Origin of the sequence: Methanosarcina sp., assembly GCF_049706645.1 — an archaeon.
Classification (GTDB): Archaea; Halobacteriota; Methanosarcinia; order Methanosarcinales; family Methanosarcinaceae; genus Methanosarcina.
The window spans coordinates 1-57,671 of the sequence record NZ_JBNAKP010000014.1 but is presented as its reverse complement, the minus strand read 5'-3'; the positions used below and the strand labels follow the sequence as shown (position 1 = coordinate 57,671).

Here is a 57,671-nt window from a genome sequence, read left to right as displayed (position 1 = left end):
AAGACGTTCCAGGCAGCAGTAAAGAAATAAAAACCGATACGGACCTGAAAACAGGTACAGACCTGGAAAATGCGCCGGAAACCGGAAAATCTATCCCCGGACAGGAAGAGTCCCGGAAAAGCTGAAATACCAGGGTCGAGCCAGGATAAAAGGAGTAGATCTGAGGAGACAGATTCAGGAAGATAGACTGAAATAAAAAAATGAAATAAAAAGAGTTAAATATATAAAATATCTAAAATGATAAATAAAAATAGAAACTTTATATATCATAAAAAATCTTAGCTTAACTTAGAGATATTCACAATTTTCAGATCATTATTACCTTTCAAATTATATTTATCTAAGAAAACGACAGTTGAGGTCAAGCCATGATAGGCACAAATGAACTCTTGATGATTTTTGGAGTAATTGTACTCCTTTTTGGGGCAGCCAAACTTCCGGAACTTGCCCGGTCCATGGGAAGTTCGATGGGAGAATTTAAAAAGGCCCAGAAAGAATCGGAGCTAAACCTGAAGGAGTTTGAAAAATCCTTAAAGGAGCCCGCAGCTCCAAAAAGCAAGGTACAGGAAACCGCCCAGAGACTCGGGATTGAAATAAGAGGCAAAACCGACGACCAGCTTCTGGATGAGATCCAGAAATCCACAGAAAGGCCAAAAGAGGTTTCCGAGCCCTGAGAAACACCTGAAAAGTGAGTTTCTCTTTTCTTTTCACGGCATTTAACTCAGGCTTAACCTTTTATTGAAGCCTCTCATTTTTAATTTTATTTTAACCGAAATTCTTAATTTTTACCCTCAACCGAATTCGGACAGTGAAACAATCCAGCAGAGAGGTCTTTTGTGGTAGAGCTGATCAGCGAAGTCGACAAAAACGATAATTTTCTTGGGCTGCGCGAGCGAGAGGAGTTTTATTCGGGAAAGCATATTCACAGGGCTGCCCAGCTTATCCTGCTTAACCCTGAAGATAAAATGCTTATCCAGAAAAGGTCGCCCCAAAAGCGCTGGTACCCTGACCGTTATACCTACTCGGTAAGCGGTACCGTAGCGGATGAGACTTATGAAGCCTGCATGAAGCGGGAAATGCTTGAAGAAATAGGAATTTCGGTCCCTTTCAGGAAATTATTTAAGATTCCCTGTATTTTCGAAAACAAAGGGGGCTTCCACACGGTATTTTCAGGCCGATGTTCGGAAAAAACCGCAAGCTTAATCCGGCCTGATCCGGAAGAAGCCGTCTGTGTAGAATGGGTAGAGCTGGAAGAATTGCACAGGGCCGTTAAAACCGAACCTGAAAAATATACGCCTTCCCTGCGAGCAGGAATTATAAAAATCTTTCAGGAAGGATATGGAAAATGTATCTTCTGAAAAAATAACACTTTTCCAATAAAGAAAAACAATTCGGTATATCCCAGTTTTTGCCCTGTAATTTTCTTTTCTGGGCTGGCTCTTAGCGATCAGGGCTTAATATCCGTATTCGCCAGGTACCTTTTTCGAGCCGACGTATTCACCTATTATAGGAATATGTTCCCCACATTTAGGACAGGTTTTCTCAGGTGTGATATCGTACTTTTCGATTTCGAAAAAGCCTCGGGAAATCAGCATTTTTCCACAGTTCGGGCAGAAAGTGTTATTGCGATCGCTGCCAGGGACATTGCCCATATATACATATTTCATCCCTTCCTCGGTTGCGATTTTGCAGGCTTCCTGCATGGTTTTTACAGGCGTCGGGGAGAGATTCTGCATCTTGTACTGGGGATGAAAACGCGTGAAGTGAAGTGGAGTCTCAGGCCCCAGGTTTTTGTACACCCATTTTGAGAGTTCCCTGAGCTCTTCAAGGGAATCGTTTACACCTGGAATGATGAGGGTCGTAATCTCTACATGGATTCCGAGTTCTTTTGCAAGGGCAGAAGCCTCGAGCACAGGAGCCAGTTTTGCGCTGGCGACATCATGATAAAACTTTTCATTGAAAGCCTTGATGTCGATATTGGCGGCATCCAGGTAGGGTGCTATATGCCTGAGGGCATCAGGCGTCATATACCCGTTTGTCACATAGATTGTTGCAAGTCCAGCGTCTTTTGCTAGTTTCGCACACTCGTAGGTGTATTCGTGCCAGATCGTGGGCTCGTTATAGGTCCAGGCAACCGAGCTTGAGCGTGACAGAAATGCTCTTTCAATTAGCTCGCCAGGAGGGACATCCATTGTATAAGCCTCCTCCAGACAGACCTGGGAAATCGACCAGTTCTGGCAGTGCTTGCACCGGAAATTGCATCCTATTGACCCGACTGAGTAAACATAAGATCCCGGGTAAAAATGATAAAGCGGCTTCTTCTCGATAGGGTCAACGGCCTCGCTTGAAACCGTCCCGTAGATAAGAGTATATAATTCTCCTTCCCTGTTCTCCCTGACCCCGCAAAAGCCCCTTTTTCCCGGGGGAATTTTGCAACTCTGGGCACAGAGGTTACAGTGTACTTTATTATCTCCGATTTTCTCGTAGAACATGGCTTCTTTTATCACATCAATCCCCATTTAGAAATTGTTTTACAGCATAATAACGTTGCTGTTTCAGATTTTTCCAGTTCCGCAGGAAGAAATGACCAGCCTGTCGTTAAGTTTTCTCGCTGGCAATGTGATTTGAGACAATGCGTCCGGGACAATACCGTGCCCTGACATCGTGCCTATTGTATCATATGTCTATCCGGAAAATAAACTTGCAGGGCAGGAGCAAGCCTTTTCTGGCTGGAATGGTCCGGGAAACCTGTATTTTTCCAGGCAAGTAAACTATTTTAAAAAAGTTTTTAAGATTTTTTCTCAGTCTTTTGCCCCGAAGCAGCATTAAAGCTTATTTTCTACGTTAAACCTCATGATGAACTCGGTTCCGTTTTCTCTTTTCAATTCAATTTTGCCCTCAAGCTGATTAACCAGGATGCTTACCAGCTGCAGGCCGAGAGTCTCGGGACTTTTAAAATCAAGTTCTCCGGCTCAACTAGTTTTCTCTTCAAAGTTCAGGCTGTTTTCCGCGCAAACACAATTCTTGATCCGTCCTTCATATCAAGTGCACGAGAGACTTCAAGCCCGTAATTGCCAAGCATCTCTATATACTCGGTGAAAGGTACGCTATTTTCGAAACTGTATCCTGATCCTCCTTTTTTCACACCTTCAAAAGTCCAGAGATTCCAGTCAAGGCTGAGAAAAGCATTTGAATTCATTTTCTCATCAGGCATCTGTCGGATTACAAAAGTACCTCCCGGATTTAAGGCTTCGGCAAGCCTGGGAATAAGGGAAGGCACTTTTCCTCCGGGGTTAAAGGAAGAAAAGATAAGATCATATCCATCCCCGATTTCATCCTTAAAAAAGTCCCCCGGAATTACGCCCACATTTGATGCTCCGTACTTCTTGATAAACTCCTTTGTTTTTTCCGTGACAGGAGGCAGGTCAAACACAAAAGCCCGAAGGTTTTCGTTCAGTTTTGCAAAAGCAATGGCGTAAAGCCCATGCCCTCCCCCAAGGTCAAGCAGCTTTTTGACATTCTCGAACTCAACATATTCCGCAACGAGTTTGACAGTTTCCTGAAGCATCCCACAGCGTGCGTTTTCAGCCATAGACTGAACAACCTCTCCGAAAAAAGTTCCTTTCTCGAAAATCTCAGGTCCACTCTTCATGATTTCAGGGAGACGATTCCAGAGCTCGACAGTCTTTAACCTTCCGGCAAGGTAATGCTGCTGCGAAAACGGAGAGTTTTCAAGAAGATAAGCGGCACTTAACTCGGAGACCAGGTATACGGCACCACTGCTTTTTTCTTCGTTATTCAGATCCCTGCCTTCAGATTTGTCTTCAGATCTGCCCTCGGGAGCAACACCTGTCTCAGCTTTCTCCTGCCTCTGTGAATTCCCCTCTTCTTCAAACGCTTCTTCTTCAAACCTGTCGAGCAGGCCAAGGCTGTAGAGAGCTTCACAGAAGTGAGGCATGAGCCCGGGATCGCAGCCAAGCTTTTTAGCCAGAGCCCCTGCTGATAAAGGAGCTTTAAGAGCTTCAAACACCCCGAGCTTAAGAGCCGAGACAATCAGCCTGTATTCTCTTAAACCCTGAATCGAAGAATCAATAAGCTTGAAAAAGCGGTCGGAATCTACCTCAGGCTTTTGCATCAACTCAGCCGCTTTTTCAGGCTCATTTCCGTTCTCAGGTTCGATACTGGCACTGGATTCGCCTTCTGATCGGTTTCTCTCTGTAGCTTGCTCATTAACTTCGATATCTTTTCCTGTTTTATCTTCAACTTTGTATCCCATGCCCTATCTCCTTTTAATTAGTTTTCCACATTCAACACATCAATTTTTTGAAAATTTAACTTCGCATACATTTAGCTATATAAATATTAATTTGATAAAATATTGTAATACATAATAAGATAAAAAGTTTATTTTATGCCAAGATAAGTAAACGTCGTTAACTAAAGGTAATACTCTGAGAAAAAGTTGAAACTTTAGGGAATAATTCAAAATTTAGTAAATAATTCGAAATTTAGTAAATAATTCAAAATTTAGAAAGATTTTGAAAAGATATAAAAGTTGTCTGGTGAGCTGGTATATACCGAAACCGGCATAGAAATCCGGCTTTCCCGGTTAAACATTATTAAATTATCTGGCTTATCAGTCAGGCTAAAGTGAGCATTCGAGCTCTCAGCAACATGATTTGAAATTCAGTTCGGGTTTTCTACAGGATATATAAAATTCGAAACAATTTTATATTATAGTTAATAGATAAGCCCAGGATGCAATATGGGCAGATAAAACATTTTACAGTTTTTAATGCTCCCATTATTAAGACGGGGTTATTCCTGGTAATAGCGTGTGTGCTCTATGCGATCAGTCTTGAGAATTATCTGCTCTTTCGTATTATCGTAAATTTGTTTAATGTTATAATCGCTTACATGGTTTTCATAATTGTATGGAAATCAAAAGTCATTTCTGAAAACCGATACCTTACCTTTATCGGGACTGCACTCTTTTTTATAGCAGGCCTCGGTTTTCTACGTGCATTTTCGTACAAAGAAATGGGCGTGTTCCCCGAATATGGGACAAATCTTCCGGTGCAGCTCTGGATAGTTATGAGATACCTTGGAAGCATCTCCTTTTTCGTGGCTCCGCTGCTTCTGGCGCAGGTTTCAGGAGATGAAAAAAGAGACGAGAAGGCCAGTGGAAATGATCAGTTTGCCCAGGAAGTATTCTTTATATATGCTGTAATTACGGCAGTCCTCCTGCTCTTAATCTTCAAATATGGAAACTTTCCGGACTGTTATGTTGAAGGTTACGGATTAACTGACTTTAAGATATTCAGCGAGTATATTATCTCTGTTTTATTTATTTGCTCAGTGATTCTCCTGTATCGGAAAAAAGACAGGTTCGAAGGATATGTATACAGAATACTTATAGCAGCTATAATAGCATCCATCTTTGCGGAATTTGCCCTTATATACTATACAAATACACAGGAAACTTTGAACTTTATCGGACAGATTCTTAATGCCCTGTCTTTTTATCTTATTTATATTGCAATAGTGGAAACAGGCTTTGAAAAGCCCTGCAGTCTTTTTTTCAGAGAACTTAAGTTCAGGGAAGAAGCCCTGAGAAAAGAAACTACTTTTCTGAAGGATGACCAGGGAAGGATTTACAGAATGCTCGGAGTTGAGAACGGTATACCCGAGCCTGCAATTGAGAAACTGCAAGAGCAAAGCCTGCAGGATAAAACGAAACACTATAAGTCATTCGTGCAGGATATTCACGGGCTTATATACTTCCGGCTTAACGAGAAACGTGTTCCTGTGTCTATGGACGGGGCTGTGGAGGAAATTACTGCTTATAAAAAGGGGGATTTCATTTCCGGGAAAATGAAATGGGTTGAAATAGTCGTACCTGAAGACCGCCCTTTATTTATTGAAGCTATAAAAACGGTAGAGTCAAGCCCAAATTCCTCTCTGGAACTGGAATACAGGATAGGGAGAAAAGATGGAGAGATAAGATGGGTCCGGGAAATTATGCAACTTATTCCCGGAAAGTCCGGCACCTCCGAGAAATTCCAGGGCTTTATTCACGATATTACTCAACGCAAAATGGCGGAAGAAACTTTTTCAAAGGTTGAAGAAGCCCGTATAAAAGAAATCCATCACCGAATAAAAAATAACCTGCAGGTTATTTCCTCATTACTCAGCCTTCAAGCGGAAAAGCTCAATGATAGGAAAACTTTCCAATCATCAGAAGTCCTTGAAGCCTTCAGGGAAAGCCAGAACCGTGTAGTTTCCATGGCTCTGATTCACGAAGAGTTATATCAGGGTAAAGATATGGAAACCCTTGAATTTTCGGCTTACCTGCGCAGGCTGACTGGGGATCTTGTTAAATCATATGATTTAGGGAATAAGGACGTCAGTTTAAAATTGGAACTTGAGCCGGTTTACCTCGGAATGGACACGGCTGTGCCCCTGGGAATTACAGTAAACGAACTTGTTTCAAATGCCCTGAAGCATGCTTTTCCTGCAGGCAAAGGTGGAGAAATTCGCATAAGTCTTTTTGAATTAAAGGACAGCAATAAAGAAAACGGAAGCAGCAATGTCTGCAAAAACGAAAGGGACTCACAGTTTATTCTTACTGTGGCCGATAACGGAGCAGGCATTCCCGAAAATCTCGATTTCAGAAATACCTGTTCACTTGGGCTTCAACTTGTAAATATTCTCGTAGAACAGATCGATGGCTGTATCGAACTTAAAAGAGACTCTGGAACGGAGTTCAGGATCATGTTCAGAAAGGCAGAAGAATAAAAGAAGAGAGACATAGACTTTAAATTAGCTTTAAACCGATATTTAAGTTGAACTTTTGAAGAAGGGAAACAGGGCTAAAAATAGTAAATTTAAAAAAGAACTTTAGAAGGATGCGTCAACGTTTTAGAAGGATGCGTCAACGTAATCGACCGGCCTTTTGAAAACAGCTGCTATCATACCGTTTTCGTCGATCTCGTCTGCAAACTTGATCAGTTCCCAGCCTTCAATTCCGAGGCTGTTAAGATCTTCTTTTGTCTTTGACCACTCACTGAACCTTATCTCTTTAACATCATATTCCCAGATGGTCACTTTAATTCATCTCCAGTAAAGTTGGGTAAGATTAACTCATATATTAAGTGGTGGCATCTGCTATATTTATCTTTTTAAAAAATAGATTTGCGATTAAATCAACTAAAATTGATCTAAAAACAAATCCCACTCCCGTTTATTCCATAAAAAACCGTACATTTCCAGGTAGCTTAAAAATCCAGCTTACTCATACAATTTCAAGTTGCCTTAAAGGCATAGCATACGGAATTCTTTTTCGCTATTGTACCAGTTCAGGTGAAGGCGCTTCCCCATTTTCACGGTTTCAAAAACGCGAGTTGGAGAACATCCGGTTCGAAATCTGGGGGACGTAAGCCAGACTCCTGACGACTTCCGACCGTTCCGTCAGGCAGTCCTTGTCCTTTTTTATTCATACCAGTTCCTTCCCTGAATCACTTCAGGCCCTGGTTCCAGAAATCAGGAAGTCAGTAATTGACTCTATTTCCGGGAGTTCCATATTCAGCTCTTCTCCTGCAAACCCTGCCCGGAAAACCTCCATATCCGACGGTACCGAAGCCAGGACGTGAGTTTTGTCCAGGGTTTCCAGCATAAAATGGGTCCCAATTTTATCCGTGCGGTTGAAAATGAAATACAAAGGTTTTCCGGCTTTTTCTGCAAGCTGTCTTATTTTTTCAGAAAGCCGAATGGACTCATAAGAAGGGTCAACTACCATCAGTACAAGGTTGCACCCTTCCTCAATCCCCCTTCCGAAGTGCTCGATTCCGGCTTCGGTGTCCACAAGCACCAGGTCTTCGGATGTGGTTTCTATGTTTTTCAAAAGGTGCCTGGCCAGCGCACCCATAGGACAGGCACAACCTTCCCCGAAATCATGAATTTTCCCTACAGCCATCATTTTTATGTTTCCATTCTTCACCGTGTAAGCCTCAGGGATTTCAGATATCCCCCATTTCTCATCAAAAATGCTTACAACTCCCCCTGTTTGAAAAGCCTGCCTCATCTTTTCCCCCAGGGCTTTTTTTCCTCCAAGGTAATTCATGAAGTCTTCCGGCATTTCAACCCCAAGCTGTCGGTGCAGCCCGAAGTTCGATTCATCGCTGTCCACAACAAGCACATTGTACCCTTTTCTTGCCATTGCCTTCGCAAGCAGAGCAGTAATCGTACTCTTGCCGCTTCCACCTTTTCCGCATATAAGAACTTTCATTTTCAAACCTCTTTCAAGACCTTACTTTCAATAAACAAAGCAGTTTTCAATTCCGCGTGTTTTAGCCAGGTAACCAGGCATTACTTAAGACTTTAAATAAATAAATTAATATTTTTTATTAATATTGTTCTGGTTTTTATGTCCAAATAAGAGAAAAGATTCAAGATTGATAAAACTTTCGAAATATTCCTTTCCTTAAAAATAATAAGTACAAAAAATTGAGGATTCAGGAACAGAATCCACCTGATCCGATAGGTAATTCCCTGATTGCGGAAATCAATTTTCAAAAAAGATAACAAGCTGGATCGCTGATAATTATGATAATTTTTGATGCCTGAGAGCGAGCTTTATTTATCATTCTGTGAATCCGGCCGGAGATTCCGGAGATTTACTTCCTTGCAGCACTTTCAGGAGGTTTTGATTTTTTTTGGATTTCAGAATCACTTCTGTCCAGCATATTCCCCAACAATAGGAATAACTTCTCCGCATTTCGGGCAGGTCTTATCAGGGCTTATATTATATTCCTGGACTTCAAAAAACCCCCTTGCAATCAACAGGCTCCCACATTCAGGACAGTAAGTATTCTCATGGGGGTGCCCCGGTACATTGCCTATATACACAAACCGCATCCCTTCCTCAATTGCAACCGAGCGCGCCTTGTCCAGGGTTGCAACAGGCGTTGGAGGGAGACTTTTCATCCTGTGGTGGGGGTGGAAGCGGTTGAAGTGGAGAGGAGTATCTCTCCCCAGGTTTTTGTAAACCCAGCGGGAAAGTTCCCGGAGCTCGTCTGTAGAATCATTATGGGTAGGGATTATCAGGTTTACAACCTCCACATGGACCCCGAGACCTTTTGCAAGCCGGGACGCCTCAAGCACAGGAGCCGGTTTTGCCCCGCAGATTTCCCGGTAGAATGCTTCGGAAAAACTCTTGATGTCCACGCTGAAGGCATCCAGGTAAGGAGAGATTCGTTCAAGGGCTTCGGGGGTGATGTAGCCGTTAGTCACATAGTTTGTTCCGAGGCCTGCCTCCTTTGCAAGTTTTGCCCCGTCGTAAGTGTACTCATACCAGACCGTGGGCTCGTTGTAAGTCCAGGAAACCGACTGGCACCCCGCCATTTTAGCCTGCCTGACAAGCTGGAGGGGGCTGAGGGTTTCCAGGAAAGCGTCCTCCGGAGATGCCCGGGAAAGCCTCCAGTTCTGGCAGTGCCTGCACCTGAAATTGCAGCCAATGGTCCCGACTGAATACGCCGTGGAGCCCGGGTAATAGTGGTAAAGGGGCTTCTGTTCTATATTCGCTACAGCTTCGCTTGCGACTCCTCCGTAGACAAGGGAGAAAAGCGATCCTTCACAGTTTTCCCTTACCCCGCAGATGCCCCGCTTACCGGGTTTTATCCTGCACCTGTGGGCACAGAGGTTGCATTTCACTTCATTTTCGGCAAGCTTTTCATAAAACATGGCTTCGTGAATTTTTATACAACTCCCCCTGTTCCGGGCTATGGGATTATTGAAAAACGTGTGACAATGTTATCCCTGTTCGTTTATTTCCTGCAGGGTAATAAGCCTGTGGTCTCATAAATAATATTGTCTGCAGTGTTCTCTTCCTGCGGAGGCTATTTCTATATCCGGAGAAGATCTTTTGTTTTAAAAGGGGGAACATGAAACCAAAAATTAATTCCACTAGTTTCGGTTCGATTACGGTCAAGGGGAAAAACTTTGAGTATGACATCCTTATCCGCCTGGACGGTCAGGTCGAAAAACGCCGGAAAAAGCTCTCAAAAAAACTGTATGGGACATCCCATAAGCTCTCGCTTGCCGAAGCGAAATACATCTACGAAAAAGGGGCAGAAAAGCTCATTATGGGGACTGGACAGACCGGCTACGTAGAGCTTTCGAAAAAAGCTAAAAAATTCTTCGAAGAAAATGATATCAAAACAAAACTCCTTCCAACCCCTGAAGCGATTAAGCTCTGGAATAAAAGCAAAGGAAAAACTATTGCAATGTTCCATGTAACCTGCTGAATTATATCCCCCTCGCTAAAAACATGAAAAATTAAAAAAGAAAGAAATTAAGGGGTAATGAGGTTGAGTTTATTAAAAAATCAAAAACCGTTTATTCAAATCTCAACCAGCTCGTAGTCCCTGCTCCCAAGGCCGATTTTTTCAGCGTATTCAAGCTGGTGAGTGCCGTCTACTCTGGGCCAGGTCCCTTTGAACTTGTCAGCCCCTGCCTCATGGTTGCACTGCAGAGCAGAGCTCACAAGCCCTTTCTGCCTGTTAACAAGGTCATAGCTTGCCTGGTCAAGGGCAACCGGGTCGGTTGATGCAAGTATTCCAATATCAGGCACTATCGGGGCGTCACTCCAGGGTACGCAGTCGCAGTCCGGGGTTATTTTAAGCAGGAAATTGATATAGCCTACCCTGCCCTCTTTTCCTTTCACAGCCCCGTATGCATATTCTGTCAGGTACTCAAGAAAGATAGGGATATCATGCTCCCAGTCTATATCGATAGCTCCTTCCGGACAGACTTCCATGCACTGCCCGCAGCTTACGCAGGCTTCGGTCTCAATCCTTGAGAGTTCTCCCTCAAGAGCAGCTGCTCCGGCCGGGCAGACTTCAACGCACTTCCCGCAGCCTATGCACTTTTCTTCAATTACATGTGGGCTTGTCGGAAAATGCTGGTCTCTTTTTCCGGCAGCAGGCGCACAGCCCATTGCCAGGTTCTTGATAGCTCCTCCGAAACCGGCTACGATATGCCCTTTGAAATGGGACATTACAATCATCGAGTCCGCAGCAACGATATCCGACCCGATTTTTACGGACTCGAAGTGTTTTTGCCATATCTCGACCTCTGCTATATTCTGGCTTCTCAGCCCATCCGAAATAATAAGCGGAGCCCGGACAACAGAATAATCAAAACCGTGCTCTATGGCTGTTGTCAGGTGATCAACGGCATTATGTCGGCTGCCCGAGTAAAGAGTATTCGTGTCCGTGACAAACGGTTTTGCTCCGGCTGCCCTGATTTTATCAACAACCTGCCGTACAAACACCGGGTTGATGTAGCCGTCGTTCCCGTATTCTCCGAAATGGACCTTAATCGCGGTCAGGTCTTCTGCTCCAAGCAGTTCGACAAAACCTGCTTCGTCAAAGAGCTTCTGGATCTTGCTTATCTTACTCTCATAAGGGTTTTTTGCCCTCAGGTCTGCGAAATAGACTTTACTTGTCGTATGAGTCCCTCCTGATAAGAATTTGAACTAAACTAATTAAACTTGAATTAAATTTGAGTTAACACTTGAGTTAATCTCAATTTAATACATTGTATGCTGTAAAACCATTGTTATCAAGTAAGGGTTTTTCATTTTTAGACGTTGCGGGGTTATAGAAGGAAGGATTCAGAGCCCTCCTAGTGTTGATACGGCTGATCGTTGAATCCAGGGTGGGTTTTCCGAGGCTGATAAAATTGGTGGGGCAGCTAGTGCCCGCGGGTTTCTATGGTTTCGAATCAGAAATCTTCTTGCGAGGAAACCCATTCAGGGTCTTCTTCAGCCAGTTTTGCGTCGATCTCTTCAGCTTTTTTATGGAATTCTTTTGCAGTTTCGGAATCCCCTATTTCTTCAAGGAGATTTGCGTAGTTGCTGAAAAGCAAAAAATTTCTTTTCAGGGGATCAAGGTCTTCCGGATTGGATTTTGCCAGGCTTTCGTTAAGGGCAAGGGCTTTTTCAAAGCATTCTTTTCCTTTTTCCTGCTGATCCGTAACCGAATATCCGATTCCGATATTATTCAGAGCCCCAAGCATATGATGGAGGTGCATGGGGTTTTCAGGTTCATTCTCATACAGGACTTTGAGGCTTTTGTATGCATATTCGTATTCCTGGATTGTTTCTTCCAGTTTATCGGCATCCCTGTATATGTCCCCGATTTGTTCGGCAAAACTGGCAAGCATCTTCTGAAGTCCCAGGTTCGTCGGGCAGGATTCATATAAATTTTCAATGGTTCGGAGGGCAAGTTCATAGTATTTTCTGGCAATGCTTGAGTCTTTCTTTTCGGATTCCAGTTTTTCAAGGAGTGACATTCCTAAAAAGAATGCTTTACCTGATGTAAGGATTAAGAGTTCCGGGTCTTCAAACTGTTCCGCAATTATCTGGTCAAATCTTTCAAGAGCCTGCCTGTGGTAGGCACCAGCTTTTTCTTCATCTCCAAGTTCGGAATGAAGCACTCCAAGTTCAAAGTATGTAGTTTCTATATCCAGATCATGATCATGGTCCAGATCATGGTTATGTTCCAGGTCGTGGTTGTGGTTCAGATCATGGATGCTTTCAGGAGGCATTAGCTTAAGAAGCTGCTTCTGGACTTTCAGGATCCTTTCATACGCCCAAATAGCTTTTTCGAACTCTCGATTCTTTTTGAACAGCAGGCCCAGACTGGTCAGGGTTTCGAACAGTTCCTCATGGAAAAATTCGCTATGTGGATCGGATTCGAAGGCTTCTTGAAATACGGGGAGAGCCCTTTCATGGTACTGCACTGCAGTTTCAGGCTCCTCTTCTGCATACAGATTCCCGATCTGGTTCCAGGTATCAGCCTTATTAGCTTCTAACATGAGTTTATCGGCTTCCGTGGGGTGAAGGTTTTCGTAGATTTCGATTTCCTTCTCATAATAAGCCCTTGCTTTTTCAATTTCTTCCTCTTCCGCAAAAAGGTCTCCAAGCTCCCGGTAGACATCGGAAAGTTTCAGGGAGTATTCAGGGTTTTCAGGTTCCTTTTGCAGCAGGTTTTCATAGACCCGCAGTTCGTCCTTATAACAGATTTTTGCACTTTCGAAGTCTCCAATCTCCGAAAACAGCTCTGCAAGTTCATCTAAAGATCTGGCAAGGTTTTTATCGGCTCCGAGTATGTCCGGGTATTTATCCATCAGTCCCCGGAAAGTTTCCCTTGCCTTCGTATAATAGTACCTGGCTTTTGTAGTCTCTTCCGTGTCTGAAAATATTAAACCTGAGTCTTTGTACATATCTGCAAGAGCCATAGAAAAAGGAATATTTTTAGAAACCGAGATGCTTTCAGAAACTTCAATATTTTCAGAAACCGGAATATTTTCAGTCTCTTCTTCTATCTCGCTTTCAAGCAGGTCCAGTGCCTTTTTATAGCATTCCTCTGCCTTTACGAGATTTTCCAGGTCCGTGTAAATACCGGCGAGGTAACGGTATACGTAGCTCAGATAAACTTTGGTTTCGGAATTTTCAGGGTCTTTATCGAGGACTTTCCCGTAAATCTCTATTGCCCGGTCATAAATGTGCTTTGTCTCTTCTAAACACTCTTTCTCCTCGCAGATCCTTCCAAAGTTCATAAGCGAGTCATCAAGGCTGCTGAGGTGTTCGGACATTTCAGTTTCACTTTTGAGCAGTTTCTCAATAATATCTAATTTTTTATCGAAAAGTGGAACTGCGTCTTCGATCAGTTCTCCTGCCTCAAAACAGAGCCCTATATTTTCGATCGTTTCCAGGAACTCTTCCAGGTACGCTGGATTTTCTGGATCGGATTCCAATAATTTCTCAAAACCAAGGACTGCTTTTTCGAAAATCCCTTTCATCGGATAGATGTATTCTTTTGCTTTATCAGGATCTTCGAGCTTCGAAAGGATATCTCCAATGCTTCCAATCGTGTCTCTTATAAAGAACCGGTAATCTTCTTTCTCCGGTTCTTCTGAAAAAAGCTTCCAGCTAATTTCCAGCGCCTTTCCGAAAAGCGTAAGAGACTCTTCGAGTTCGTCAATTCTGTATTTTGCAAAACCTTTAAAATACAGGAGATGGTATGAAATCTCAGGGTTCTTTACTTCTTCTGCGATCTTTTCAACCTTATCAAGGTTTTCAAAGGCCTTTTTATATCGCTCTTTATCGATTTCGTCGGCTGCTTTCTTCAATAAGCGAAAAGCAGAATCTTGTAGCTTCCTTGACATAGAAATAGCATAGGTTTTTTCATATAATAATTGTAGGTCCGGGAGGGCTCAATGTAAACTACCCCTCCATGCTTCCTCCGGAGTCGAGAGAGGGACTTCTAGACTTAGAGCAAATGTTAGAAATTCTTCGAATGCTTCTTCTTTTCAATTTAATTTACGTGAGTAATTCTATAATTCCGGTAAGTTTTCACGCAGCACACCGAAGCTATGAAAATATAAAAAATTAGACTTAAAATGATTGATAAAATCCTGATAATTCTTGCCTTCTTTAAAATAAGCTTCACCTTACGGCTTCCCCGTAAATTTCTTATATTTTTTAATATCCACCGCTATTTGTTTGTGTTTTTCCTTTTCAAGCCTTTTCAGTCCGATTTCGGCTTTTTTCGACTGGAATATGAGTTCTTCAGTTAACCTGTGATAACTGGCAAGCCGTTCCTCAGGAATAATCCCATCCTTTACCGCCCGCAGGACAGCACAGCCCGGTTCGTCCCGGTGAGTGCAGTCTTTAAACTTACAATTGCGGGCTGCGTCAACGATCTCGGAAAAAGCTTTTTCAAGCCCGTCTGAAGAGTCTCCGAGCTGGATTTCCCTGATCCCGGGATTGTCTATAAGAACCGCTCCATTTGGAAGAGGGAACATCTGACGGACTGTAGTTGTATGCCTGCCTTTTTCATCGTCTTCTCTGATACCCGCAGTTCTCTGGACGGTTTCGCCAAGAAGAGAGTTGATAAGCGTGGATTTTCCGACACCTGAGGAGCCTATGAGTGCAACTGTTTCGCCGGGGTTGAGGTAAGAGATGAGTGCATCAAGCCCTGTTTTTGAGAGGGCGCTTAAGGGAATAACCGGCACTTTCCCTGTAATGGAACGGATTTTCTCTACCAGCCGGGGAGAGTTTTCCTCAAGGTCAATTTTGTTCAGTAAAATCACGGGATTTGCCCCGGAAGAGTAAACAACGGTAAGATATCGTTCGAGCCTTCGAAGGTTGAGATCCTTACCAACAGAGGTCACGATAAAAATGGCATCAAGATTTGCAGCAATGACCTGCTCTCCGCCCCCATCCCCTGCTGCACCTCTTGACAGGCAGGTTCTTCTGGGCAGGATATTAACAATCATTCGTGAGCCCATTTCAGGTTGGTCAAGCAAAACGACAAAATCACCTACAACCGGCTGCTTTCCGATTTTTTGGAGTGCACCGGAAATTCCTGCCTGTACGACAGCCCCCTGAATGAGAACCTCGCAGACCGTTTTATGCCGGGATGCCACTCTTCCGGGAGTGTAGCGTCCTTTGTAGGCAGCAAATGCCAGTTCAAGCTCTTCATCCCACCCTGGTACGGTATCCAAACAACCGTTACCTGAACTATGAAGTGAACTTTCCGTTTCGCGATGGTTGTTCATTAAATGGAAGTATCCGCTTAAATGGATAAATCTTTTGATATTTTATCTGTTATCAGTTAATTGCATCTAAAAATTCCTTACTTTACCAGATGCAGAAATTCCACCTGAGGATAAAAATCTTAATTCACCAGCAGATAAATTTTTTTATCCCAAACCTACTCCTCTGTTTGAAACTCTTTTTATAGAATTACAGAGAAGTATAGGAAAGAGTAAGAATGAATGGGAAAGATAAAGAGAACGAAAAAGAAGATGCAATAGGTTCTGGGCTTGCAATTGGCATGTCATTAGGTTTGTTAATTGGAATTATGATGGACAATATAGCCCTGGGAGTTGCTCTCGGACCTGCTCTTGGAATGGCTTTGGGAGCAGCTTATGGGAAAAAAGAGAAGGAGACAGTACGTGAAAAATAAATAGTAATATACTTTCATGCCAAATAAATAAGATAAATATTGGAAATTTCCTAAAAGACCTCTCGCTTATTCTAACTAAATTCACTTCTCTAAGGGGGCAGAAGTTTTGGAAGATTGGAAAATAAAGATTTCAGTGCTCTGGCTCTTTGCATCAATTGCCTTTTTGGCTCATCAGATAATAGTGCTTATGGAACCAGGTGTTATAACACAATTAATGGCAGGAGAAGCAGAAGGTCAGAAAATAAGCCCTGGTATGATACTATTCTTTGCAATCTTAATGTTGGTTCCAATGATGATGGCTTTCCTATCCCTGACCTTGAAAGATTCGCTGAATCGCTGGTTAAATATCATCGTGGGCGCGGTCTTTGCTGTCCTATGGTTCATTAGCGTAATTGAAGCTACACGGTCTGCATACTGGGGCGGAGCACTGATGACGCTTTCAGCAGTCGTAGCTTCGGCACTAATCGTATGGTATGCATGGAAACACCGCCTGGCATCATAATCAACAAAGCACCAGTTATTATGCTAATACTAAGAGCTGATCCCAAAACTCAAAAACTACTTCTTTGAATCCTGTTTTGAAAGAAACAATCTTGTTTTGAAAGGAACAATCGAACTGCTGATCAGGAAAATAGTTATGGGCACTTCCCAATATGGGAGCAAAAATGGCTTCTGGGATAGGTTTAGGATGGGCTCATTGATAAAAAATTACTAATTCAACATTAATAAATAATGATAAACAGTATCCATATGGTGATAATATGAAAGTTAAATACGCTACTATCATAGTTGAGGATATGGATGAGTCAATTAAATTTTACACAGAAGTTATGGGACTTGAAATAGATAGCCAGCACAATCCCCAACCTGGAGCAACAATCACATTATTGAAAGGGGAAGGGGATGCTATGATAGAGCTCATAAAAAATACAGAAAATGAAACTGGCCTGTTTTCGGTGGGAATGGATGTCGAAGACATAAACACCACAGTGAAAGAACTCAAATCTAAAGGTGCCAAAATCACCATGGAACCCATACCAATAACAGTTGGGACCCTTGTCTTTTTAGAAGACCCAAATGGAGTCAAAATAGCGCTAATTCAACACCACTAATCCTTTTTTTCAATTCATTGCTGCTTTTTAAAAAAGATGGTAAAAAAGGCATTTAAAGCTTTTAAATTGGAGAAGAAGGAATTCCGTTATTACTGGAGGTAATTATCTGGCAGCCTGTTCAGGTTGGGGTGGCCGCACGCAATTTGATTTTAGCATAAATCTCCCACCCCGCAGTCAACGACCTCTGCCCATTTGTCCGAAGGCATCGGAAGGGTGCATTTTGACATCGTAGTGGCACGAACTGGCCGTCGTTCTTATTCTCGTGCCTGGGTTTTTACAGGAGCAGTCCATTGCTCCTGCCGATGCCAATCGATCAATGGTTAGTTATAATGCAATGCACAGACGAACGGTGTCTAACAGTTTTTGTGCCTCGGTTTATGACCTTTTCTGGAGGGGTTGTTCATCCTATTTACCGGCTTTGGCAATCTTATTTCCGGTCTTTCAATTACAACCTTCTTCAGAGCAGGTAGTGCCTGTTCCTTAATATCTACATCATTGTCTTTCAGCACACTCATGAAATTAGCATGGTCATTTTTGGAAAGGATATTTACCGCTTTTCCTTCTGCTCCTGCTCGTGCAGTTCTTCCAATCCTGTGAATATACTGTTTACTCTCCCTGGGAATATCATAATTGTAAACATGGGAAACACCCTGTATATCAAGCCCTCTTCCGGCTACATCTGTGCATACAAGGACACCTATGTTCCCGGAATGGAATTTTTCCATTATGCGAGTTCGTTCGTTCTGTGTCAATCCACCATGAATTGCCACGGCATTGATACCTGATTTTCTCAGGTTTTTTGCGACTTTGTCAGTGTTTCTTTTTGTGTTACAGAAAACCATCCCGAGGTTTGACTTCTCATTTTGTAAAAGGTACACGAGCAGAGATAATTTCATGTCATCTTGTACTTTATAAACGACCTGATTCAATTTTTGCGGGTCGATATAAGACTCTGTTGATACTCGAACCGGGTTTTCCATGTACTTGCGGGAAAGCCGGACAATATCTTTTGTAATGGTAGCAGAGAACAAAAGGGTCTGCCTGTTTTGAGGACATTCCTTGATAATTTTTTCTACATCCACTTTGAATCCCATATCAAACATATGGTCTGCCTCATCAAGGACAAGGGTTTTCACATTATTGAATTTGATGGTATTTCTGCTGATATGATCGAGTAGCCTACCGGGTGTTCCCACAACAACCTCGGCATTCTTTAATTCTTTAATTTGTGGATTGATCCCTACACCGCCATAGATAGATGCGATATTTAACGGGTCGTATTTTGAGAATTTCCTGAAAGAATTTGCCACCTGCTCCGCCAGTTCTCTTGTAGGGGTCAGGATCAAAGCCTGAATTCCTTTTCCTTTTTGGGAATTTTGTAATATGCCGGAAGCAAATGCGAGTGTTTTTCCGGAACCTGTTGCGGCTCCGGCTATAACATCTTCCCCAGCAAGTATTAGGGGAATTGATTTTTCCTGTACTGCTGTAGGGCTTTCAAAGCCATGTTCATCTATTGATTTCAAAACAGCATTACTGAGACCTAGTTTTTTAAAATTATTCATAGTTAGACTTTCCGTGATTTTTCTGAAAAAGCTACTTAATTGCTTTTTCATATTCATATATTTAAGACATATTAAAAACAATTAAGAGCTATAAGCACAACTTCAGAAAAGTTAAGATTAATTTACTGCTTAAAAGTTAGTAATCGCTTATAACGTGAACTCTCCCTTTATACTTTTGCCTATTTAGATGATGTGATTACCCAGCATTCATTGTTCTTCCAAAGGTTCGACCCCAAATGGGTAGACCCAGACGGCATGACTTACGAAGAATATCAGGCTGCAATGGATAAGATGTGGCCCAGAATGGTAGGAACCGGAAGGGGAAGGCATAGACCTGCACCCAGACGACCCAAGGCGGCGGTTTATAGCGACCAGCGAGGGTGTAATCTTCAGTCAAGCGCCCCCTTAACCGAAGAAGACAGGCTCGAAGCGGACTGGCTTTGGGACAGTAAAGCCCTGCCAGGGACCAGTCCAGGTACCGTGACCCCTAAGAAGACGCACTGGAAAAATTATAAGATAGACGACACAAAATTTAAGTGCGAGGGTGGGATTCTAAAGTCCTTATCCTTCAATCAAACTGCGACATGTAAGGCAAAGTCCTCTTTTGTTCATAGTTTTAATTGAGTGTCCGTAACATGCTTCTCTTTGTAGGGAAATTGCTTTTCAAAATCCTCCAGCTCCTCACTTTCTATTTTAAAAACCTCGTCCTCATAAAATTTTCCAGAAATGTCCCTCAGGCTGCCATCGTAGAGTTCTAATGCCATAAATGCATCAAAATTATCGCCCCAAGATGTCTGGATATTATATTCTTTAGCATTGACAAAACCAAAACGATGATAATAGTCGGGATTTCCAAAAATAATTATACCTTTATATCCCAGCTGCCTTGCCCTTTCGATAGAATGATTCATTAATAAAGAACCGATACCCTGCTTTTGATATGATGGCGATACTGTAATTGGGCCCATACATAAAACTTCTAATTCATTGTTTTCCTCATTCAGGACCTTAGCTCTTGAATAAATAATATTGCCAACGATCGTATCCTTATCATATGCAACAAAATCCAATTCTTTTACAAATGCAGGTACTTTTCTTATTTTATGCACCACAAGATGCTCATCACATCCTGGTTTGTATAAATCCCAGAATGCTTCTCTTGTCATGTATTCTACAATTTTGAAGTCTTTTTCTTCTTCTAATCTGATAAAAATGTTCATTGTCGTTTTCTCCTCACCTATAAAATAAATCCGCCTCTTCAATTAATGAAAATAAAATTACTCCATTTTCACATCAAAATTAAAATCTTTTGCTATATTTGTTTGCATCTGGTCTTCTAAGATAATCCAGTCTAACTTAAGGAGATCTTCCCATATCTCAGCCTACTAATCCCCAAGAGCCTTTGGAAATGGTTAGTTAAATGTCCAGTCCATGCAGTTTAATAGGCGGATTCGTTTAGAAATTCTTTCACAAGCACCCTCGTCCCGTTCATTTGAGATAACATTCCATGACCTCCAGTATCATATAATACCAGTTGCGATTGGTTTATTTTACTGTGGGAATTTTCTGCATGTTTGTAACTTACCAGCGCATCATCTTTAGCGTGGATAATTAATGTTGGTGCACTAAGATTACCTGTAGGTACGGTATAAAATTCAATCATTTTTTCATCGTTTACGGTGCCTTTATACCTTTGAGACATTGGATGCATTATATCAAGCATTTCCTGTGCCAATTCTTTCTGTTCCGGATTAAACGTTTCGTACACCTGTGATGGAATTCCCATCAGATCCAGAATTGCAGGTTGGAAAAATCTTGTGAAGAGCCAGTATGCATAATCAGATTGCTGGATAGTGTGAATGATACTAACATAAAAAGGATCCTGGTCGCCTGGTGCCGGGCCCATACTTACAGCAGAAATCAATATCAATGCTGAGCATCTGTCAGGATAGTCATTTGCAAACTGAGTGGCTGACGGACCTCCAGCTGATACTCCAACAACAATTATTTTATCTATGCTTAAATTGTCCAGAAGAGTTTTATAAGCAGCGGCTTGCGATTCAATTGAAGCATTATCCGGAATGGGTGATCGAAGATAGCCATATCGTGAAACCGAGATGAATTTATAATCGTCCCCGAAAAATACTTTGCCCGCCCAGAGTCCCTGATCATAACCTCCTCCTGCTCCATGCAACAATAATACGGGCTTTCCTTCTCCCTCTACAGCATACTCAATATCACCATACTCTGTTTTCAAAATAGTACTGTTCGCAGGTAATTGCTTTTCTGCTTCCATCATCGTCTCGTGGTAATCCGGATAAGTTAGAGCAATTAGAATCATAGTTGAGCAAATTAAACATGCGAGTATAATTAGTGAAATATTCCTAATTCTTTTCTTAACTTCTTTCAAGAATACCACTTCCTATTTGTAGTCACTATATCCCGGACTCAAGTCCAGGCATTTTTGCAACCCCTAAATATCTCGTTTTTGAATACTGTTCAGCAATTATTTTTCAACAACATCCAAACCATTTAATAAAAAATTCTCTATATAATATCCCATAACTCGCATCTTTTTAATCATTCCTACTTTCTATACAAAAATCAAAAATGTAAGTTTTGATTGAAAGTTTTCTTACGACATTATCTGGTTGGCATGAAAATGAGAAACTCTTTTTAATTTCCTTTGTGGGTCCGGAGAAATGATTTTTATGGAAATTAGAATACACAGATTTTCTGATAAAACCTATACATTTTCTTTGTTTCCCTAATAGTGTGTTGCATAAAAGAAAATTAAAAATATTATCTGAGAATATTCTGCTTTTTATGTTCTTTTCCATGAAACTAAATTTTTATTTATATACTTATGATTTTTGCAACAGAACCGGAAAAACTATAGATGTGGCCTACTAGTGAGTAAGTCCTAAATAGTATAATCAATTGGAAACATCAGTCTATGGAGATGGAAGCATGTTGGAAAGCAGAATTGTAGCCGCACAATCTGATGACAGTTTTATAGAAAGGATACGCTTTGAAGGCGAAATGCTTTCGGACGTCGATATCGCAAGGATAGAATTTGAATCGGTACAGTTTATACAATGCCAGTTCAGCAAATGTGATTTTTCAAAAACCAGCTTTTACAATTCTGTGTTTGATAACTGCAATTTTGCGAATTGCAGTTTTATGGAAAGCTACTGGAAAGGCTCCAAAATCTTAACGTGCAAGGGCGATGGCAGCAACTTCAGCAAGAGCCACATGAAAGAAACCTCTTTAGCGGACGGTTCCTTTCGATATGCAGATTTTTCAAGTTCTGTATTGGAGAACTGCTCCATTCATGACTGCAATTTTACGGAAGCCTTCTTATCCGAGATTCGGTTAAAGAAGCCCACGCTGAAAGCGGTTAATTTCACAGGAGCGGATTTCTTTAAAGCCTTACTCAAAGGCATCGACTTATCGGACTGTATCATTGATGGGATCACAGTATCCGATACACGCAATGAACTCAGAGGGGCTATAGTCAATGCCGGGCAAGCAATAGAACTTGCTGCGCGGATTCTGGGAATCAAAATTGTGTAAGGCATTGACTCACTCACATAAATCAGAGGAGAAATGAATGGATCTGTCCAGTGTCTACCAGGAAAAGCAACGCTTTTATTATATCCTCTGGAAGATCGAAAGCTGTAACTATATTTAAATTGTCTGAAAAATAACTGTTACCGCTTCCGAATTTTTCTCTTAAAGCATTCTAATCTCCCATTATGCTTATCTACACTTCATCCAGGTATTTCTGCAGCTTATCCGCAAGTTTGCCAATATGAATACCATCAACAAATGCATGATGGATCTGGACTGCAAACGGCATCATAAATTTGCCTTCTCTTTCATGATATTTTCCCCGATCAAATATGGGTTGTGCTTTTTCCCTGTTTCCGAAATCCGTGTGCGAAATATGCGTAAATGTTATCCACTGCAAGGCTGAGAATTGATATACATCATTTTCTACAGGTCCGGTAAAATGTTCTTTTTGATTTTCTGCCGTTAAGATTGCCAATTTAGGACTTACGCACTTGAAATACAAAACAAAGCATAATAGACACTGTAGTTTGATCATGTTTTAGACTGTTAATGGTTTCTTGCTATTGGTTTTTCATTCAACTGCGTAAGTCCTACAATTGTACAAACTTCTCAATCGTATCCTGCATGGGTACATTTACTACCTTAAATAATTCTGTTTTTTGTCCAAATACCGGGATAATTGAGATTACCCCTTATCTTTTTTCAAATTGCGTCACATCTATCAAAGAAAATTATATCAAAATTAGAATAAGTTAAAAGAAAAGAAGGTTTTGTTGACGTTTAGCCTATAATTCCCATCCCCTGATCAGTCGGCTTGAATGCAAATAAAAACAATCAGTTTTCTTCTGCTGATCTACCCTGAGGTCTTAAAGAAATTAACTTCAATGTACAACTACATACATTAGAAAAATATAATATAAACGTCAGTCAGTTCATTTTCGAAAAAATTATATGCCGCTGATATTTATATATTCTGGTGTAATAGTTAGATCAGCGGAAAAGTCAAAAAATATCTGCTATTAAATTGCTCTATTTGATAACAAAAGAAGAATAGGGCTTTTTAAGACCCTATTGCAAAACAGTTTCCAGCAAAACAAGGATTGAAACAATAAAAAACGAAGGAGGAAAATATATAAAAAGAAATGAAGATGGTTGGGATAAGGAACTTAAGCCAGACATGAAATACTATCGAGGCTGGCATTTGATAGGTCTGGTCATTCTTATGCTTGTCAACGCATATATGGAAATTAAATGGCTTTTCTTTGGCTAAAAATTGCAAAACAGTTTCCAAAAAACAGCTTCCAACAGAGTTTTTCGGTAATCTCAGGAAAAAGTTTCATATTCAATTTACTATTTTCCTGTATTAGGCTCTGGATATGAACAGCCTGTTTTTGTGTAACTTCATTAAGCTGGCCTATCTGCTTGTTCTTTGTAAGCATTTGCTTATAAAGTGCCTAGTTTACTTTTGACTTGAAACCAGAGCCTCCCACTTATTCACCCTTTCCAGAACATGGCTGTTAAGAGTGAACGTTTTATCTGACTTGGCATTCTGCTTCATATAGTGCAATGTACCTTTAGAAAATCCAAGTTTTTTTCCAATCAACATACTAAATATTGAGGATCTTTTGCCTTATGTCATAGAAATCAAATCTCTCAACCTCATACTCAGGCTTAACAAAATCCAGTTTCTCTTTTTTGCTAGTAAGGTAATGAGCAATTCTCTTACCTTCAGAAAGATAATATAGCCACAAGTGCTTTCATTTCATTGATTTTCTTTATATCTTTTAATTTTTTGAGTTCCTCTGAATCATTAAAATTAACCTAAGGATGCCTTAATTTAAGATAGTCAAGAACTGACTGGGATTTTTTTTAACTTGGCCTCAATAAACTTCTTTGCTATCTCAACCCTCTTTTCTTGATCTTCAAAAGCTTGATACTGAGCAAATTTGGTTTTTACATTAGTACTTTCAGGAGGAAGCATTGTTGTCAAAAGAAGATGTAAGGTAGCTGTTTTTAACCAATTTTGGAGGCTCTATACGAGTTATTGCAGGCTAGAAGGATTTGGGGCCGACTACTTCGTTGCTTGCAGTGGGGCGCGCCAGCTAATTTTTATTAAGAGTTAAATTTATAGTTCCCATTGTTGTGTCTTAATATCATTGCCAAGTTGTAAAATTATTTATTTTACGTAATAATGTTACACTACTTTTATCACTAGGTTGTGGAACTGAGCAAGGATTGGAGATGAAAATAAATGGAACAGTTTTTAATAACCCCGGCAGCAGGAAAAAGATTAATAGCAAAAGCTCTGGTAAATCATCCAGCAGTAAATGAATCTCTTGCATCTGGGACCATTGTTATAATTGCTGGAACTACAAATGGTTACGTGGCTGAAGAAATATTGTCTTCTATAGGTCAAGCAAAAAATTTTTCAAGAAAAAGATTCTTCAGGGGTGTTGTACTTCCTCCTGGCGGTCCTGTAACCAGTTCCGGGCGTATTAAAGATGAAACTGGTTTTCCGGGAGATGTAGTAATTAAGGATGGTATCTGGAAACAGGGAGAAACTATTTTTAACGTTGTGGATGATTTGAAGGAAGGAGACGTGATTTTAAAGGGCGTTAATGCGCTGAACCTTCCAAAAGGACAGGCAGGCATTTACATTGGAGATCTACACGGCGGAACTATTGCTACATCGATTCAGGCAGTTGTAGGCCGACGTGTCAGACTGATACTTCCTGCAGGACTTGAAAAACGTGTTTACGCTGATTTAAATGATTTAGCACGGAAATTAAATGCTCCAGGTTCGCATGGGTCTCGTTTATTACCTGTAGCTGGTGAAATTGTCACTGAAATCGAAGCAATTTCACTTCTTACCGGTGCAAGTGCAGAACAGGTTGCAGGTGGTGGAGTAAGTGGAGCTGAGGGCGCTATCTGGCTTGCAGTAGATGGAAACGATGAACAGATTGAATCTACAAAGAAATTGTTAAATTCTATTATTAGAGAGCCTAATTTTGAGTTTATTTACAGATAGAGTATGTAATTTTCGCTGAGCTGCGATCTCCGGGCACTTCACAATGAGTCCAGATTTGACGGTAATCTTCGTGTCTTTTCAGTTGGATGCGAAGAAATCGACCGAATGATTGCATTCCGGAACTGGCTCCGACTTCACGAAGAAGATTGTCGAATATACGAAAACGCCAAGCGTAAATTGGCCGCTTGGATCTGGAAACATGTCCAAAATTACGCTGATGCGAAATAAGAGGTAATAAAAGATGTTTTTGCTCATGTACTAGTGTCTCGTCAAGAATAACTTGTCGTATTTTATATAGCTACAAAGGATAGATAAATATCAAATAAGGATGAACCTTCTATATTTCTTTCATATATATGAAAGACGGTAGCTGAATGTTTTAATTGTAAATCCTCCCATTATGCTTATCTACACTTCATCCAGGTATTTCTGCAGCTTATCCGCAAGTTTGCCGATATGAATACCATCAACAAATGCATGATGGACCTGGACTGCAAACGGCATCATAAATTTGCCTTCTCTTTCATGATATTTTCCCCAATCAAATATGGGCTGCGCTTTTTCCCTGTTTCCGAAATCCGTGTGCGAAATATGCGTAAATGTTATCCAAGGCAGGGCAGAGAACTGATATACATCATTTTCTACAGGTCCTGTATAATATAAGAGAATGAGGTGAAATATATAAGAGAATGAGGTGAAATTAGTGAAAAATCAAAAAGCAGACAGTATAAACGCGATCAAGATTGATTTTTCTGGTGAAATGGTAAAAGAGGCGAAAAAAGAGTGAAAGTGGCTTTTGGGATAGGCCCGTTGATAAAAAAAGATTGTCTCTGCACAAGTGACCAGAAACCATAAGTATCCATAGATACTAATAAGTTATTAACTAATACCTATTTCTTACATAATCATTACAGACTTACGGAAGTGAATAAATGGCAGAAGCATTAAATTCTGATAAGGTAAAACCTTCTCCAACTCTCAATACTATTATAATGGTAGAAGATACAATCCAAAACTTTCCAAATAGTGTCATAACGATTCCGGAACTCAAAAAAGCACTTCCACGACAGGTAAACCATAATACTTTAATGATTATTTTGGAATATCTTGAAAACAGTAACAAAATAATTATAGGGTTAAGAGGGATAACGTGGATTCACAACACAAACAAGAATTTAAGAAATGTTGCGATTTACGGACGTGAGCTATAAAGTGTGAATAAATTATGAAGCGTGTAAGTGTAAGATTAACTCCTGAAGCTGATGAAATATATGAATATCTTATAAGTAAGGCTTTGCACTCAAAGCAGGAGGAGACAATTCTTAATGCTTTTCATCAGAAAATAGAGTTAATAAAAAACGATGTTCATTATGGAAATCCAGTTGCTAAAAGATTAATTCCTTCTGAATATAAAACTAAATATGAAGTAAAGAACCTGTTTAGAGTGGAACTTCCCAGTTTCTGGAGAATGCTTTACACACTTACATCTGGTAATCCGGATGTTGGCACTCTCGTAATAGTGATTGATATAATCGATCATAAAAGATACGATAAAGTATTCGGTTACAAGAAGTAAATTTTCCCTTCAATTTTCCTTTGCCTTTACTTTTCCTTGAATCTCACTTTTACTAAGGTTTGCCTAAGGTTTGCCAATGGTTCATCTTGGAATAGGTTCCACTTTGCAGCCTCCTGGAACTCTCCGAATGATATTGTAATGCTTTTAGAAGTTCTGGGAATACTCCTGTTAGCCTCGAAACTTCCTCTATAATACAGCCTGCAACCTGTTTGCAGGAACTCTCCTACCCACTCACAAGAAATCAGACATATTTAAACACTTATCTTTTAGTTAAAAACTATCTATGTATCGAAAATCATCAGTTTATTCACAATTTAAATGATAATATAAATATTTTCAACTTTCAATCCATAGTTTGTACATGCAAGAAGGTTTTATGATTCCACTGCCTAAGTGCTAACAGAATGCTGATAAATAAAGGATATCAAAGAATATTGAAACGACTTCAAAACAATATCTTTATTATCCATTTGATCTATTTTTATGAGTTGATCTTTAAGAGTGATGCTGATGGCTAAGTATAATTTGGAAAGTCTTAACAGCTTTCTTGAAAATGGGGAAGAAGACGGTATAAGTGGTTTTATTTTTGAAACAGTCGAGACAGATTTTGATATCACACCAAATGAATTTCTTAATTTTGCCAAGCATGATTTTACAGCTAAATACGATCATCATTTAGTAAATTCCTTGTCAAATGTCAAAAGAGCTATTGATTCCCAATTAGATTCTTTATTGTTTGGGTTTGGTTTATCCGAAAGGGCAAAAAAGTGGAATTTTCCTACAAAAATTGATTTCTTGAATAGCATTGGAGTAGTTTCTCCAGGGATTTTAAAGAAAATTAACACAAAAAGAAATCTATTAGAACACGAGTACAGGAATCCAACAGAAGAAGAAGTAGAAGACGCATTAGATGTAGCCGAACTTTTTATAAAATATACTGATAAGTATTTGATTCGTGCTCTTAAATTCTGTGATGTATTTAGTAGAGGAGAAGGATATATCACAATAACTTTAGACTGGGAAAACTGTAAAATTACGTCTACTTATCGTATATATGAGGATGATAAATTTAAAAAGACAGTGACTGAAGAACTGACAAATGCCAGTCAAAAAGAGTATGGTGACTACTTAAAATTTTATCTTAAATTATATAATTACTTATAAGAATATAGCAAAAAGTTCATTAAGTTGTGCAGTTACAAAGTGCATAAAAGGGTACATTCTTAGCACACAAAAAAGTAATCTGTATTTGTGGAGGGAGGGTTTTCACCCTCCTAATGATCCAGAAATTAGGATCAATAAGAAAATTAAACCCACCTGTGTATGAAAATAGGCAAGCAAGCAACGAATAATAAATTTTATACATACCTATGGCTATTAACCAACATATGCCCATTTCAAAGGAAAAAGCCTTGGAATTAATCAACGAAAAAACCAAGCAATTTCAACACCTTTTAGACACAGCTACTTATAATACTCGTTACGATGCAGAATACTATGAAGCATATTATGGCACAGAAGGCTTATTGAAAGAACTTTTTTCAGAAGAAGAAGTAAGAAGATTTAGTTTGAGGGTATCTGCGTCTAGATCGATTAGAGTTGTAACTCCTTTTCTTGAATATGAAATAGAACTACTAACATATAAAAAACATATTAGCAAATGCATCTGGCAATTAAACGTGTATAAAGAATACAAAACTTCTGGGAAGACCCAGAAGTAACTAAAAACACAATTAATGGTACCATGAACCCGAAAGCTGATGTTTTGTTGGTCACTGCAACTAAAGTAGAAAGTAAAGCAGTTATTGAGATCTTCCAAGATGCAACTGTCCAAGTGCCTCAACGAGTACCTATCGGCGACAGGATATATCACTCCATTGGCAGTATCAATGGAGCGAAAATATTTATGGTTCAATCTGAAATGGGATCTGGAGGACCAGGAGCATCTTTACAGACTGTTGAAAAAGGTATTCATGCTTTATCTCCTAGTATAATAATTATGGTAGGAATTGCCTTTGGCATGGACTCAGAAAAACAGTCTATCGGCGAGATTTTGGTTTCACAGCAATTGATGCTTTATGAACTCCAACGAATTGGCACAAAGGATGAAAGTCCTAAAATAATTCTGCGTGGAGATAAGGCACACGCATCTCCACGGCTTTTGAGCTATTTCCGAAGCGCTGATTTTGACTGGGACGAATCAAAGTGTAAAGTAAATTTTGGTCTCATACTTTCTGGCGAAAAATTGGTGGATAATATCGACTTTCGTCAACAGTTGTGTGATCTATGTCCAGAAGCTATTGGTGGTGAAATGGAAGGCTCTGGTCTGTACGTTGCTTGTTTAGACAAGAAAGTCGATTGGATTCTTGTCAAATCTATCTGTGACTGGGCTGATGGAAATAAAAGTGAAAACAAAAACAATCAACAGAAGCTTGCAGCCGGAAATGTTGCTAGTTTTGTGCTGCATGTGTTGCAACAAATTCCTTTTACAGGGAAAGAGCAGGCATGGGAAGGTGTATCTAGTCAGGAATCCTTGAAAACTAGTGCAGACAAGATATTCAATATACAAAAATCAGAAAAAACAAAAGATGCTGCAAAAGCTATAGACATAAAGTTTGCAAAGTTCAGTGCTCCAAAATATCAACAACTTGCTGAAATGTTCAAAAATGAAAGTAAATCTACTTTAAAGTCTAACTATGTCCCTGTCAATCCATTATACTCGCAAAATGATATTGACTTTTTATTTAAGTATGACATTAGTAAATTTGACTACAACTTATCATCTGAAATAAACCAATTTTTTGAAGATTTAAGTGAAGCAGAGAACGCTCGCATTTATATACAAAACAACTGTAAAAACCCTAATCCTCAAATACAAACTTTATGTACTATTGAATACCAAAATATGAAATCTTATCTAAGATCTAGCATCTGCAAAGTAGCAGATATTAGATCACAATTAAAAAAGATTTACACAACCTAAGATAGACCTTTTTACCTTTGTTCAATTCCTTTTTAAAATTTTTTCGCTTTTCATTCCTTCTTTTTTATTTATTATCTATTGTAGCAGTTACAAGATTTAATTCGTACCTTTTTGTACAGAGAGACAATACCAGAATTCTAATCGACTTATTTTAAAAATGACTAATAGGTTACTACTGTAAAAAAGGGACTAGGTATTACTAAAAAGAATACTTTCACCACGCTTCACTCAAATTTTTATACATTTAGAGAGTATTCTATATTGGGGATCTCAGAAAAAGGAGAACCCGAATATACTAAAGAGGATTTAAAATAATGTCAGAAGATGACGGTTTTATTGTATTTCTTGGAACTGCAATCCTTTTAGGAACTTGGTTAGAAGAACACCCAGGTATTTTAGACGCAATATACTTTATAAAAGACCATTTCCTGCTTATATTAGCCTGTGTGGGGTTGGTGGTCGTTGGTATAATGTATATCAAAAATAGGATCGAGAGATACTAAAAAATTTTTAAAAACAGATTTAGTTAATTTTTTGAGGAATCAATTTCTGTTAAGTCAGGCTCTTTTTCTTTGGTTGTGGTAATTCTCTAGGCAACCTGTAAGAGATCAGAACCTGACTCGAAGGATACCGAAAGAAAAAAACTCTCTAGGAGCCTTCCTTAGGTATTTGATATTTTTTCCCTGAGAAATACTATATCTAACTCACAGTTATTTACTAACCAACAGTTATTTAATTACCAATCGTTATATTATAACTTAGAGTTACACAATTGATGGAGTAAATAAAATGAAAATGGAATCTGTGAAACTGGTTTATTTTTCACCTACCGGAACAACAAAAGCGGTTGTTCAGGGCATTGTGCGTGGTATTAATCCGGGGACCGTGGAATTAATTGATATTACCGGACCGGATGCAAGAAAACAACCATTGGTGACCTCGGAGAATGAATTGCTTGTTATTGGAGTTCCTGTTTATATGGGGAGAGTGCCGGCATTATTAAATGAATGGCTGAGTGCAATTCAGGCTCATAATACACCGACGATTTATGTTGTGGTTTATGGCAATCGGGTATATGACGATGCACTGCTCGAACTAAAAAATACTGTAATGAAATGTGGGGGTATTCCCATTGCCGGGGCAGCATATATCGGGGAACACTCGTTCTCAAATTCCGAGACACCAACTGCACAGGGACGTCCCGATAAAGATGATTTACACCATGCAGAAGTACTTGGACGGAAAATACGTGAAAAGCTGCAATCTGTTTCATCGATCTCTCAGGTTTCTGATGTGCATGTGCCTGGCAATTATCCTTATGGAGGGGTTACGAAACTGTGGATTGTTGATTTTATCGCAGTCAGTGATGCATGTGCCCAGTGTGGAATCTGTGCAGAGAAGTGTCCTGTTGGTGCTGTTGATGCAGAAAATTCCCGTTTGATCGATATAGAAAAATGCATTACCTGCTGTGCGTGTATCAAGAGCTGTCCTCAAAATGCCAGATCCATGAAACCCGGACTGGTAAAAGATGCATCAGTGCGTCTCCATACGCTCTATAGCCAGCGAAAGGAACCTGAATATTTTATCTAATGAATATATCTCAATTGGTGGTATCGCAATCGCTAAAACCGGAAAACTGGAATACATTCATTCCTTAAATCATATAACTGAAAGTTATAATATAAAACATGAATTTATAAATGTGGGTCAGGTTGAGTAGAACTATGGGAGTCGCCGATAGAAGACAACGAGAAAAGGAACAGCGAAAGACCGAGATCATTGATGCAGCCGAGCGTCTCTTTTTTTCTCGAAGTTACGAAGATGTTTCCATGGAAGACATCGCCCGCGAGGTCGAACTGAATAAGGCTACAATTTATCTGTATTTTAAAAATAAGGAAACACTTTTCGCAACCATTGTACTTCGTGGTATTCAGATCCTGAAGGAAAAATACACGGAGTGCATGGAGAAACAGGCGCCGGGTATTGTCAAGGTAGTCCTGATGGGCCAGGCCTATTACCAGTATGCACAGGAATACCCTCATTACCTCCGAATGATCCATTTTTACGGTTCTGAGCGTTTTTCCAAAGAAAATCCGTGTAGCGCAGAGATTGGAAAGGGGTATGGCACCTGCCGTTTGATCCTGCGGGATGCGATCCAGGAGGGTATCGATGACGGTACAATCCGGGCCGATCTCGATCCGTTCCTGACCTCGATGTACCTTATGATCTCCTTCATGGGTATACTGTCAATGGAAAATAAATGGAAACTGGTGATCGAGGCTGAGGGGTTCAGCTATGAGCAGTATGCCAGTGAGTTTTTCCGGTTCATAACTCCTGCTATCTCTTCAGGTAAGGAATCTCACAAAATCGATGTCAAAGATTTCGCATCATTTGGATTCTTTTTAACCGAGCCTGTGGAGCCTGAGAAGAAAAAGAGAAAAAAATCTTAAATTTTTCAGAATTTTGATGTTGAATTTTTTTCGCCTCTGTTATTCCTCAAGGATGCAGGCGGGCAGGCTCCGGAGAGGTATGAACCGCGGGGGGTCTGGGTTCGGGTCGGTGAGTTCAAAAGAAGGTAAAAGAATTTTCCAGAAAGAAACCACGAAAGCGTTTTTTTTCGGGGTCTCCGGAGGGTCTGCAAGAAATCAGACCCTAAACCAGAGGAAAGAGAAAAGTTTTTCACAGGCTTTAGACGGGTTTTTGAGCTATTTATGCAGGATGAATAAAACTTAAACTAAAACATGAATCAGGCTCTTAAATTTCAACTCCTTCTTCTTTAAGGAAATAGTCAATCAGCTGTCTTGCAATGCTTATTTTTCCAGGCAGTTCAGGCAGGTTTTCAACCGAAAACCATCGGGCATCATCAATTTCAAGCCCATCGGGCCGGATTTCCCCTGAACTGTATTCCGCAGTAAACCCGATCATAAGAGAATTCGGAAACGGCCATGCCTGTGTTCCGAAGTAAGTGATATTTTTAACCTCAATTCCCACTTCTTCCCTGATTTCCCTGACAGCAGCAGCTTCGGCTGATTCTCCTGGCTCAACGAAACCGGCTATCAAACCATATAGGCATTGCGGGAAATTCGGGGACCTTGCAAGCAAAATTTCATGCCCTTTCCGGATAAGCACTATAACAGCAGGTGAGATTCTCGGATAGAAAAGCTCCCCGCAGTCAGGACACTCTTTTCCCCTTTCTCCGGGCTTTTGCAGGGTTTTTGTCCCGCATCGGCTGCAAAACTGGTTTGTCCTGTCCCATTCCATAACCTGGACTGCTTTATTAACAAGCGTAAAACACTTTTCATTCATTTCCGAATACGCCTGCCTGAGATCCACGAATTTCATTCCCTCAGGTGCCTGCGCGTCTCCGGAAAGTTCCACGGAATAGCAGTGTATTCCCTCAAGCATCCCTAGATACTGTTCCCTGATTCCCGAAAGCCCAAGCTCGCCAAAATCCAGCAGTCTGGGAATTACTCCAGGGTTTTTATTAAGCTTGACGAGAATCTCACGGCCCCGGAAAATAAACCAGAGCGCTTTTTCCGTCCTGTCGGCTGGCGACTCGATGCCTATGACAAATTCCGGGAAGTATTCCGGGCAGGTTGGATTCTCCCTTTCTACTGGGGTCATAATGTTCATACTTATTGTTTTTGTTCTATATATGATTACAGGATTATTTTTATTCAATATCATTTAGCTCTATTCCGTATTTCCCGTGCCACGGAGGTTTTTAAGGCTCTTCGCTGTTCTGTATGGGTTGAAAATAATTACTTAGTTAAAAGGTAGCCAAATCAAAAGAAAAACATTGAGTTTGAATTTGATTTTCAACAATAAATATTTCTGAATTTTGGGCATGTTACTTCAATACTAATGAAATGGATATAAGTTACCCACTCGAAACAGCGAAGAGCCGTTTTTAATCCCTCCGAACTTGAAGCTTGGGGCAAAAAAAGCCCGATCCGAACACTACTATAACGGTAGCTAAGGCATAGAAATAATGGTGTCGCTTCTTTCGTGCTTCCCTGTTTTCAGTAGTTTGCTTTTTCATTTTGAGTTGTCAGGTAACTCGACTTGCCAACTATCTAAAACACTAAAAAATAATTCTGATTTCAGAAAAATTAAATGTCTATCCGAAACGTATAGTATTTTGCAATCATGCCCTCTTGTAAATATAGCGTGATAACAGAAACAATGAGATACTACCCATACTTTGAGAAGACAATCGGTAACATAACTGATAACGAAACCATTTACAGATCTTCTAAAATAGTTATCATTAGGATTGATTTTTAGACTATGGTATTTTTTCCTTCAATAAGTGTATTAAGTGCAAAAAATATGATAAATAGATTATATATTTATCACTACCTTTCTCAATAAATTTTTTTCATTTTACACGGTATATCCTTTAACCATGTTTTCTAGTATACTTTCTACATTTATATTAATCGAATACATGCTGGTGTTCTAAAGAATGCAAAATTATATGGTTATATTAAGATATTCTATTTTATTCAACTTGGGGAATTATATGTAGTCTTTTTTAATTTAAGTGTGGCTACTGTAAGTTTTTTTCTCACTATAACGGCATATAAAAAGACAATTGGAAATAAGGGGTGGTAGATATGAAAAGTCAAATCAAAAAGACAATAGCCGTTTTACTGGCAGTCTGTTTTTTAGTGTCACTGACTGCTGCGGCAGTAAGTGCAGTATATGCTGCTGGCGGAGAACTTGATGATTCGGAAGGTAGAGTAGTAAGCGAGAAGTGTAAGGAAGAGAATGAGGGGAAACAAGACAAATCTTTGTATGAACGTCTTGGTGGGATCTATGCTATCGCTCTGGTAGTGAATCGTTTCAGCGATACTATTGTGAACGATCCGATTGCTGGGAAAAATTCAAAAAACCCTGCACTGAGGGAATGGCACAACAATAAATTAGATCGATTGCCAGGCCTCAAATTTATGAGAACTCTATGGGTTGCTTCAGTGTCAGGTGGGCCATTCAACTATACAGGCAAAAACCTCGCAGATGCTCATCGTGACTTGCGGATTTCACCCGAAGAGTTCGATGCGGTCGCAGCAGATCTCGAAGAATCACTCGATTACTACAATGTTCCCGAACGAGAAAAAGAGGAAGTCTTAGCTGCCTTCGCAGCACATAAGGATGAAGTAACTGCCGGTTATTTCGAAGCGAAATTAAACGAAAGTGTAAATAATACTACCAAATGTAAACAGTACTGACCTTGGGATAAGTTCCTATGAAAATATGTTTTGAGAGAAGGTGGGAAGTACTTTGAAAAACAGAAATTACATTTTTTATGGTTTTCCTCTACTAATGAAGAAATGTGTTAGAAGAAATGTGTTAGCAAAAATTTTATTTTGACTCTAAACTTATTCACAAAAACAGATTATTTACAATCCAGTAGAAAAATCTTACGAATAGCAATAAAATATGAAAAATAATAACACTTTCTGATTTATTTGCAAGAATTGTTTGGAGTTTATTACTCTCAATAATTTACTCTATAAAATTGTTCTAAATCCCAAAATTCTCCTTCATATCAAATAGACTCTTGTTCACTCGCTTCTTTTAATCGTTATCGGCTAAAGCCTACTATGTTTTTGAGTTTAGTTTCGTTCCAGAGACCATGTAACGCTTTTAAAAACAGCTATCGACAGACCCTATATTTTGAAGACAATATTTTTCCCTTCAATAACAATATTAAACATAAAAACGTTAAAAACATGTAGCAAGCCAAAATATAGTGATTATACGTTTTTGTACTTTTTTTAATTGATTTCCATCCTTTTTATTCAAGTATTACTACGTTTGAATATCTTCAAATAATTATATGCCTTAATTAAGACACTCTTTCTGTTCAAAGAAAGAAGTTAAATGGATAATGGATAAAAAATAGGCTCGTATTGTATATTTATCACTAGAAGCATATTAATTTATAGTTTTGAGGTAGGCGGCCTAATAAAAGAGGCAGTCAGTCATGGATTACATAAAGACCTGGAAAGAGGTTATACTGAGACCTTCGTTCTGTTGGTTATAGCCCGGAGATTTTAAAATAGTATATGTAGAATTAAACGGACACGGAATATTATAGATCTATTTAGTAGGAAACCTAATCGAGTCTTCGGATAGGTTCTAAGTTAGAATTAATTAAAAAAGCTTCCAGTTACTATAAATCTTAGAGAAGATGGAAAAGGATATGCTTAAAAGCAAATCCGTTTCTTATTTCCATTTTAATTCAATCTTGGTTTTAATCCGAATTCTATTCTTTTACTCCTTTATTCATGCAATTCGATTTTCCGGTTCATCTGAACCTATTTCCTTCTTTACCTGTGCATTCTCCATTCCAGATATTTCGTAAACTCCATCGCTATAAGCGTGGTCGAAGCCAGCGGAATTATCATTGCCCAGTCGGAAAGCGAAAGGGGAACAGTCCTGAAAGCCGTCTGCATAATAGGAATATAGATTGCAGCAAGCTGCAGGATTATGGTGCTCAGTACGGCATAGATAAGGGACCTGTTGGTAAAGATTCCCAGGGAGAAGATCGAATACCTCTCCGAGCGCCAGTTAAAGGCATTAAACATCAGGGAAATAACCACAAGGGTAAAGATCAGGGTCTGGATCTTCGGAAGGGACACCCCGTTATTGAGAGCCCAGTAAAGAACCCCAAGAGACTGTACTGCAATCAGAAGCCCAAGTCCGAGGCTTGCTATAAGCATTCTTTTTGAAACCAGCCCTTCTTTTGATTTCCTGGGTTTCTGCGTCATAAGCCCCCTGTCAGGAGCTTCAAGGGAAAGCGCCATTGGAGGCAGGCCGTCGGTGATAAGGTTGATCCATAGGATCTGGACCGCAATGACAGGCAGGATCTGCCAGGCAAGCACCCCGACCAGCACAATAAGGACCACCCCTATGTGGCAGGTGAGGCCGTAGGCAATGAAGTTTTTAATATTCTTCAATATATTGCGGCCCTCTTCGACTGCCGACACAATGGATGCGAAATTGTCGTCGGTCAGGATCATGCTTGAGGCTTCCTTGCTGACATCCGTGCCTGTGATCCCCATAGCAATGCCCATATCTGCAGCCTTCAGGGCAGGAGCATCATTTACCCCGTCTCCGGTCATTGCAACTATGTATCCCTTTTTCTTGAGAGCCTCAACCACCTTCAGCTTGTGCTCGGGATATACCCTTGCGTAGACCGAAATCTTCTCCACGATTTCTTCAAATTCTCTGTTATCAAGGGCATCAAGTTCGACACCTGTAAGGACAAGGTCTCCCTCCCGGAAAATCCCAAGCTCCCTTGCAATCGCAAAAGCCGTGGTCCTGTGGTCGCCTGTAATCATTATTGTCCTGATTCCTGCACTGGTACAGGTAGCAATCGCAACCTTTACCTCCTCTCTTGGAGGATCGCGCATACCCATAAGCCCTGCAAAAACCATCTCTTTTTCAGCTTCTTCAGGAAGGATATCTTCAGGAACCCTGCGGTAGGCAAATCCCATAACCCGAAGCGTCTGGTTTGCCAGGTCGTTTACGACATCCAGGATTTCCTGCTTTCTTTCAGGGGTTAAATCTTCCTCACATCCTCCAAGGAAAATTTTCGTACAGGAAGCAAGGATAACTTCAGGAGCTCCTTTGGAATATGCATATAACCCGTCTTCGGAACTGTTCAGGGTAGTCATCTTCTTCCGCTCGGAAGAAAAGGGAACTTCTCCTTTACGCCTGTGTTTCTCCTCAAGGGCGGTTCTCCAGATGCCTTGTTTAGCTGCCGCGACTACAAGAGCGCCTTCGGTGGGATCGCCTGTGATATTCCAGACTCCTTCTTCTTTAACCAGCCCTGCATCATTACAGAGGGTTCCTGTAACCAGCAGCCTGTGAAGATGTACATCTTCGGAAACAGGACTGTCTCCGCTAAAAAAGTCTCCTATGGGTTTGTATCCCTCGCCTGTAACGTTCAGGAGAGTCCCGTTTACGTACACCTTTTCTACTGTCATCTTATTCTGGGTAAGCGTCCCGGTCTTGTCGGTACAGATGATGTTGGTAGAGCCAAGAGTTTCTACTGACGGCAATTTTCTTACAAGCGCATGCCTTTTCACCATTCTTCGGACGCCAAGAGCAAGCCCGACCGTCACAACTGCAGGAAGAGCTTCGGGTATGGCAGCAACTGCAAGGGCAACCCCCCAGAGGAACATCTCAAAAGGATCGAAGCCCTGAAAGATTCCGAGTATAGCGACAAAAGCCACAACTATAAGGGTCGCAATCCCGAGCCAGCGCCCGAACTGGTCAAGTTTCTCCTGAAGGGGGGTTCTTTCCCTTTCGATTTCTCCCAGAAGCCCGGCCAGCTTCCCGAAAGCCGTACTCATGCCTGTTGCCGTAATAACGGCTTTTCCCCTGCCGTAGGTGACCGAGGTTCCGGTATAAACCATATTCTTCCTGTCAGGCTGCGGGGTTTCAGGAGGGAAAATTGAGGTGCTCTTTTCTACAGGAACGGATTCTCCGGTAAGGGAGGATTCGTCTACCTTCAGGGAAAGAGCCTCAAGCAATCTTGCATCCGCAGGAATCCGGTCTCCTGCCTGCAAAAGCAAAATATCGCCCGGGACAAGCAGGGAAGAGGGAATTTTTACTTCTTTTCCGTCCCTTATTATCAGGGCTTCGGGGCTGGTCAGTGATTTCAAAAGTTTGATTGACTCTTCTGCCCTGTACTCCTGGACAAAACCAAGCACGCCAGCAAGGATCACAGTAAACAGGATCACTGAAGCATCAACAAGCTCTCCGAGGAAAGCGGAAACCAGTGCCGCAGCCATCAAAATCAGAATCAGGAAACTTTTGAACTGGTCAAGAAAAAGCTTTACAACCGAAGTCTTTTCTTCTTCTTTAAGTTCGTTTTTTCCGTACTTTTCAAGCCGGTTTTCCACTTCTCCCGAACTAAGCCCGGCTTCGGACGTGTTCAGGACCTTTAGAACCGCGTCAGCGGCTTCATCATAATACATCCAGTTTTTATCTCCAGTTAATCCATGCAAACGCCTTCAACCTGAGAACGTTTACAATCTGCCAGTTTTAACTATATTTTCGAGACGGTAGTTAATTCATTAATAGAATATAGAACTTCGGATGGAAAATCCCTTAAAACGAGCCTGTAAGTTCTTTAGAAACTCCATAAAAAGAGAATTTAATGTTGAATTATGCCATAAAACAAGAACTTATTGCTGAATTAATAAAAAGGCAATTTTGAGAGTTTTTATTCGGAGATTCACAGGAGTTTTCCCCGGACAACCATTAACTCCTCAAAAGAAATCTTTTTCCTTGTTACAACATCAACCGCAAATCCCAGCTTCTCCATTTTTTCCTTAACCGGATCCAGCCCGGTAATTGAAGAAATAAGCACAAGAATTTCTCCTCCGGGCTTGAGATAATCCCTTACTTCGTTCAGAAACCGGTCCAGGGTCTCTCTTCCACTGGTTCCGCCGTCAAAAGCGTAGTTTAGCCATCCCGGAACTTTTTCCTCTCTTGAAGTGGGCAGATAGGGCGGGTTAAAGAGAATAAGGTCAAAACGGGTTTCCAGGCTCCGGGGTTTGAGCGCTTTGAAAAGGTCGGTACGGATAACCTCAACACCGTTTATTTTCGCACATCGGGCGGCATGGGGGTTGATTTCCGTAGCGATCAGCCGGATATCCTTAAGGTTTGCAAGGAGTACGGCTGATACAAAACCTGAACCGGTCCCGATTTCAAGGATATGTATGCCTGCTTTTGCTTCTTTAAGGGCTGCATCGGCAAGCAAGACGGAGTCTTCTGCAGGCTCATAGACAAGGTCCGTATACCCGAGCTTGATCCGGGCTTTCCTGTATTCGATTTCAACCATGTTTCGAGTTCTTTATTCTTTTATTTCTTTTTCTGAAACTGACTTCTTTAAATCAATTATCTGATTTGCAACCTGCGCAAGCTCGCCTGGAGTCAGGTTTTCAGCGCGTTTGCTCATTAAATCCCCAGGCAGGCGGGCAATTACTTCTTTAATGTCGGGAATTTTGAGTAGATGATTTGTGTTCAGGATTGCGTTTCTCAGTTTTTTCCGGCGCTGGCTAAAGACTGCGGCCACGAAATCCATGAAAAAAGCTTCGTCTTTAACTTCGAAAGGTGCAGGGCGGGGAACAAGTTTGACCACCGCAGAATCAACCTCAGGTGCCGGCTGGAATGCGCTTTTCGGGATTTTCATCAAAATGGAGGCATCGGCAAAATAGCAGGTGTCGACCGTAAGACGGGAATAGTCCTTGCAGTTGGGCAGGGAAACCATCCTGGCTGCAAACTCATACTGGTACATTAAAATGCCAAGTTTGAATTTACGGCGAAGAAGCTTGAAAGTTATCTCCGAAGAGATGGAATAAGGAAGGTTTGAAACGACCTTATCGAATTCCGGAAAATCGACTTTAAGAGCATCGCCGGCAATGATCTCGACATTTTCAACCTCATCGAAACGGTCATGGAGAACCCTGATCAGGGCAGGATCAAGTTCAACTGCAATTATTTTTTTTGCCTTCCGTGCAAGCCTCTCAGTAAGGTTTCCGATACCTGCACCTATTTCAAGAATAACATCCTCGGGCCCCAGATCAGCAGCAGCCACTATCCTGTCCAGGTAGCCTGCATCGACCAGGAAATGCTGATCAAAAGTGCCTCCTTTTATATTATATTTTTTAAGAAGAGAACGAACCAGAGCTGAAACCTCCTGAGTAGATCAAGTACTTTCCTGAATAAATCAGTACTTTCCTGAATAAGCCGGGTACTTTGATCTGAAGCAAACCATACTATGTAAATTCGAGTAAACCTGAAGCGGAGTTAATGTGAATTAAACGAATATATGAATTAAAGGAATAACCAAAAGTTGAAAAGACTTAATCTTGAGAGCATTATTGAAAAAATAGAACAGAGAGATTCACATCTCACTCGGCTTTCTGACGGCGCGGTGGAGTCGTGAACAGCCTGTATTTGATGAAGTCATCTTTGAGCTCTTCTTCAATCCTGTGTGCAAGGACTTTAGCCGGGTCATGCAGGCTTGGAATTCTTTCCCGGATATCCTGAAAACTCTTGAAGTCCCCTTTTTTGCGCTCATCAATTATAGACCACATGAGCTTTTTTCCTATCCCGGGCAGGAGTTCAAGCATGTGAAGCCGGGTAGTTATTGAATGGGCTTCGTTGAAAAACTTTACAAAGCGTTCCTCCTGATGCCTGACGCAGGCTTCAAGGATAAAAGGCAGCTCAAGATTAGCTCCTGTCGTAAGATCGGAATAGCCTATCCTTTGCTTCACGTGATCGATTTCGTTCCGATCTCCCGGCCCTATATAAACTCTTGCCTGGATCTGAGGAACCACCCCGCTTTTGGGAACAAGCTCCATAAGGGTAAATTTTTTGTCTCCCACAGCCTGGACAAGAGGTTTCTTCTGGTATGCTGCAGTGCCGTCAACGGACTTCCCATAGGGAAGGTAGTCGAGAACCCATGCATATTCCTCTCTTTCCTGCGAGCTTTCCAGGGATTTTCCGGATGAGCGCGGAGCTCTCTCTGATTGTCTATCGGATTGCGGTTTGCCTGTCGGACGCCTGCCGCCATAAGAAGGTTTTTCAGCAGCTGATCTGCCAGCGTAAGGTCTACCTGATTGCGACTTCTCTACTCTCATCAGCACCCATCCTATCGATAAATATGAAATCCCATGGAAATCTGTGTTCAGGATCTGCCTGATCCTGATATGCCCTATTCACTCTATCCGGTCTGGGACCTATCTCATTAATCGGACCTGTCGGCTATTCACAAATTTCCAGTGTTCTATAATAAAACTTTAGACTACCCTGTAACCGGCATCCCCGGACTCGATTCTTCCATAACCCAAAGAGTCCTCTCTGTTTGAGTTCAGATCAGGTTACTCCCTGATATTTTAAAGTACTCTAAGTTTCGGATACTTCCCTTATAAATAACAAGATGAAAACTGCTATATAGCTTATTCCCTTTGCATCTCAGTTTTATTCAATAGTTTCCAGCACATAATCAAGAATCTGATCAAGTTCTTCATTGCTAAGGGTATATTTTTCTTTAGCGTAAATTGATCGGATTTCGTCCCTGGACTGAGGCAGAATATCTGCGATCCTGACCGCGATTGAAGGCTTCATTTTTTCGAGTTCTAACAGCCTGTTAACCAGTTCTCTTGATTTCTGTCCGCTAATTTTTGAGAACTGTTCAGCATGGCGCAGGGCTTTTCTGAATCCGTATCCTACTTCAAGCCCCTGCTCTCTGCGCTCTTCGACGATCCTGGTAAGTAGTTCTCTGACTTCGGCCAGGGTCAATAATTCTTCACTGAGGACTTCCTTAACTATCATTGGAATACACTCTTTTCGACTTAAAAGCTGTAACTAGTTGCCATTCCCTGCTGAGTAATCCGTTCTGATCACTCTTCAATTCTCCAGGAGTTCCTGGCTTCAAATAAATTTCTGCCTGTCAGTATCCCGAAACCTGAATAAAGCTCAGGATTGTGCATCCTTTGCACTGATCATGCCTTATCCAGATTACCGTTACGCACGAAATTCGATCGTATTTAATAATAATCTGAAATTGTTCCGAATAATTTTATCCTGATCTGGCTCAGGTATATGTCTGACAAACGATATATAATTATAGATATTCCCATATCGGGCTAAGATACCAGATTTTTAAAAGCAGTTTCTTCAAAATTCCCCTCTTGTCTTCAGCAGGTTTTCCAGGGGACATTGGGTTTTACACTTAATTACAGGCCATTACTCTTGCAAGTTCCCGAAAATCCCTGGCAGAAGCCCAAGCTACGGTAGAGGCCTGCATACTGTAAACTCAGGATAAAAGGGGTTAGGTTTTACAACCTAACTGCCTGGAATGGGAATTAATATTTCTGCGGTTTGAGGTGCTGAGGGAGGGAAATAACTTCCTTCATCGCATTTCCATTGCGGACCCGAAGAATGTATGAACGGCCGCGTTGTCCGATTACCTTTCCGGTAGAGCCCTGGAACTTCGGATTGGGCATACCTTTCTGAATGCTCGGGTCAATGTCGATATGGACCATCTGCCCTTCTTCGAATTCCTGAATTGCCTTGCTTACAGGGGAAATTCCTCTTTCACGAACTGTCTTCTGTAATTTGTATCTTGTGCAGCGTTTTTCACCGTGGGAATTTGTCATCGCATGTTCCTCCTTAGAATGCTCGATTAATTTCTCTATAGTATATTACAGTTTTTCTCTAGATAAGATGGATATTATTTAAATAAAACGTTCAGTCAGGCAATGCTTTCCTGACCCTGCGTATTAAATAAACCTGATTCAGATTGAATTTAAATATCGACGTTGACTACATCAAGATCTTCCACAAGCGCAGGAATACCTAAAAGCCCGCTCAGATTCGGGTTTGTCCTACCCTCATCTCCGGAAATGAGCTCTTTTACATACAGTCCGCCTTCGCAGTTTACTGTTATGTAAGCGTAACCCTCGTCTGTCAGTTCATCAAGCCTGATACTGTGCACGTGCCTTTTCCTGACAAGGTCAGCCCGCCTGTGAACCACACGCCTCGGAGTCTGCTGAGAGATCTCTACGCCACTCAAAGCCTCAAGGCTGGATTTAAGCTTTTCCTCTGAAACAGGCTCTTTAAATGTAACTTTAAGCTTATAAGTTTTATCCGCCTTTGAGCTTTTCAGGATCTCAATCATATCTTTTCCAGCGAAAGCAAGCTCATTTACCTCAACTTTTCCGGCAGCTTTTTCATTAATGCTCCTCATGAGGGCTTCAAGATCTGTGTTGCGCTTTTTAGGGGATTTTGCTTCCACTATAAAAGGCCTCCCGCTTCCGAGCATCAGGGCGTCGATATCTTCCCTGCCCGAACCGTGAAAAGCCGTATCTATTGCCTGGAAAGCCTCGACTACAGGCCCCTTTATAAGCTCGTCTACGGATTCCTGGTACTGTTTCCCTGTAAAATTGCAGTTTTCACATCCTTTGCCCTTGCATTTCCTGCACGGCCAGCGGGTCTGGGGAATTCCCCTGACCAGTTTGCGGTAGCGCCCCAGGATATATACCGAGCGGACCTGAAGTTCAAGCTTGTTTTTTGCGAGGTCAAGGGTAATTGTAATGTCAGGGCTTTCAAAGTCCACATCTTTCTGAACTTTTTCGGCTATCCGCTTGCCCACTTCCCTGTTAAGCTCGGTCTTAAGCTGCTCGGCGTACGCAGTACCTACCTCAGCCCAGAGCATCTCTTCGTTTTCACTAAGAAGCCCGCTAACCTTCGTGCCCACGAGAAAGGTCGAATACTCGAGACCTTCGAGGGCTTTTGCGGCTTCATTGGCCCATTCATCCAGTTTTTTGAACTGGTCAAGGCAAACCCAGCACTGTTCGTCTTCACCGCTGATTCCAAGCGTCTTCCTTGCAAACGCACTGCAGGGGATAAGCTCCTTAAGAAGAGAGTCATTGTTTTCAGCTTTGTAAATTCGGTCCCCTTCCAGGACGAGGGCTAGTTTGAGGGCCTGCCCGCGTTCTCTGTTGCTCAGGCCGGTGGACAATTTTGCAAACTGGCGGCCCAGGCAGTTATCACATACAGGGCCTTCGTGCAGAATCTTCTTTGAAATTTCAAGTACATCCATTTTCTTTCACTTTCTTTAAGCTCTTTGTTCGGGAAATAGACCTGAGTAAATAATCAGGAAACGAGGGATAAATATGCATAAGAGCGATTGCCTTAAAGACGATACGTTACTGCCAGTACCCGGAAATGCAAATCGGAAAATGCAAATCTCCGGGATAATCACATCCGGATAAGTTTCTATTCAGATACAGGGAAATGGGATATAACTTTTTGTGTTGAAACAAACCCGGGAATTGCAGCCCAATCTTGGTTGTAACTCACTGCTGACTACAACTCAGTCCTGAATTCAACCGTTCCTGTTGCAATTTGGCCCTGAGTGCAGCTTAATCCTCTACCAGGCGGCCAGCTTCTCCGGGTAATTCTCCTCTTTCCGCTTCAGCCCTGTCCAGTTCATTGTGCACAAGGGTTATGCAGTGGTTGGAATGAAGGGAAAGAGGGCCTACCGAGATAATTTTCGCCCCTGCCTTAAGGAGCTGCTCTTCCTCTTCTTCGATAACTCCTACATGGTCTCCCAGAATAAAGACCGGGTCCCGAATTTCATCTGCAAGCTCCCTGATGTCCTCTCCGTCCTCTCTCAGGTAGAGCAGGGTGCGGCCCTCAAAGCTCGAGAGCAGGGATCCGAGATTTCCCCTGCGAATCCAGACGCCCGGAGTGGAACGGAGATCCTGTTCAGTTACATCCTTTTGAAGGGCTTTCTGGATAAGCGAACCGCTGCTTCGCTCGTCCGGGTTGAGGTATCTCAGGTGGAGCCCTTCAAACCTGAGGATTTTTCCGGGATCAGGTTCCCCCAGCAGAAGCAGGTGTACATTTACATCCCTGCGCATTCCGAAAGAGAGAAAAAGGGCAGAACTCACGCAGCGGCAAAGGATATCCATTCTTCCCGCAGAACCTGGAAGATCGTTTAAAGAAATATCACCGCTTGTCTTTGCCTTATGCCCTATAATAACGATATCGCGCATGGGCACTATATTTACGTAAGGGATATAAAAAACCTTTTTAGAAACCTTTTTAGAAATCTTTTTAGAAACCTTTTTAGAAGAAAGGTTTATCAAAAAATCTCTTTAGAAAAAGGTTATCAAAAAATTCGATATAAAAAACTTTTTTGCGAAAAGATTTATCAAAAACCTTTTAAAAAGGTTTATCAAAAAAGCGATACGAAAGGATCTTTTGAATAATTACAAATTATAAGACTCTGCAAATAAACATCAATAATAGTACTCTTACTGATAATTATGAATAACAGGACCGGATAAGGATGAAGATACTAGCTATTTCTGACCCCCACGGGGATTATTCGAAGATAAAGGAAATGATGGAGAAGGCCGGGGATTTCGACCTTGCAGTCGTTGTCGGGGATATTACTCATTTCGGGCCCGATGAAAAAGTCGAAGAATTGATGGAACTTTTTGACAGGCCTGTGCTTGCAATTCCCGGAAATTGCGACCAGAAAAGCATCTTGAAAGCTCTTGACGCCTCAAAGGCAGTAAACCTTCACGGAAAAGCCGAACAGATAGGAAATATCAGGTTTATAGGGCTGGGCGGCTCAAATCCAACCCCTTTCAATACGCCCTTTGAGCTTTCTGAAGAGGAAATTGAAAAAGCTCTTGAAGGAATGGTCTGCTCTGCCGAAAATGCAGGCGAGTGCGGAACCATAGTGCTTCTGACTCATGCCCCTCCCCACGGTGCAAGGGATGAACTTCCTTTCGGGCACGTGGGCAGTAAGGCTATCCAGAAATTCGTTGACAGAGTTGACCTGATCGTCTGCGGGCATATCCATGAGGCAAAAGGCCTGGAGCAGGTGGGAAAGACGGTAGTGTTAAACCCGGGCGAAGCCTCCAAAGGCTCCTGCGCCCTTATTAAGCTTGAAGAGGCAGAAGGCAAACCTATTGAGGTTGAGTTTATAGAGGTATAAGCAGCCAGACTCAATAAAAGCCAGACCTCAATCTATAATCAGGTTCAGTCAGGTTTAGCAAATTTTCTCAGGTACTGCATACCTGTAAGGAACAATCTGTGAAGTTCCAGGTTAAGAGTTGCCTGTAAGAAGTTTTTCTCAGGTTTAAGAGTGCCTGAAAGAGTATTACACAGGCTCTCATATACTCTGAACATTTTTCTCCTTTTAGGGGCTAAATTCATTACCAGGGGCATCCTTACTATCTAATTATATTTTTTTAGCTCGCTCCATCTATTCACCTTGCGGAAATGAGTAGTAATGGATAATATGCGGGAATGAGTAGTAGGATAATATTACCTGTAATTGTTCATTCTACTACGCGAAGTTATTTACTTTATTATTCACAATTATTCACCCGCCTGATTATCTTGACAGATAGAATGCTTAAATAAGTTAAATAGAGATTTAAATAGGGATTTTATAGAGATTTTAAATAAGAATTTTAAATAGGAATTTCTTAGAACTTAACTCTGGATTTTAAAGACCGAAAAATCATAGAGGTTGAGCTACGGGTACCATTGAAGAGTTCGGTTTCGATCCGGTTTTTCTGGATTTCATGACAAAACTGGCCACATCCTTCCTGATAGGCATAATGGTAGGCATAGAAAGGGAGCATAGAGGCATTGAGCACGAAATCTTTGCCGGTGTAAGAACTTACAGCATAACCTGCATGACAGGCATGTTGACTGCTTTCGTAAGCGAGGCAACAGGGCCGGGTTTTGTCTATGTAGCCGCGCTCTTTTTCGGAGCAATCTGTTCCATAATTACTTATGCCAAGATATTTCTCTTCCAACGGATCGGGGTTACCAGCCCTATCAGCCTCTTTTTCATTTTCGTAATGGGTATCCTTGTGGGTTACGACTACGGCCTGTTTGCTATTATCTCTTCAATAGTTGTGGCTTTCCTTCTGATCCAGAAAAAGCCTCTTCACCAGTTTGCAGGGAACCTTACAAGAGAGGAACTTTACAATGCCATACAGTTCCTGGCCGTAGCTTTTATACTTTATCCGGTGACGCCGGACAAAGAATTTTTCGGGGTTATAAACTTCAGGTCTGCAATCCTTATTGTAATTCTTGTTTCACTTATCAGCTTTTTAAGCTATGTGCTCCTGAGAAAGTTCGGCACAAAGCGCGGAATATGTTATTCAGGTTTTGTGGGCGGCTTTGTAAACAGTGAAGCCACAACAGCCGCACTTGCAGGTCTCTCAAAACGGGCAAAGGAAATGGCCGATCCCGTGCTTACCGGAATCCTGCTCTGCAATATTTCCATGCTCATCCGGAATCTCGTATTAGCCCTGATCGTTGACCCTACTGGCCAGACAACCCTGTTTATGCTTCCTCCCCAGGCCATAATCATTCTTGTTTCCATAGCAATGGCTCTCAGGTATGATAAAAAATTCTGCCCTATAGGTGGGGGAGAACTTAAAATCGAGTCCCCTTTTTCACTTGGACAGGCATTTAAATTCGGCATTGCTTTTACCGTCATCCTCATAATAGGAAGCTTTGCCTATAAAATTGCAGGAACTGCCGGAATTTATGTTACTGCTTTCGGGGCTCTTGTTAGCAGTTCGGGAGTAATAGTCTCGGTAACCTTACTTGCCGTAAGTGGAAATATCTCCTATGCGACTGCAGCGAACACTGCAGTGCTTGCAAGCCTGATCAGCACGGTTAACAAAATCTTGCTTTCGAAAATCTCCGGTTCTTCCAGCCTTTTCTCTCTTGCAAAAAATACTTTCGGGATAATTGCGGTTATCGGGACTCTTGCTTTACTTTTGTGGAACGTTATTTGAGCGGGATCTGATACGGATTTTTGTTTTAAGGGGTTTTCAGGTAAAAGCGATCTTATGATCTCGTAATTATTACTTATGAGCTCAAACTGGCACTTATGATCTCACAACCGATGCTTACGGTCTCGTAATTACTGCTTAGCCGCGAATACCATTATATGCGAGTATGATATTAAAATTGTTAATAAGTCAGGCTTGAATTGCCGGGGATATGGAAGCGAGCTTCAGGAGCTTTTAAAAGGGGTACTTATTCAAAATAATAAGAATAATTCAAAAAGAGTGAAAAGTATATTTATATGTACGGGTCATCTTGAAAAAGAAAAATTGGATTCGAAATGCCCTTAAAGAAAGACTGCAATACTACAAAGTACTGAGCCGTATAAGGCAATAAAGGTTGATTAAACCTGAACGGTTAAGTTTCGAATCAAATACTAGCTTGAAATTGCGTGAAATTTCGAGTTGAGGTATTATTTCCGAAATTTCACAATCGTAAGATGTGGGGAATAAAATGAAAACAAAAATAATTGTACTGCTTCTCATATTCGGCGCCGTTTTACTCTCAGGGTGCGCAGGGGACGAACAGCCCTCGCCAGAGGAAAATGCAACTCCTGAAGAAACTGCAACCCCTGTAGAAAATTTGACTGATGTAGAAACACCGGAAGAAGATGTAACTGCCGTAGAGACCGAAACGCCAGAGGAAAATGTAACTGCTGTAGAAACTGAAACACCGGAAGAAAACGTAACTTCGGAAGAAAACGTAACAGAGGGAACAGTCGGGGTTTCAACTCCTGGCATAAAACAGACTCCCTATCCTGTAAGACTGGAAAATAATAGAGCAAGTCCCTCAAGTCTTGAAATAAAAAAGGGAGAAACAGTTGCCTGGTTAAATCTGGAGGACAATCCGAAAAGGGCCTTTACCCTTGTGAGTGAAGAAAATCTTTTTGAGAACACAAACCTTGTGTACAGGCGCGCTTTTGCTTATACCTTCAACGAGACCGGAGACTATCACTTCAGTATTGTCGGGCAGCCCAGAATGAATGTCAGTGTTAGTGTAACTGAGCCCTGAAGGGTAGTTCATTAAAACTAAAGAGTAGAAAGCTCAGGAAAAGCTGGCCTGATAAAGGGTTCGAATAGTTTCATTGTTCCGAAGAAAGTCTAAATAATTATGGAACATGGATTTACAGGAAAGGCCGAGAAAATCTCCCGGCAAATCAATTTTTTACTTTTTTAAACAGGAGCTTCCCGGGACACGCATAAGCTTTATTTCGCATCTCCCTGGATATTCATGGGCTGCGTCCTACAATCCCTGTCTACGGAAATTTTACCGTTACAGGCAAACTGCAGGATTTCTTAACAGGCCCTCCTTTCCGGAGTAACTCAGGATAGGTATGCAGGTGAATTTTCAGGCCCGGTATCTTCTCTAAAAAATGAAATATTTTCCAGGTATTGAGGCTTCATGTTGTAACTGAGGCTTTAAGGCTCTAATTTCTTTTCTAACCAGTATACAAAGTAACACTAATTTTAATTCCGTATTATATTATCCGGATCAGCACCTATCACTCAAAATTCATGTCCGTGCTTCAAAAATAACTCCGGCTTAAAGGACTGTTATAAGAAAGCATTATTATTTATAAAAGGCTTATATTAAACTGGGAGAACAAAAAGGAGAGTAATAATAAGGAGACTAATAAGAAGGAGGAGGGGATTGGTAACAAGAAAAATAATTTTACTCCTGATAGTCCTGTCAGTAATAATTTCGGGTTGCCTGAGTTCGGAAAACGAGGAAGAGGAAGAAGATGAAGGGGCAGGCGGCAGTTCAGGAGGCTCGCAAAGACCGAGACAAATGATGACACCGGAAGAAATACAGGGAGAATTGAGTACACCGGAAGAGACAGGAACAGAAGGAGATATCTGGATATCGGAAGAGACAGATATAGAGGGAGAAGGGTGGACACCTGAAGAAATGGGGATACAGGAAGAAACGATAGCACAGGAAGAGTTTGAAATACCGATAAAAACAGAAATGCAGGGAGAATTGGGGACACCGGAAGAGACGGCAATTTCGGGAATCCGGGAAGAGCCTGAACCAGGGCAAACAGAAGCAGGGACCGAAGAAGGGGGATTATCCGGGGCTGCACAGCCCGCCGGAACCGCGCAGACATCCCATCCTGTAAGGCTTAAGGATTATCTTATGATTCCTCCAAGATTGGAGATCAATACCGGAGATACGGTTGTATGGAGGAATTACCAGGAATCCAGTGTGCTTGTCCTGACCAGCAGGGAGTACCTTTTCGAGGATCAAAGGCTTGCCTATGGGAATACCCTGGAATATACATTCGAAGAGCCCGGAAGCTATAGTTTCAGTGTGAAAGGATATCCGAAAATGCAGACAACCATCACTGTAAAATAAGATCCCAAAGTATAGCAGTTTCAAATGACATATCAAACTATAGTCGAAGGCACAACAAAGGTTTCAGTCCCGGTCCCGCCTCCGGACGCAACCTTCCCTCCCTCGGCAGCTCCGGTTTTTTACAATCCGGAGATGGAGCTTAACCGCGATATTAATGTAGCAGCTACGGCTGCATTTGTGGAAAGGCTTCTTTCGAGAAAAGAAATTCTCAGGGAAGAAGTTCGTTATGTGGACGCTTTCTCAGCTTCAGGAATAAGGGGGCTTCGGATTGCAGGTGAAGTGGGGATCCATGCGACGATGAATGATTGGAGTCCCGACGCATTTGAAATAATAAGGGAAAATATCAAAATTAACGGGCTTGAGGAAAAAACCCTGGCTACCCGCAAAAATGCAAATGTGCTGCTTCACGAGCAAAAATTCCATATCGTGGACATTGATCCTTTTGGCACCCCTTCACCCTTCCTGGACGCTGCGTCGGCCTCGGCTCGGAGTATGCTGTCGGTTACGGCAACGGATACGGCCCCTTTATGCGGAGCCCACCTGAAAGCCGGGATAAGAAAATATGCGGCTGTACCCCTTAACACGGAATATCACAGTGAAATGGGCCTTCGAGTTCTCCTGGGAGCCTGCGCAAGAGAGCTTGCAAAACATGAAAAAGGAATGTTGCCCCTGCTTTCCCATGTGACACGCCACTATGTTCGCACTTACCTCGAAGTTCTTCCCGGAACAAAACAGACTGACCGAACCCTGAAGTTGATGGGCTTCAGCATTCACTGTCCGACATGCGGATTTCGGGGGCCGGTATATGGGCTTGTAGTACATATCGAAAAGGAATGCCCTGTTTGCGGGTCTTTCACACAAATTGCAGGCCCTTTGTGGCTTGGGCCGTTCAGGGAACAGGCCTTCTGTAACGAAGTTATCTCCGAACTTGAAGTGCATCCTCTAAACACAAAAGATAAAGCAAAAAAGTTAATTACTTTCTGCAGGGACGAACTCGATATCCCGATGTTCTATGACCAGCATGTGATCTGTAAAGAACTCGGAGCTTCTGCGACCGGAATAGAAATCCTGATGGAAGCCCTCAGGGCTCATGGATTTGAAGCGTCAAGGGCCCACTTCAGCGGCACCTCCTTCCGAACCGATGCGCCTATAACAGAAATAAAGGAAATAATCAGGGCGCTTTCAGGGTGAGTTCCCCAGGTAAAGATGAAGAGGTAAAAGTGCAGATGTAAAAATGCAGGATAGAAACTATCACGGTATTATATATAAACCATAGAAGAATACTTAAAACGCTCTGGTTTAGACCCAGAAGTAATCCGCTAGAAAAAATCCCGGTGTGATATTATGTCCGATGAAAATGCAGAAAAGTTATTTTTGCAGGAAAAACCCACTCGCGCACTGCTATTTATAGGCTCGATGGGGAAGACCTATGCATCTGTTATTTCTAAAGAGATAGATTCCACCTTTGCCCATACTACAAGAATCCTCGCGAAAATGGAACAGTGCGGACTTATAAGATTCACATTCGAGGGGCGGATAAAATTTGTCGAGCTTACGGAGTATGGAAAAGAGGTCGAATCGGCTCTCAAAGAGTTCAGGGATATAATCGCCGAAGAACCGGCGGAAGAACAGAGAGGGGAATCCCCAGATACAGGTACTGAAAGGGAAGAAACTGCAGACGAGGAAGAAGAGAAAGAACCTGAACAGGCAGAAGAGCTGGACCCTCTGAGTGCCGAAATGCTTGAGAAGGTAAAAAAACTCCGGAATAAAATTGAGACTATCCACAGGGATGCAGTGGAACAGGGAGACAGCAGGGACACGATTTCCCGGAAACTTGGCCCTTACAGTCGGGACATAAAGAAACTCCAGAATCAGATTGAAAGGGCAGAAAGCCCGATTGACGAAACTGTCATCTCAGCCCTGGAAGAAAGTGAAGAACTTCTGGAAGCTTACCTCAGGGGCTGAGGGACTGCCCGGTTCCCGAAAAAACAACAGAAGAGAGAATTGGTAGGAAGAGTATGATAAAAGTTGTAACCCTCCAGCATATTTACGGAAAGAACCGGGAAAGAATGGCTGAGCTTTTGAAAACCCTGGTTGAGAATGAATTGAAAGACCTTGAAGTAAAAGTTGAGATCTCTATTACCCCTGAAAACTGGGCCGAGTTCACCCTTGAAGGCGAGGATGAAGAAGTGTCTGCGAATTTGCTGACTTCGAGATATGGAACGCCTGCGAAGAAACCCGAATCCGGAAAGATATACATGGGTTTTTTGCAGGCGTTCGGAGAGGATGCTTTCTTGGTTAATATCGGTGTGCCTGTAAGGGTCGAAGCCGGGGAACTGAAAGCTCTGGGCAGCGGGAAGCCAAAACAGCTTGCCTCGAGATTTGGCCTTATACCTCATTTGCCGGTCGAAGTTGAAGTTATTGAGGCAAATAAGAATTTAAAAGCTCAGTTCACCAAAAAACAGCTTGACCTCTGGTGGAGCTGGAAAAAAGCAGCTACTGACAGGGTAACGGTTAACGGAGCAACCCGTTCGGAAATCAAAAGCGCGATTAAAAGAACAGGTCACGGAAGGGATATTTACGAAATTGAGCGCCTGGGGCTGCTGGAACATGCAATCGTGTGCCGGGAAAAAACCGACGGCCCTGGCATAGTTGCAGCAATAGGGCCTCGCCTCAAGTCCGAAATGGGAGTTATAGTAGGAGATGCTCGCTGACCGATCGCCTTATGAGAAACGCGCACTGAGGAGAAAAATAGGCTGACGCCCGAAAAAAAGAGCTGGCCTGGGAAAAATTTTATAAGTCAGTTGGTTTTGAGAATGGAGCGCGGTTTAGAACCCAGAGTTATTAATAATAATTTGTATGTAAAACCTTGAGTCTGTAAAAGGAATTTATATTGTTATCTTAAAAAGGCAGTGCTCGTGCCCTGTGCCGTAACACTCGGTCTCGATAACTTTGCAATCCTCCTTCTCCAGCTTTCCTTTAAGAATTCCCTCAATAATGCCTTCTCTAAAGGTGCAAAAAGGTTTTCCGACTACTGGCATTGATCTGGCTTTGAAACTGTCTTCAATCTGAAGAGCAGGGAGATCTGCGAGTACGGAAACCCGACATTTTCCATGGAATTCCAGAAAATCCGCAATCCCTTTCAGAAGTTCATCAGGGGTCCGGGATTCAAAAATAGGGGAAATAGATCTTCCTAGATCGCTTCCTATCGTCTTTATAATCGGGGCATTGTCTATCCCGTATGCTTCAAAGCCAAAGTAAAGTGCATGGAACAGGATTTCTGCAAAACAGAACCTGTCACTTCCGTTTGTGGGAGCTTTTTCCAGCAAATTCCTGTAGTGCTCGATGAAAGGTTCCTGAGAGCAACCCATGTAGCTAGAGGTGAGGGAATAAATCTTTCGGCGCCGATCTTTCGGGTCAAAGTTTTCTTCCACAAGCTCGGACGACCTGAGATTATTAAGGTGTACGGAAATAGTTGATTTGGCTTTTGCTGTAAATTTTACGATTTCATCAAACGACCTGGGTTCTTCCCTGAGCAAATTAAGGATCTGGAGTTTAACAGGACTGCCTACTGTTATCAATCCCCTTTCATTATAAAAAAATTCGGTTTTACTCTCAGGTCTTGCCATAATATCTTTAGATAAGTTGTATTTAGATTATATAAATCGTTCGCACATCAGCGAATAATTTCATATTATATATAATTATAAGCTTATATAATTCTCCTCTTCAGGAAAGCGAACTTAGAAAGAGAAAAATTTGATCCGGGAAAATGGAACTTTAATTCGGGAAAAGAAGAGTTTGATTCAGGAAGAAAGATATTCGATTCAGGAAAGGAAAAGTTTGATTCAGGAAAAGTTTGAATCAGGAACAGAGATATCTAATTCAGAAAGAGAGCTATTTGATTCGGGAAGAGAGATTTATAGGTAGAAGTATAGATATGCTAATAATATAATTCCAGCCAAAACAAGTAGACTGTAAAGCTGCCAGAGTCACCGGATAAAGTGCCTGAAAGGGCCTGGCGTGGTTATCAGATCTATGCATTGAAGCCTCATCTATTCGGCTTGAAAACTTTTAAAAAAGCAAAGGGGAAAATATATGGGATTATTCACAAGGATGGAGACGGTGTTCAAATCAAAGATGAATAAAGTGCTTAACATGATGGAAGACCCTCGGGAAACGCTGGACTATTCTTATGAAAGGCAACTGGAAATGCTCCAGAACGTGAAGAGGGGAGTTGCAGAAGTAGCAACCTCAAAAAAGCGCCTCCAGCTCCAGCGTGCAAAACTGGTCCAGAACACGGATAAGCTTGAAGGACAGGCAAGAGATGCAGTTGCCGCTGGCAGGGAGGATCTTGCAAGGCTCGCTCTCGAAAGAAAGGCTGCCCTTCAGCAGCAGGTTGAAGGAATTGACCGGGAAATTACAGAACTTGACCAGCAGCAGGAGAAGCTGGTAGAGTCAGAAAAGCGCCTTTCAACGAAAGTCGAGATTTTCAGGACCCGGAAAGAATCGATTAAAGCCCAGTACTCAGCAGCTGAAGCCCAGGTGAAGATAAACGAATCCGTTACAGGGATAAGTGAGGAGATGGCGGACGTGGGTCTTGCGCTCGAAAGGGCGGAAAATAAGACCGAAGAGATGAAGGCGCGGGCTGAGGCAATTGACGAGCTTATGGAAGCCGGCACACTCGAAGACCTCACAGGCGGCAGGGATGAAATCGATCGGGAACTTGCAAAGATCAGCACCAAAACCAGCGTAGAATCCGAACTTGCCAGACTTAAGGCCGAAGCCGGAAAAGGGCCTGAAAAAGAGAAAACCGAAGGTACGGAAGAGAGAAAGGAGGTCTGAAGATTGATAATCAGAATTATGGGCGAAGGCCAGTACAGGGCGCCTGAGACTCTCTGTGACGAATTAAACCAGATTGATAACCGGATAGTGGATCTGGTTGAGGAAGGAAAAGCCGAAGAGTTCCGAAACGAACTTGCCAGACTGATTTCCGAGATAAAGCAAAAAGGTGAGCCGATTGAAGCGGAAGAGATTCTGGAATCCGATATTATCGTGCCCCCAGGGGATCTGAGCTTTGAGGAAGCAAAAGACGTGTTTAAAGGTTCGGGAATCTTTCAGGATTAAAGCTTCAGTTTAAGAACGATTTCCCGGCACTGGAAGTAAGGTTAGCAGGCCTTCAGGGCCTGCATTCATCGAATAACCATTACTGGAACCCTGGAGTGCCTGACGACCTTTTCTGCCACACTGCCGATCAGGAATTTTTTGATGCCTGTCAGGCCGTGTGTGCCCATTACTATAAGGTCAATATTGCTTTCTTCGGCATATTCAAGGATTTTATCAGCCGGAATGCCTTTCAGGAACGCGGGCTCAACTTTAACCCCGGCTTCTTCTCCCAGCTTTTTCACATCGCCAATTGCAGCTCCCCCTTTATTCGCAAGATATTCTTCAAATGCCTCGCTCCAGCCCATAACCGTTCGTGTAGTTACTGCGTGCTGGGTAGAGATCACATAAAGGGCATGCACTTCAGCACCTGTTGCCTTTGCTATGTTTATTCCATAAGAAGCCGCTCTTATTGCATTTTCCGAGCCGTCGGTTGCGACCAGAATTCTCTTGAAAAGACTTCCCTCCGTTCTATCCACTCCCTTTTATGATATGATAAAAGCACATCCTTTTTAAGGCACACCTTTTTTCTTATTTTATAATATATATCATGGTTTTTTCTTATTTTAAAACATATGCCACTCTTTACTCTCTAATTTAAAAATATGATTATTGATATTAAAAACTCATCCTGACCTGAGTATTGATATTGAAATTCATCCTGAGTATTAATCTCGAAATTCATCCTGATTATGGGATAGGGACTGTAGAGAGAAGTTGCTTCTTTCAGGCGAACTCATTTTCTTTATTTTGTATCATGAATGTCTATATTAAAAGCCCCCAGTCTGATACAAATTTTTTTATGCGCAGGATATTAAGAATTTTATATAAGAAAGATTGTCAGGCCGATATATTTCTTCAATATATTATAAAAAATAAACCTTGAAATTTAAATGAGAGACTTTATGTAATAACGGATATAACTATTAGTAAATAGTATAAAGACCCGTTTAAAACTCACATAAGACTTATAAGACTTATTTCTCCTGCAAAAAAATCGAATTCCAGAGTGTATGATGGAATAATTTTCAGGATCAACCCTAATCTATTAGTCAGCTCTTAGCTATATTATCAGGGTTAAGTTATTAAAATTGATAAAATTGAAATCCTGAAAATTTAGAATTAAAATCCTGAGAATTAAGGTGGTAAATTTTGTTGAAAAAACGAGTTCTGGTTATTCTGCTCATTATAGCGGCATTTCTCAGCTTTGGCTGCACCGATAGAGAGGGAACGAATCTCTCGGTCTCAAATAATATGACCGAAATAAATGTCAGTCTTCCGGAGACAGGTGAGGGTAGCTGGTGCGCTGCAGGTTCTCAGCTTCAAGTAAAAGACCCGACTACCGGAAAAAGCCTGAACTTGACAATTACCGGAACCGAAAAATTCGAAAACAAAACTCTCTGCAAAGCCTCTGTAGAAACCGGCAGCGAAGGAAATATTTCCGGATTTGAATACATGTGGTCCGAAGATAGGAATACCACAATCTGGACAAAATACGGCAAAGATGGAAATCTCTCAGTGAGATTCATCTATGTGGATGGAAAAAAGAAAATAGTCGATGGAGACGGAAGGACGCTTGAGTTCGGGAATACCGGGACTGTTTTATCTATCCCGTTGTGAAAAGGGCTCAATATCTTTTTCTTTTTCCTGTCTTCCATATAAGAGGATCGATCTGTCTCTTCAACTTTTCACTTATCTATTCCGTTCTTTTTCTTTAATTTTTTTTCTTTAATTTTTGTAACTATTCAGGGTATAGTTAGCGGCGCTCCTTTGAGCGCCGCAAGAATACCCTCTATAACAGGCAAACTATTCTTTCTGATTGTAGAAATGTATGCTCTAATTCTGCAGAAAGC

At 41.5% G+C, this 57,671-nt stretch carries 57 protein-coding genes (1 of these 57 running past the window's edge); 31 read left to right on the top strand and 26 right to left on the bottom strand.

Translation table 11 applies throughout. The annotated features are described in order from the left end of the window. From ACPK8D_RS05410 to ACPK8D_RS05400, 3 genes are all read left to right on the top strand, one after another. Positions 1 to 125, top strand: partial view of a Sec-independent protein translocase subunit TatA/TatB gene (locus ACPK8D_RS05410; RefSeq protein WP_424716827.1) — the end only. Its footprint begins 280 nt before the window's first position; 125 of the gene's 405 nt are visible here — the last part of the coding sequence; its start codon lies beyond the left edge, outside the window; its stop codon occupies positions 123 to 125. A gap of 243 nt (positions 126 to 368) precedes the next feature. After that, the gene (locus ACPK8D_RS05405; RefSeq protein ID WP_424716826.1) at positions 369 to 674 is read left to right on the top strand and encodes a twin-arginine translocase TatA/TatE family subunit; all 306 of its coding nucleotides are present in this window, start codon (positions 369 to 371) and stop codon (positions 672 to 674) included. A 162-nt stretch (positions 675 to 836) separates the two neighbouring features. Continuing rightward, positions 837 to 1,358 carry a Nudix hydrolase gene (locus tag ACPK8D_RS05400; protein ID WP_424716825.1) on the top strand — a complete coding sequence of 174 codons (522 nt, stop codon included), beginning with the start codon at positions 837 to 839 and terminating at the stop codon, positions 1,356 to 1,358. Positions 1,359 to 1,454: 96 nt separating this feature from the next. Here ACPK8D_RS05400 and amrS (ACPK8D_RS05395) read toward each other — a convergent pair whose 3' ends face one another. Beyond that, on the bottom strand, positions 1,455 to 2,519 hold the full coding sequence (gene amrS / locus ACPK8D_RS05395) for an AmmeMemoRadiSam system radical SAM enzyme (RefSeq protein WP_424716824.1): 1,065 nt from the start codon (positions 2,517 to 2,519) through the stop codon (positions 1,455 to 1,457). 476 nt (positions 2,520 to 2,995) lie between these two features. After that, positions 2,996 to 4,276, bottom strand: coding sequence for a methyltransferase (locus ACPK8D_RS05390; protein ID WP_424716823.1), 1,281 nt, complete (start codon positions 4,274 to 4,276; stop codon positions 2,996 to 2,998). 482 nt (positions 4,277 to 4,758) lie between these two features. On the opposite strand from ACPK8D_RS05390, the gene ACPK8D_RS05385 reads away from it, so the two are divergent. Beyond that, on the top strand, positions 4,759 to 6,798 hold the full coding sequence (locus tag ACPK8D_RS05385; protein WP_424716822.1) for an MASE3 domain-containing protein: 2,040 nt from the start codon (positions 4,759 to 4,761) through the stop codon (positions 6,796 to 6,798). Between the two features lie 123 nt (positions 6,799 to 6,921). Here ACPK8D_RS05385 and ACPK8D_RS05380 read toward each other — a convergent pair whose 3' ends face one another. From ACPK8D_RS05380 to amrS (ACPK8D_RS05370), 3 genes are all read right to left on the bottom strand, one after another. Then, positions 6,922 to 7,107, bottom strand: coding sequence for a hypothetical protein (locus tag ACPK8D_RS05380; RefSeq protein ID WP_424716821.1), 186 nt, complete (start codon positions 7,105 to 7,107; stop codon positions 6,922 to 6,924). A gap of 415 nt (positions 7,108 to 7,522) precedes the next feature. Beyond that, positions 7,523 to 8,287, bottom strand: coding sequence for a P-loop NTPase (locus tag ACPK8D_RS05375; protein ID WP_424716820.1), 765 nt, complete (start codon positions 8,285 to 8,287; stop codon positions 7,523 to 7,525). 440 nt (positions 8,288 to 8,727) lie between these two features. Beyond that, positions 8,728 to 9,741, bottom strand: coding sequence for an AmmeMemoRadiSam system radical SAM enzyme (amrS, locus tag ACPK8D_RS05370; protein ID WP_424716819.1), 1,014 nt, complete (start codon positions 9,739 to 9,741; stop codon positions 8,728 to 8,730). 200 nt (positions 9,742 to 9,941) lie between these two features. On the opposite strand from amrS (ACPK8D_RS05370), the gene ACPK8D_RS05365 reads away from it, so the two are divergent. After that, positions 9,942 to 10,304, top strand: coding sequence for an Mth938-like domain-containing protein (locus tag ACPK8D_RS05365; protein ID WP_424716818.1), 363 nt, complete (start codon positions 9,942 to 9,944; stop codon positions 10,302 to 10,304). A gap of 95 nt (positions 10,305 to 10,399) precedes the next feature. Here ACPK8D_RS05365 and ACPK8D_RS05360 read toward each other — a convergent pair whose 3' ends face one another. The 3 genes from ACPK8D_RS05360 to rsgA all read right to left on the bottom strand — a co-directional run bounded on the left by ACPK8D_RS05360 (position 10,400) and on the right by rsgA (position 15,627). Beyond that, the gene (locus ACPK8D_RS05360; protein WP_424716909.1) at positions 10,400 to 11,452 is read right to left on the bottom strand and encodes a DUF362 domain-containing protein; all 1,053 of its coding nucleotides are present in this window, start codon (positions 11,450 to 11,452) and stop codon (positions 10,400 to 10,402) included. Between the two features lie 332 nt (positions 11,453 to 11,784). Then, positions 11,785 to 14,196 (bottom strand): hypothetical protein, encoded by a 2,412-nt coding sequence (locus ACPK8D_RS05355; protein ID WP_424716817.1) that lies wholly within the window; start codon positions 14,194 to 14,196, stop codon positions 11,785 to 11,787. Between the two features lie 321 nt (positions 14,197 to 14,517). Beyond that, a complete protein-coding gene (gene rsgA, locus ACPK8D_RS05350) occupies positions 14,518 to 15,627 on the bottom strand; it encodes a ribosome small subunit-dependent GTPase A (protein ID WP_424716816.1) in 1,110 nt (369 codons plus the stop codon). Between the two features lie 215 nt (positions 15,628 to 15,842). Between rsgA and ACPK8D_RS05345 the strand changes: the two genes are divergently transcribed. The 3 genes from ACPK8D_RS05345 (at position 15,843) to ACPK8D_RS05335 (ending at position 17,149) form a co-directional block, all read left to right on the top strand. Next, a complete protein-coding gene (locus ACPK8D_RS05345) occupies positions 15,843 to 16,037 on the top strand; it encodes a hypothetical protein (RefSeq protein ID WP_424716815.1) in 195 nt (64 codons plus the stop codon). A 106-nt stretch (positions 16,038 to 16,143) separates the two neighbouring features. After that, a complete protein-coding gene (locus ACPK8D_RS05340) occupies positions 16,144 to 16,539 on the top strand; it encodes a DUF6326 family protein (RefSeq protein WP_424716814.1) in 396 nt (131 codons plus the stop codon). Positions 16,540 to 16,798: 259 nt separating this feature from the next. Continuing rightward, positions 16,799 to 17,149, top strand: a complete 351-nt coding sequence (locus ACPK8D_RS05335; protein WP_424716813.1) for a VOC family protein — start codon at positions 16,799 to 16,801, stop codon at positions 17,147 to 17,149. A gap of 353 nt (positions 17,150 to 17,502) precedes the next feature. Here ACPK8D_RS05335 and ACPK8D_RS05330 read toward each other — a convergent pair whose 3' ends face one another. Further along, complete coding sequence (locus ACPK8D_RS05330; protein ID WP_424716812.1) at positions 17,503 to 18,672, bottom strand: DEAD/DEAH box helicase; 1,170 nt, start codon at positions 18,670 to 18,672, stop codon at positions 17,503 to 17,505. A 249-nt stretch (positions 18,673 to 18,921) separates the two neighbouring features. Between ACPK8D_RS05330 and ACPK8D_RS05325 the strand changes: the two genes are divergently transcribed. Continuing rightward, positions 18,922 to 19,335, top strand: a complete 414-nt coding sequence (locus ACPK8D_RS05325; protein ID WP_424716811.1) for a hypothetical protein — start codon at positions 18,922 to 18,924, stop codon at positions 19,333 to 19,335. Here ACPK8D_RS05325 and ACPK8D_RS05320 read toward each other — a convergent pair. Together ACPK8D_RS05320 and ACPK8D_RS05315 are read right to left on the bottom strand one after the other, a co-directional pair. Continuing rightward, positions 19,320 to 19,931, bottom strand: coding sequence for a GNAT family N-acetyltransferase (locus ACPK8D_RS05320; protein ID WP_424716810.1), 612 nt, complete (start codon positions 19,929 to 19,931; stop codon positions 19,320 to 19,322). The genes ACPK8D_RS05325 and ACPK8D_RS05320 overlap by 16 nt on opposite strands. A 218-nt stretch (positions 19,932 to 20,149) precedes the next feature. Then, a complete protein-coding gene (locus ACPK8D_RS05315) occupies positions 20,150 to 21,130 on the bottom strand; it encodes an alpha/beta fold hydrolase (protein ID WP_424716809.1) in 981 nt (326 codons plus the stop codon). A gap of 551 nt (positions 21,131 to 21,681) precedes the next feature. On the opposite strand from ACPK8D_RS05315, the gene ACPK8D_RS05310 reads away from it, so the two are divergent. Then, the gene (locus ACPK8D_RS05310) at positions 21,682 to 22,287 is read left to right on the top strand and encodes a pentapeptide repeat-containing protein (RefSeq protein ID WP_424716808.1); all 606 of its coding nucleotides are present in this window, start codon (positions 21,682 to 21,684) and stop codon (positions 22,285 to 22,287) included. A 190-nt stretch (positions 22,288 to 22,477) separates the two neighbouring features. Here the strand turns inward: ACPK8D_RS05310 and ACPK8D_RS05305 are convergent, their stop codons facing one another. Continuing rightward, positions 22,478 to 22,762, bottom strand: a complete 285-nt coding sequence (locus ACPK8D_RS05305) for a CatA-like O-acetyltransferase (RefSeq protein WP_424716807.1) — start codon at positions 22,760 to 22,762, stop codon at positions 22,478 to 22,480. A 1,371-nt stretch (positions 22,763 to 24,133) separates the two neighbouring features. After that, positions 24,134 to 24,268, bottom strand: a complete 135-nt coding sequence (locus ACPK8D_RS05300; RefSeq protein WP_424716908.1) for a CRISPR-associated endonuclease Cas1 — start codon at positions 24,266 to 24,268, stop codon at positions 24,134 to 24,136. Between the two features lie 270 nt (positions 24,269 to 24,538). On the opposite strand from ACPK8D_RS05300, the gene ACPK8D_RS05295 reads away from it, so the two are divergent. Next, positions 24,539 to 25,315 (top strand): hypothetical protein, encoded by a 777-nt coding sequence (locus ACPK8D_RS05295; RefSeq protein ID WP_424716806.1) that lies wholly within the window; start codon positions 24,539 to 24,541, stop codon positions 25,313 to 25,315. Between the two features lie 15 nt (positions 25,316 to 25,330). Then, positions 25,331 to 25,543, top strand: coding sequence for a GrpB family protein (locus ACPK8D_RS05290; protein ID WP_424716907.1), 213 nt, complete (start codon positions 25,331 to 25,333; stop codon positions 25,541 to 25,543). Between the two features lie 180 nt (positions 25,544 to 25,723). Here the strand turns inward: ACPK8D_RS05290 and ACPK8D_RS05285 are convergent, their stop codons facing one another. Continuing rightward, positions 25,724 to 25,984: a CatA-like O-acetyltransferase gene (locus ACPK8D_RS05285; protein ID WP_424716906.1), complete on the bottom strand. Its 261-nt coding sequence runs from the start codon at positions 25,982 to 25,984 to the stop codon at positions 25,724 to 25,726. Between the two features lie 263 nt (positions 25,985 to 26,247). Here ACPK8D_RS05285 and ACPK8D_RS05280 point away from each other — a divergent pair, with 263 nt between their 5' ends. The 8 genes from ACPK8D_RS05280 (at position 26,248) to ACPK8D_RS05245 (ending at position 32,324) form a co-directional block, all read left to right on the top strand. Then, positions 26,248 to 26,526 carry a hypothetical protein gene (locus ACPK8D_RS05280; protein WP_424716805.1) on the top strand — a complete coding sequence of 93 codons (279 nt, stop codon included), beginning with the start codon at positions 26,248 to 26,250 and terminating at the stop codon, positions 26,524 to 26,526. 14 nt (positions 26,527 to 26,540) lie between these two features. After that, the gene (locus tag ACPK8D_RS05275) at positions 26,541 to 26,891 is read left to right on the top strand and encodes a hypothetical protein (RefSeq protein WP_424716804.1); all 351 of its coding nucleotides are present in this window, start codon (positions 26,541 to 26,543) and stop codon (positions 26,889 to 26,891) included. A gap of 510 nt (positions 26,892 to 27,401) precedes the next feature. Further along, a complete protein-coding gene (locus tag ACPK8D_RS05270) occupies positions 27,402 to 28,055 on the top strand; it encodes a hypothetical protein (RefSeq protein ID WP_424716803.1) in 654 nt (217 codons plus the stop codon). Between the two features lie 224 nt (positions 28,056 to 28,279). Beyond that, the gene (locus tag ACPK8D_RS05265; RefSeq protein ID WP_424716802.1) at positions 28,280 to 28,612 is read left to right on the top strand and encodes a hypothetical protein; all 333 of its coding nucleotides are present in this window, start codon (positions 28,280 to 28,282) and stop codon (positions 28,610 to 28,612) included. Positions 28,613 to 28,635: 23 nt separating this feature from the next. Beyond that, positions 28,636 to 29,874, top strand: coding sequence for a hypothetical protein (locus ACPK8D_RS05260; protein WP_424716801.1), 1,239 nt, complete (start codon positions 28,636 to 28,638; stop codon positions 29,872 to 29,874). Between the two features lie 314 nt (positions 29,875 to 30,188). After that, a complete protein-coding gene (locus ACPK8D_RS05255; RefSeq protein WP_424716800.1) occupies positions 30,189 to 30,377 on the top strand; it encodes a hypothetical protein in 189 nt (62 codons plus the stop codon). 286 nt (positions 30,378 to 30,663) lie between these two features. After that, positions 30,664 to 31,464 carry an EFR1 family ferrodoxin gene (locus ACPK8D_RS05250; protein ID WP_424716799.1) on the top strand — a complete coding sequence of 267 codons (801 nt, stop codon included), beginning with the start codon at positions 30,664 to 30,666 and terminating at the stop codon, positions 31,462 to 31,464. Positions 31,465 to 31,598: 134 nt separating this feature from the next. After that, positions 31,599 to 32,324: a TetR/AcrR family transcriptional regulator gene (locus ACPK8D_RS05245; protein ID WP_424716798.1), complete on the top strand. Its 726-nt coding sequence runs from the start codon at positions 31,599 to 31,601 to the stop codon at positions 32,322 to 32,324. Between the two features lie 304 nt (positions 32,325 to 32,628). On the opposite strand, the gene nudC is transcribed toward ACPK8D_RS05245, so the two are convergent. After that, positions 32,629 to 33,507: an NAD(+) diphosphatase gene (gene nudC, locus ACPK8D_RS05240; protein ID WP_424716797.1), complete on the bottom strand. Its 879-nt coding sequence runs from the start codon at positions 33,505 to 33,507 to the stop codon at positions 32,629 to 32,631. Between the two features lie 986 nt (positions 33,508 to 34,493). Between nudC and ACPK8D_RS05235 the strand changes: the two genes are divergently transcribed. After that, positions 34,494 to 35,108, top strand: coding sequence for a group I truncated hemoglobin (locus tag ACPK8D_RS05235; protein WP_424716796.1), 615 nt, complete (start codon positions 34,494 to 34,496; stop codon positions 35,106 to 35,108). 1,104 nt (positions 35,109 to 36,212) lie between these two features. Here the strand turns inward: ACPK8D_RS05235 and ACPK8D_RS05230 are convergent. The 8 genes from ACPK8D_RS05230 to trmY all read right to left on the bottom strand — a co-directional run bounded on the left by ACPK8D_RS05230 (position 36,213) and on the right by trmY (position 45,467). Beyond that, positions 36,213 to 38,870 (bottom strand): calcium-transporting P-type ATPase, PMR1-type, encoded by a 2,658-nt coding sequence (locus tag ACPK8D_RS05230; RefSeq protein ID WP_424716795.1) that lies wholly within the window; start codon positions 38,868 to 38,870, stop codon positions 36,213 to 36,215. A 260-nt stretch (positions 38,871 to 39,130) separates the two neighbouring features. Further along, positions 39,131 to 39,739, bottom strand: coding sequence for a HemK2/MTQ2 family protein methyltransferase (locus tag ACPK8D_RS05225; protein WP_424716794.1), 609 nt, complete (start codon positions 39,737 to 39,739; stop codon positions 39,131 to 39,133). Positions 39,740 to 39,751: 12 nt separating this feature from the next. Then, positions 39,752 to 40,495 (bottom strand): 16S rRNA (adenine(1518)-N(6)/adenine(1519)-N(6))-dimethyltransferase RsmA, encoded by a 744-nt coding sequence (rsmA, locus tag ACPK8D_RS05220; protein WP_424716793.1) that lies wholly within the window; start codon positions 40,493 to 40,495, stop codon positions 39,752 to 39,754. A gap of 316 nt (positions 40,496 to 40,811) precedes the next feature. Beyond that, positions 40,812 to 41,543: a DUF655 domain-containing protein gene (locus ACPK8D_RS05215; RefSeq protein WP_424716792.1), complete on the bottom strand. Its 732-nt coding sequence runs from the start codon at positions 41,541 to 41,543 to the stop codon at positions 40,812 to 40,814. 340 nt (positions 41,544 to 41,883) lie between these two features. Further along, positions 41,884 to 42,237: an RNA polymerase Rpb4 family protein gene (locus ACPK8D_RS05210; protein ID WP_424716790.1), complete on the bottom strand. Its 354-nt coding sequence runs from the start codon at positions 42,235 to 42,237 to the stop codon at positions 41,884 to 41,886. A gap of 533 nt (positions 42,238 to 42,770) precedes the next feature. Then, positions 42,771 to 43,064, bottom strand: coding sequence for a 50S ribosomal protein L21e (locus ACPK8D_RS05205; protein WP_424716789.1), 294 nt, complete (start codon positions 43,062 to 43,064; stop codon positions 42,771 to 42,773). A gap of 149 nt (positions 43,065 to 43,213) precedes the next feature. After that, positions 43,214 to 44,509: a tRNA pseudouridine(54/55) synthase Pus10 gene (locus ACPK8D_RS05200; protein WP_424716788.1), complete on the bottom strand. Its 1,296-nt coding sequence runs from the start codon at positions 44,507 to 44,509 to the stop codon at positions 43,214 to 43,216. 322 nt (positions 44,510 to 44,831) lie between these two features. Continuing rightward, the gene (trmY, locus tag ACPK8D_RS05195; RefSeq protein WP_424716787.1) at positions 44,832 to 45,467 is read right to left on the bottom strand and encodes a tRNA (pseudouridine(54)-N(1))-methyltransferase TrmY; all 636 of its coding nucleotides are present in this window, start codon (positions 45,465 to 45,467) and stop codon (positions 44,832 to 44,834) included. A gap of 296 nt (positions 45,468 to 45,763) precedes the next feature. On the opposite strand from trmY, the gene ACPK8D_RS05190 reads away from it, so the two are divergent. Next, on the top strand, positions 45,764 to 46,420 hold the full coding sequence (locus tag ACPK8D_RS05190) for a metallophosphoesterase (protein WP_424716786.1): 657 nt from the start codon (positions 45,764 to 45,766) through the stop codon (positions 46,418 to 46,420). Positions 46,421 to 46,464: 44 nt separating this feature from the next. Here ACPK8D_RS05190 and ACPK8D_RS05185 read toward each other — a convergent pair whose 3' ends face one another. Beyond that, complete coding sequence (locus ACPK8D_RS05185; RefSeq protein ID WP_424716785.1) at positions 46,465 to 46,641, bottom strand: hypothetical protein; 177 nt, start codon at positions 46,639 to 46,641, stop codon at positions 46,465 to 46,467. Between the two features lie 374 nt (positions 46,642 to 47,015). On the opposite strand from ACPK8D_RS05185, the gene ACPK8D_RS05180 reads away from it, so the two are divergent. From ACPK8D_RS05180 to ACPK8D_RS05155, 6 genes are all read left to right on the top strand, one after another. Beyond that, positions 47,016 to 48,248: an MgtC/SapB family protein gene (locus ACPK8D_RS05180; RefSeq protein ID WP_424716784.1), complete on the top strand. Its 1,233-nt coding sequence runs from the start codon at positions 47,016 to 47,018 to the stop codon at positions 48,246 to 48,248. A gap of 505 nt (positions 48,249 to 48,753) precedes the next feature. Then, the gene (locus ACPK8D_RS05175; RefSeq protein ID WP_424716783.1) at positions 48,754 to 49,311 is read left to right on the top strand and encodes a hypothetical protein; all 558 of its coding nucleotides are present in this window, start codon (positions 48,754 to 48,756) and stop codon (positions 49,309 to 49,311) included. Between the two features lie 639 nt (positions 49,312 to 49,950). Beyond that, complete coding sequence (locus ACPK8D_RS05170) at positions 49,951 to 50,655, top strand: cell surface lipoprotein (protein ID WP_424716782.1); 705 nt, start codon at positions 49,951 to 49,953, stop codon at positions 50,653 to 50,655. A gap of 24 nt (positions 50,656 to 50,679) precedes the next feature. After that, a complete protein-coding gene (locus ACPK8D_RS05165; protein ID WP_424716781.1) occupies positions 50,680 to 51,846 on the top strand; it encodes a tRNA (guanine(10)-N(2))-dimethyltransferase in 1,167 nt (388 codons plus the stop codon). Positions 51,847 to 51,999: 153 nt separating this feature from the next. Continuing rightward, positions 52,000 to 52,620 (top strand): MarR family transcriptional regulator, encoded by a 621-nt coding sequence (locus ACPK8D_RS05160; protein WP_424716780.1) that lies wholly within the window; start codon positions 52,000 to 52,002, stop codon positions 52,618 to 52,620. 53 nt (positions 52,621 to 52,673) lie between these two features. Next, complete coding sequence (locus tag ACPK8D_RS05155; protein WP_424716779.1) at positions 52,674 to 53,369, top strand: DUF2110 family protein; 696 nt, start codon at positions 52,674 to 52,676, stop codon at positions 53,367 to 53,369. Between the two features lie 174 nt (positions 53,370 to 53,543). On the opposite strand, the gene ACPK8D_RS05150 is transcribed toward ACPK8D_RS05155, so the two are convergent. Next, on the bottom strand, positions 53,544 to 54,284 hold the full coding sequence (locus tag ACPK8D_RS05150) for a V4R domain-containing protein (RefSeq protein ID WP_424716778.1): 741 nt from the start codon (positions 54,282 to 54,284) through the stop codon (positions 53,544 to 53,546). A gap of 469 nt (positions 54,285 to 54,753) precedes the next feature. On the opposite strand from ACPK8D_RS05150, the gene ACPK8D_RS05145 reads away from it, so the two are divergent. Both ACPK8D_RS05145 and pspAA read left to right on the top strand, forming a co-directional pair. Further along, positions 54,754 to 55,500, top strand: coding sequence for a PspA/IM30 family protein (locus tag ACPK8D_RS05145; RefSeq protein ID WP_424716777.1), 747 nt, complete (start codon positions 54,754 to 54,756; stop codon positions 55,498 to 55,500). A gap of 3 nt (positions 55,501 to 55,503) precedes the next feature. After that, positions 55,504 to 55,782: a PspA-associated protein PspAA gene (pspAA, locus tag ACPK8D_RS05140; protein WP_424716776.1), complete on the top strand. Its 279-nt coding sequence runs from the start codon at positions 55,504 to 55,506 to the stop codon at positions 55,780 to 55,782. Between the two features lie 65 nt (positions 55,783 to 55,847). Here the strand turns inward: pspAA and ACPK8D_RS05135 are convergent, their stop codons facing one another. Then, positions 55,848 to 56,297, bottom strand: coding sequence for a universal stress protein (locus ACPK8D_RS05135; RefSeq protein WP_424716775.1), 450 nt, complete (start codon positions 56,295 to 56,297; stop codon positions 55,848 to 55,850). Positions 56,298 to 56,973: 676 nt separating this feature from the next. On the opposite strand from ACPK8D_RS05135, the gene ACPK8D_RS05130 reads away from it, so the two are divergent. After that, on the top strand, positions 56,974 to 57,438 hold the full coding sequence (locus ACPK8D_RS05130; RefSeq protein ID WP_424716774.1) for a hypothetical protein: 465 nt from the start codon (positions 56,974 to 56,976) through the stop codon (positions 57,436 to 57,438). The last annotated feature ends 233 nt before the right edge of the window (positions 57,439 to 57,671 follow it).

Excerpts from the sequence above, each read along its gene's own strand:
- ACPK8D_RS05180 (WP_424716784.1), top strand. The coding sequence starts at position 47,016 with ATGACAAAACTGGCCACATCCTTCCTGATAGGCATAATGGTAGGCATA.
- ACPK8D_RS05270 (WP_424716803.1), top strand. The coding sequence starts at position 27,402 with ATGGCTAAGTATAATTTGGAAAGTCTTAACAGCTTTCTTGAAAATGGG.
- ACPK8D_RS05150 (WP_424716778.1), bottom strand. The coding sequence starts at position 54,284 with ATGGCAAGACCTGAGAGTAAAACCGAATTTTTTTATAATGAAAGGGGA.
- ACPK8D_RS05250 (WP_424716799.1), top strand. The coding sequence starts at position 30,664 with ATGAAAATGGAATCTGTGAAACTGGTTTATTTTTCACCTACCGGAACA.
- ACPK8D_RS05205 (WP_424716789.1), bottom strand. The coding sequence starts at position 43,064 with ATGACAAATTCCCACGGTGAAAAACGCTGCACAAGATACAAATTACAG.
- ACPK8D_RS05175 (WP_424716783.1), top strand. The coding sequence starts at position 48,754 with ATGAAAACAAAAATAATTGTACTGCTTCTCATATTCGGCGCCGTTTTA.
- ACPK8D_RS05260 (WP_424716801.1), top strand. The coding sequence starts at position 28,636 with ATGAACCCGAAAGCTGATGTTTTGTTGGTCACTGCAACTAAAGTAGAA.
- ACPK8D_RS05385 (WP_424716822.1), top strand. The coding sequence starts at position 4,759 with ATGCAATATGGGCAGATAAAACATTTTACAGTTTTTAATGCTCCCATT.
- ACPK8D_RS05190 (WP_424716786.1), top strand. The coding sequence starts at position 45,764 with ATGAAGATACTAGCTATTTCTGACCCCCACGGGGATTATTCGAAGATA.
- ACPK8D_RS05225 (WP_424716794.1), bottom strand. The coding sequence starts at position 39,739 with ATGGTTGAAATCGAATACAGGAAAGCCCGGATCAAGCTCGGGTATACG.
- ACPK8D_RS05255 (WP_424716800.1), top strand. The coding sequence starts at position 30,189 with ATGTCAGAAGATGACGGTTTTATTGTATTTCTTGGAACTGCAATCCTT.
- ACPK8D_RS05160 (WP_424716780.1), top strand. The coding sequence starts at position 52,000 with ATGTCCGATGAAAATGCAGAAAAGTTATTTTTGCAGGAAAAACCCACT.
- ACPK8D_RS05390 (WP_424716823.1), bottom strand. The coding sequence starts at position 4,276 with ATGGGATACAAAGTTGAAGATAAAACAGGAAAAGATATCGAAGTTAAT.
- ACPK8D_RS05300 (WP_424716908.1), bottom strand. The coding sequence starts at position 24,268 with ATGCTTCCTCCTGAAAGTACTAATGTAAAAACCAAATTTGCTCAGTAT.
- ACPK8D_RS05310 (WP_424716808.1), top strand. The coding sequence starts at position 21,682 with ATGTTGGAAAGCAGAATTGTAGCCGCACAATCTGATGACAGTTTTATA.
- ACPK8D_RS05265 (WP_424716802.1), top strand. The coding sequence starts at position 28,280 with ATGCCCATTTCAAAGGAAAAAGCCTTGGAATTAATCAACGAAAAAACC.
- ACPK8D_RS05200 (WP_424716788.1), bottom strand. The coding sequence starts at position 44,509 with ATGGATGTACTTGAAATTTCAAAGAAGATTCTGCACGAAGGCCCTGTA.
- ACPK8D_RS05280 (WP_424716805.1), top strand. The coding sequence starts at position 26,248 with ATGGCAGAAGCATTAAATTCTGATAAGGTAAAACCTTCTCCAACTCTC.
- ACPK8D_RS05375 (WP_424716820.1), bottom strand. The coding sequence starts at position 8,287 with ATGAAAGTTCTTATATGCGGAAAAGGTGGAAGCGGCAAGAGTACGATT.
- ACPK8D_RS05345 (WP_424716815.1), top strand. The coding sequence starts at position 15,843 with ATGAATGGGAAAGATAAAGAGAACGAAAAAGAAGATGCAATAGGTTCT.
- ACPK8D_RS05335 (WP_424716813.1), top strand. The coding sequence starts at position 16,799 with ATGAAAGTTAAATACGCTACTATCATAGTTGAGGATATGGATGAGTCA.
- ACPK8D_RS05235 (WP_424716796.1), top strand. The coding sequence starts at position 34,494 with ATGAAAAGTCAAATCAAAAAGACAATAGCCGTTTTACTGGCAGTCTGT.
- ACPK8D_RS05365 (WP_424716818.1), top strand. The coding sequence starts at position 9,942 with ATGAAACCAAAAATTAATTCCACTAGTTTCGGTTCGATTACGGTCAAG.
- ACPK8D_RS05295 (WP_424716806.1), top strand. The coding sequence starts at position 24,539 with ATGGAACAGTTTTTAATAACCCCGGCAGCAGGAAAAAGATTAATAGCA.
- ACPK8D_RS05155 (WP_424716779.1), top strand. The coding sequence starts at position 52,674 with ATGATAAAAGTTGTAACCCTCCAGCATATTTACGGAAAGAACCGGGAA.
- ACPK8D_RS05145 (WP_424716777.1), top strand. The coding sequence starts at position 54,754 with ATGGGATTATTCACAAGGATGGAGACGGTGTTCAAATCAAAGATGAAT.
- amrS (WP_424716819.1), bottom strand. The coding sequence starts at position 9,741 with ATGTTTTATGAAAAGCTTGCCGAAAATGAAGTGAAATGCAACCTCTGT.
- amrS (WP_424716824.1), bottom strand. The coding sequence starts at position 2,519 with ATGGGGATTGATGTGATAAAAGAAGCCATGTTCTACGAGAAAATCGGA.
- rsgA (WP_424716816.1), bottom strand. The coding sequence starts at position 15,627 with ATGAACAACCATCGCGAAACGGAAAGTTCACTTCATAGTTCAGGTAAC.
- ACPK8D_RS05185 (WP_424716785.1), bottom strand. The coding sequence starts at position 46,641 with ATGAATTTAGCCCCTAAAAGGAGAAAAATGTTCAGAGTATATGAGAGC.
- ACPK8D_RS05405 (WP_424716826.1), top strand. The coding sequence starts at position 369 with ATGATAGGCACAAATGAACTCTTGATGATTTTTGGAGTAATTGTACTC.
- ACPK8D_RS05230 (WP_424716795.1), bottom strand. The coding sequence starts at position 38,870 with ATGTATTATGATGAAGCCGCTGACGCGGTTCTAAAGGTCCTGAACACG.
- nudC (WP_424716797.1), bottom strand. The coding sequence starts at position 33,507 with ATGAACATTATGACCCCAGTAGAAAGGGAGAATCCAACCTGCCCGGAA.
- ACPK8D_RS05320 (WP_424716810.1), bottom strand. The coding sequence starts at position 19,931 with ATGAACATTTTTATCAGATTAGAAGAAGAAAAAGACTTCAAAATTGTA.
- ACPK8D_RS05245 (WP_424716798.1), top strand. The coding sequence starts at position 31,599 with ATGGGAGTCGCCGATAGAAGACAACGAGAAAAGGAACAGCGAAAGACC.
- ACPK8D_RS05275 (WP_424716804.1), top strand. The coding sequence starts at position 26,541 with ATGAAGCGTGTAAGTGTAAGATTAACTCCTGAAGCTGATGAAATATAT.
- ACPK8D_RS05165 (WP_424716781.1), top strand. The coding sequence starts at position 50,680 with ATGACATATCAAACTATAGTCGAAGGCACAACAAAGGTTTCAGTCCCG.
- ACPK8D_RS05215 (WP_424716792.1), bottom strand. The coding sequence starts at position 41,543 with ATGAGAGTAGAGAAGTCGCAATCAGGTAGACCTTACGCTGGCAGATCA.
- ACPK8D_RS05210 (WP_424716790.1), bottom strand. The coding sequence starts at position 42,237 with ATGATAGTTAAGGAAGTCCTCAGTGAAGAATTATTGACCCTGGCCGAA.
- trmY (WP_424716787.1), bottom strand. The coding sequence starts at position 45,467 with ATGCGCGATATCGTTATTATAGGGCATAAGGCAAAGACAAGCGGTGAT.